Source organism: Providencia sp. PROV268 (assembly GCF_028477805.1).
Classification (GTDB): domain Bacteria; phylum Pseudomonadota; class Gammaproteobacteria; order Enterobacterales; family Enterobacteriaceae; genus Providencia; species Providencia stuartii.
This window is the reverse complement of the sequence record NZ_JAMPLW010000002.1, coordinates 1-57,671: the sequence shown is the minus strand read 5'-3', so window position 1 is coordinate 57,671 and position 57,671 is coordinate 1. Positions and strand designations below refer to the sequence as shown.

General features: G+C 43.2%; 46 protein-coding genes, 5 tRNA genes and 1 pseudogene (1 of these 52 running past the window's edge). 14 read left to right on the top strand and 38 right to left on the bottom strand.

Translation table 11 applies throughout. The features are described from left to right. From PR699_RS02205 to prfH, 3 genes are all read left to right on the top strand, one after another. Positions 1–1,073, top strand: the 3' portion of a protein-coding gene (locus tag PR699_RS02205; protein WP_004915572.1) for an amidohydrolase. It extends 649 nt beyond the left edge of the window; 1,073 of the gene's 1,722 nt are visible here — the last part of the coding sequence; its start codon lies off the left edge, out of view; the stop codon is at positions 1,071–1,073. 287 nt (positions 1,074–1,360) lie between these two features. Next, positions 1,361–2,497, top strand: coding sequence for an RNA ligase RtcB family protein (locus tag PR699_RS02200; RefSeq protein ID WP_014657291.1), 1,137 nt, complete (start codon positions 1,361–1,363; stop codon positions 2,495–2,497). Further along, the gene (gene prfH, locus PR699_RS02195) at positions 2,497–3,105 is read left to right on the top strand and encodes a peptide chain release factor H (protein ID WP_036942627.1); all 609 of its coding nucleotides are present in this window, start codon (positions 2,497–2,499) and stop codon (positions 3,103–3,105) included. The genes PR699_RS02200 and prfH overlap by 1 nt, the downstream gene beginning before the upstream one ends. 53 nt (positions 3,106–3,158) lie before the next feature. On the opposite strand, the gene PR699_RS02190 is transcribed toward prfH, so the two are convergent. The 8 genes from PR699_RS02190 to PR699_RS02155 form a co-directional block, all read right to left on the bottom strand. Continuing rightward, positions 3,159–3,743, bottom strand: coding sequence for a 2OG-Fe(II) oxygenase (locus PR699_RS02190; protein ID WP_004915561.1), 585 nt, complete (start codon positions 3,741–3,743; stop codon positions 3,159–3,161). A 265-nt stretch (positions 3,744–4,008) separates the two neighbouring features. Further along, on the bottom strand, positions 4,009–5,307 hold the full coding sequence (locus PR699_RS02185; RefSeq protein ID WP_014657288.1) for a hypothetical protein: 1,299 nt from the start codon (positions 5,305–5,307) through the stop codon (positions 4,009–4,011). 211 nt (positions 5,308–5,518) lie between these two features. After that, entirely contained in the window at positions 5,519–7,690 is a 2,172-nt protein-coding gene (gene uvrD, locus PR699_RS02180; RefSeq protein ID WP_004915554.1) for a DNA helicase II, read from the bottom strand. 49 nt (positions 7,691–7,739) lie between these two features. Next, positions 7,740–8,456 (bottom strand): 5-amino-6-(5-phospho-D-ribitylamino)uracil phosphatase YigB, encoded by a 717-nt coding sequence (gene yigB / locus PR699_RS02175; protein ID WP_004915551.1) that lies wholly within the window; start codon positions 8,454–8,456, stop codon positions 7,740–7,742. Next, positions 8,456–9,385 (bottom strand): tyrosine recombinase XerC, encoded by a 930-nt coding sequence (xerC, locus tag PR699_RS02170; RefSeq protein ID WP_014657286.1) that lies wholly within the window; start codon positions 9,383–9,385, stop codon positions 8,456–8,458. Before xerC ends, yigB begins: the two co-directional genes overlap by 1 nt. Next, positions 9,367–10,071, bottom strand: a complete 705-nt coding sequence (locus PR699_RS02165) for a DUF484 domain-containing protein (protein ID WP_004915546.1) — start codon at positions 10,069–10,071, stop codon at positions 9,367–9,369. Before PR699_RS02165 ends, xerC begins: the two co-directional genes overlap by 19 nt. Positions 10,072–10,098: 27 nt before the next feature. Continuing rightward, positions 10,099–10,923: a diaminopimelate epimerase gene (gene dapF / locus PR699_RS02160; RefSeq protein ID WP_014657285.1), complete on the bottom strand. Its 825-nt coding sequence runs from the start codon at positions 10,921–10,923 to the stop codon at positions 10,099–10,101. 21 nt (positions 10,924–10,944) lie between these two features. Then, complete coding sequence (locus PR699_RS02155; protein ID WP_004915541.1) at positions 10,945–11,124, bottom strand: lipoprotein; 180 nt, start codon at positions 11,122–11,124, stop codon at positions 10,945–10,947. A gap of 276 nt (positions 11,125–11,400) precedes the next feature. On the opposite strand from PR699_RS02155, the gene cyaY reads away from it, so the two are divergent. Further along, entirely contained in the window at positions 11,401–11,718 is a 318-nt protein-coding gene (gene cyaY / locus PR699_RS02150) for an iron donor protein CyaY (RefSeq protein ID WP_004915539.1), read from the top strand. 7 nt (positions 11,719–11,725) lie between these two features. Here the strand turns inward: cyaY and PR699_RS02145 are convergent, their stop codons facing one another. After that, a complete protein-coding gene (locus tag PR699_RS02145) occupies positions 11,726–14,296 on the bottom strand; it encodes a class I adenylate cyclase (RefSeq protein WP_014657284.1) in 2,571 nt (856 codons plus the stop codon). Between the two features lie 598 nt (positions 14,297–14,894). Between PR699_RS02145 and hemC the strand changes: the two genes are divergently transcribed. From hemC to hemY, 4 genes are read left to right on the top strand one after another with little or no spacing between them, the layout of a single operon-like run. Further along, positions 14,895–15,839 carry a hydroxymethylbilane synthase gene (gene hemC, locus PR699_RS02140; RefSeq protein WP_004915533.1) on the top strand — a complete coding sequence of 315 codons (945 nt, stop codon included), beginning with the start codon at positions 14,895–14,897 and terminating at the stop codon, positions 15,837–15,839. After that, the gene (locus PR699_RS02135; protein WP_014657283.1) at positions 15,836–16,591 is read left to right on the top strand and encodes a uroporphyrinogen-III synthase; all 756 of its coding nucleotides are present in this window, start codon (positions 15,836–15,838) and stop codon (positions 16,589–16,591) included. The genes hemC and PR699_RS02135 overlap by 4 nt, the downstream gene beginning before the upstream one ends. Before the next feature lie 3 nt (positions 16,592–16,594). Then, positions 16,595–17,821, top strand: coding sequence for a uroporphyrinogen-III C-methyltransferase (hemX, locus tag PR699_RS02130; protein ID WP_004915527.1), 1,227 nt, complete (start codon positions 16,595–16,597; stop codon positions 17,819–17,821). A gap of 2 nt (positions 17,822–17,823) precedes the next feature. Beyond that, complete coding sequence (gene hemY / locus PR699_RS02125) at positions 17,824–19,017, top strand: protoheme IX biogenesis protein HemY (RefSeq protein ID WP_004915525.1); 1,194 nt, start codon at positions 17,824–17,826, stop codon at positions 19,015–19,017. Positions 19,018–20,404: 1,387 nt separating this feature from the next. Here the strand turns inward: hemY and PR699_RS02120 are convergent. From PR699_RS02120 to trxA, 19 genes are all read right to left on the bottom strand, one after another. After that, a tRNA-Pro gene (locus tag PR699_RS02120) sits at positions 20,405–20,481 on the bottom strand. A gap of 30 nt (positions 20,482–20,511) precedes the next feature. Beyond that, positions 20,512–20,597, bottom strand: a tRNA-Leu gene (locus tag PR699_RS02115). A gap of 15 nt (positions 20,598–20,612) precedes the next feature. Beyond that, positions 20,613–20,688, bottom strand: a tRNA-His gene (locus PR699_RS02110). Positions 20,689–20,769: 81 nt separating this feature from the next. Then, a tRNA-Arg gene (locus PR699_RS02105) sits at positions 20,770–20,846 on the bottom strand. Between the two features lie 155 nt (positions 20,847–21,001). Next, the gene (locus PR699_RS02100; RefSeq protein WP_004915515.1) at positions 21,002–22,390 is read right to left on the bottom strand and encodes an amino acid permease; all 1,389 of its coding nucleotides are present in this window, start codon (positions 22,388–22,390) and stop codon (positions 21,002–21,004) included. 289 nt (positions 22,391–22,679) lie between these two features. Next, the gene (gene wecG / locus PR699_RS02095; RefSeq protein ID WP_004915511.1) at positions 22,680–23,417 is read right to left on the bottom strand and encodes a lipopolysaccharide N-acetylmannosaminouronosyltransferase; all 738 of its coding nucleotides are present in this window, start codon (positions 23,415–23,417) and stop codon (positions 22,680–22,682) included. Between the two features lie 9 nt (positions 23,418–23,426). Next, a complete protein-coding gene (gene wzyE / locus PR699_RS02090) occupies positions 23,427–24,782 on the bottom strand; it encodes an ECA oligosaccharide polymerase (protein WP_004915508.1) in 1,356 nt (451 codons plus the stop codon). Further along, the gene (locus tag PR699_RS02085) at positions 24,779–25,861 is read right to left on the bottom strand and encodes a TDP-N-acetylfucosamine:lipid II N-acetylfucosaminyltransferase (protein WP_014657282.1); all 1,083 of its coding nucleotides are present in this window, start codon (positions 25,859–25,861) and stop codon (positions 24,779–24,781) included. Before PR699_RS02085 ends, wzyE begins: the two co-directional genes overlap by 4 nt. After that, positions 25,858–27,108 carry a lipid III flippase WzxE gene (gene wzxE, locus PR699_RS02080; RefSeq protein ID WP_004915501.1) on the bottom strand — a complete coding sequence of 417 codons (1,251 nt, stop codon included), beginning with the start codon at positions 27,106–27,108 and terminating at the stop codon, positions 25,858–25,860. Before wzxE ends, PR699_RS02085 begins: the two co-directional genes overlap by 4 nt. Further along, entirely contained in the window at positions 27,108–28,238 is a 1,131-nt protein-coding gene (rffA, locus tag PR699_RS02075) for a dTDP-4-amino-4,6-dideoxygalactose transaminase (RefSeq protein ID WP_004915497.1), read from the bottom strand. The genes wzxE and rffA overlap by 1 nt, the downstream gene beginning before the upstream one ends. Further along, positions 28,225–28,965 carry a dTDP-4-amino-4,6-dideoxy-D-galactose acyltransferase gene (gene rffC, locus PR699_RS02070; protein WP_004915494.1) on the bottom strand — a complete coding sequence of 247 codons (741 nt, stop codon included), beginning with the start codon at positions 28,963–28,965 and terminating at the stop codon, positions 28,225–28,227. The genes rffA and rffC overlap by 14 nt, the downstream gene beginning before the upstream one ends. Further along, positions 28,943–29,824 (bottom strand): glucose-1-phosphate thymidylyltransferase RfbA, encoded by an 882-nt coding sequence (gene rfbA / locus PR699_RS02065; RefSeq protein ID WP_004915489.1) that lies wholly within the window; start codon positions 29,822–29,824, stop codon positions 28,943–28,945. Before rfbA ends, rffC begins: the two co-directional genes overlap by 23 nt. 9 nt (positions 29,825–29,833) lie before the next feature. Then, complete coding sequence (gene rffG / locus PR699_RS02060) at positions 29,834–30,901, bottom strand: dTDP-glucose 4,6-dehydratase (protein WP_004915487.1); 1,068 nt, start codon at positions 30,899–30,901, stop codon at positions 29,834–29,836. After that, positions 30,898–32,160 (bottom strand): UDP-N-acetyl-D-mannosamine dehydrogenase, encoded by a 1,263-nt coding sequence (gene wecC, locus PR699_RS02055; protein WP_004915484.1) that lies wholly within the window; start codon positions 32,158–32,160, stop codon positions 30,898–30,900. The genes rffG and wecC overlap by 4 nt, the downstream gene beginning before the upstream one ends. After that, positions 32,157–33,287 (bottom strand): non-hydrolyzing UDP-N-acetylglucosamine 2-epimerase, encoded by a 1,131-nt coding sequence (wecB, locus tag PR699_RS02050; RefSeq protein WP_272577821.1) that lies wholly within the window; start codon positions 33,285–33,287, stop codon positions 32,157–32,159. The genes wecC and wecB overlap by 4 nt, the downstream gene beginning before the upstream one ends. A gap of 95 nt (positions 33,288–33,382) precedes the next feature. Then, positions 33,383–34,441: an ECA polysaccharide chain length modulation protein gene (wzzE, locus tag PR699_RS02045; protein ID WP_014657281.1), complete on the bottom strand. Its 1,059-nt coding sequence runs from the start codon at positions 34,439–34,441 to the stop codon at positions 33,383–33,385. A 31-nt stretch (positions 34,442–34,472) separates the two neighbouring features. Then, positions 34,473–35,561, bottom strand: a complete 1,089-nt coding sequence (gene wecA, locus PR699_RS02040) for a UDP-N-acetylglucosamine--undecaprenyl-phosphate N-acetylglucosaminephosphotransferase (protein WP_004915476.1) — start codon at positions 35,559–35,561, stop codon at positions 34,473–34,475. 724 nt (positions 35,562–36,285) lie between these two features. After that, positions 36,286–37,545 (bottom strand): transcription termination factor Rho, encoded by a 1,260-nt coding sequence (rho, locus tag PR699_RS02035; RefSeq protein WP_004915469.1) that lies wholly within the window; start codon positions 37,543–37,545, stop codon positions 36,286–36,288. Positions 37,546–38,226: 681 nt separating this feature from the next. After that, complete coding sequence (gene trxA / locus PR699_RS02030) at positions 38,227–38,553, bottom strand: thioredoxin TrxA (protein ID WP_004915462.1); 327 nt, start codon at positions 38,551–38,553, stop codon at positions 38,227–38,229. A 117-nt stretch (positions 38,554–38,670) separates the two neighbouring features. Between trxA and rhlB the strand changes: the two genes are divergently transcribed. Then, positions 38,671–39,957: an ATP-dependent RNA helicase RhlB gene (gene rhlB, locus PR699_RS02025; protein ID WP_004915459.1), complete on the top strand. Its 1,287-nt coding sequence runs from the start codon at positions 38,671–38,673 to the stop codon at positions 39,955–39,957. Positions 39,958–39,968: 11 nt separating this feature from the next. Then, positions 39,969–41,474, top strand: a complete 1,506-nt coding sequence (gppA, locus tag PR699_RS02020) for a guanosine-5'-triphosphate,3'-diphosphate diphosphatase (protein WP_004915455.1) — start codon at positions 39,969–39,971, stop codon at positions 41,472–41,474. Positions 41,475–41,520: 46 nt separating this feature from the next. Here the strand turns inward: gppA and rep are convergent, their stop codons facing one another. Further along, a complete protein-coding gene (rep, locus tag PR699_RS02015; protein ID WP_004915452.1) occupies positions 41,521–43,542 on the bottom strand; it encodes a DNA helicase Rep in 2,022 nt (673 codons plus the stop codon). A gap of 262 nt (positions 43,543–43,804) precedes the next feature. Continuing rightward, complete coding sequence (ilvC, locus tag PR699_RS02010; protein WP_014657279.1) at positions 43,805–45,280, bottom strand: ketol-acid reductoisomerase; 1,476 nt, start codon at positions 45,278–45,280, stop codon at positions 43,805–43,807. Between the two features lie 178 nt (positions 45,281–45,458). Between ilvC and ilvY the strand changes: the two genes are divergently transcribed. Beyond that, on the top strand, positions 45,459–46,355 hold the full coding sequence (gene ilvY / locus PR699_RS02005; protein ID WP_004915447.1) for an HTH-type transcriptional activator IlvY: 897 nt from the start codon (positions 45,459–45,461) through the stop codon (positions 46,353–46,355). Here the strand turns inward: ilvY and ilvA are convergent. The 6 genes from ilvA to ilvL form a co-directional block, all read right to left on the bottom strand. Next, on the bottom strand, positions 46,347–47,921 hold the full coding sequence (gene ilvA / locus PR699_RS02000) for a threonine ammonia-lyase, biosynthetic (RefSeq protein ID WP_171831062.1): 1,575 nt from the start codon (positions 47,919–47,921) through the stop codon (positions 46,347–46,349). The two genes, ilvY and ilvA, sit on opposite strands and share 9 nt — an antisense overlap. A 5-nt stretch (positions 47,922–47,926) precedes the next feature. Further along, entirely contained in the window at positions 47,927–49,777 is a 1,851-nt protein-coding gene (ilvD, locus tag PR699_RS01995) for a dihydroxy-acid dehydratase (protein WP_014657278.1), read from the bottom strand. A 65-nt stretch (positions 49,778–49,842) separates the two neighbouring features. Next, positions 49,843–50,769: a branched-chain amino acid transaminase gene (locus PR699_RS01990; RefSeq protein WP_004915437.1), complete on the bottom strand. Its 927-nt coding sequence runs from the start codon at positions 50,767–50,769 to the stop codon at positions 49,843–49,845. A gap of 12 nt (positions 50,770–50,781) precedes the next feature. After that, positions 50,782–51,051 carry an acetolactate synthase 2 small subunit gene (ilvM, locus tag PR699_RS01985; RefSeq protein ID WP_004915433.1) on the bottom strand — a complete coding sequence of 90 codons (270 nt, stop codon included), beginning with the start codon at positions 51,049–51,051 and terminating at the stop codon, positions 50,782–50,784. Further along, complete coding sequence (gene ilvG / locus PR699_RS01980; protein WP_004915430.1) at positions 51,048–52,694, bottom strand: acetolactate synthase 2 catalytic subunit; 1,647 nt, start codon at positions 52,692–52,694, stop codon at positions 51,048–51,050. Before ilvG ends, ilvM begins: the two co-directional genes overlap by 4 nt. A gap of 133 nt (positions 52,695–52,827) precedes the next feature. Beyond that, positions 52,828–52,929 carry an ilv operon leader peptide gene (ilvL, locus tag PR699_RS01975; protein WP_071599630.1) on the bottom strand — a complete coding sequence of 34 codons (102 nt, stop codon included), beginning with the start codon at positions 52,927–52,929 and terminating at the stop codon, positions 52,828–52,830. 479 nt (positions 52,930–53,408) lie between these two features. Here ilvL and PR699_RS01970 point away from each other — a divergent pair, with 479 nt between their 5' ends. Beyond that, entirely contained in the window at positions 53,409–54,935 is a 1,527-nt protein-coding gene (locus PR699_RS01970; protein ID WP_004915428.1) for a YifB family Mg chelatase-like AAA ATPase, read from the top strand. 184 nt (positions 54,936–55,119) lie between these two features. On the opposite strand, the gene PR699_RS01965 is transcribed toward PR699_RS01970, so the two are convergent. Next, positions 55,120–55,458 (bottom strand): DUF413 domain-containing protein, encoded by a 339-nt coding sequence (locus PR699_RS01965; protein WP_004915426.1) that lies wholly within the window; start codon positions 55,456–55,458, stop codon positions 55,120–55,122. 111 nt (positions 55,459–55,569) lie between these two features. On the opposite strand from PR699_RS01965, the gene hdfR reads away from it, so the two are divergent. Further along, positions 55,570–56,415 (top strand): HTH-type transcriptional regulator HdfR, encoded by an 846-nt coding sequence (gene hdfR / locus PR699_RS01960; protein WP_004915423.1) that lies wholly within the window; start codon positions 55,570–55,572, stop codon positions 56,413–56,415. 240 nt (positions 56,416–56,655) lie between these two features. Continuing rightward, positions 56,656–57,450: pseudogene (locus PR699_RS01955) on the top strand (transposase). 142 nt (positions 57,451–57,592) lie between these two features. On the opposite strand, the gene PR699_RS01950 reads toward PR699_RS01955, so the two are convergent. Further along, positions 57,593–57,668: transfer RNA gene (locus tag PR699_RS01950), tRNA-Trp, on the bottom strand. Positions 57,669–57,671: the final 3 nt, after the last annotated feature.

The window sequence follows — 57,671 nt, the reverse complement described above, 5'->3', positions numbered from 1 at the left end:
AACTGGTACAAAAAGTGTTAAACCAGCAAGGTGTAACCACCGTAATGGATGCCCGTGTTTCTGAGCAGCAATTAGAAGCCTTTGCTGAACTACAACGTCGCGAAGAGCTGACCGTTCGCTTTCAAGCTGCTCGCGAGATCACGCCAGATGAAACTCCGGATGTCGCCTCAGTTGCAGCCGCTGTCGATAAAGCTGTCGCTTTCGCTAAAAAATGGCACCAAGCTGATTGGACGCCAGCGCCGGGGATCGGCCTGCGAAATATCAAAATGTTTGTCGATGGTGTGATGCAGTTCCCAACAATGACGGCTTCACTATTACAGCCTTATCGCATCAATATCGGCACCGATGAAGTTCCAAATTGGGTTGAAACAGATAACTATGGCGATTTGTATTTTACTGCTGAAATTCTTGATGAATTGATGGAAAAAATTGCGGCGGCAGGTTATGACCCACATCTACATACAGTCGGTGAAGGTGCCGTTTCTATTGTGCTTGATGCCATCGAAAAAATGCGTGCAGCCCATCCAGAAAAAGATATTCGCCCAGGCCTTGCTCACAATGAATTGGTTCATCCAAAAGATTATGAGCGATTTGCACGCCTCAAAACGATCGCTTGTCTTTCATTCCAGTGGGCTGCGCCAACCCCTGAATTAGCCGCTTTTGAGCGTAACATGCTCGGTGAAGAGCGTTTTGAACAATTAGAGCCTATCGCGAAGTTTATCGATGCGGGTGCTGTGGTCGCCTTTGGTAGTGACTGGCCGATTGATGATTTTGACGAATGGTATGATTTAAAAGTCGCAGCCACTCGCCGTGGACGTGATATCAATGGTAAACCAGCCCCTCGCTTGGATAATGACCGTGATATGACGGTCATTGAAGTCCTTCGTTCAGCCACGATTGACTCTGCCTATGCTCAACACAGAGAAGATGTGATTGGATCACTTGAAGTGGGTAAATTTGCAGACATGATCGTGCTCGATCGTAACGTATTTCAGATCCCAGCTGATGATATTGAAAATGTGAAGGTATTACGTACGATTATTGGCGGTAAGACCGTCCATATCGCGCAGTAACTTGATATTTCAGCCCAATAATTAAACGGCTTACCGTCTTCTGTAAGCCGTTCTACAAAGCGTAAACAATTCTTAATCAGCAACACTCTTGTGAAAACCGCTTGCAATCCCCCATCCCTGTCGTTATTATCCGCTCGTTTTTTACCATCTCACACACTGCAAGGAGGAACATCATGACGACAATTCATCACACTCTTTGCGGGCGTACTCAGAAATAGTCTCTCTATCTCTCCAGTTCTTGCCTGCTAAATCACCTTATTTTTTCCTTAAAAATGAGTTAATGACTTATGGGCAATATTATTCATTCTGTCAGCGAACACGTCAGTTATATCGCGACAGAAAATACTTGGATTGAAAGTAAAGCAATCCAACAGTTACAAACAACCGCAGCGCTCCCTAATATGGTTTCCGTGGTAGGCATGCCAGATCTACATCCTGGTCGTGGTTACCCAATTGGTGCGGCATTTTTCTCAACACAACGTTTCTATCCTGCATTGGTCGGTAATGATATTGGCTGTGGAATGAGTTTATTTCAGACCGATATCAAGACCACGAAGTTAAACTTGGATAAGTTTGAAAAACAGTTATCCACAATGCCGGATAGCGCCCCCTTAGAATGGCTCGATGAGCATGTTCCTCATGAAATGAAATCCCATCATTTTATGTCCTCACTCGGCTCGATTGGCGGCGGTAATCACTTTGCTGAATTTCAAATCATCGACAAAATATTTAACGATGAGTCGATTGCACAAAGCGGTTTAAATAAAAAGTGTGCATTACTGCTTGTGCACAGTGGATCCCGAGGATTAGGGCAATCCATATTACGTCAACATGTTGAAAATCATAGCCATAATGGCCTTGAAGAGCATTCAAATGACGCGAAAGCCTATTTAGAAGCTCACCAACATGCATTATCTTTTGCCGAACTAAACCGCCAATTAATTGGCTTACGCATGTTGCAGCAGGTCAAGGCAAAGGGGGAAATGGCTCTTGATGTTAATCATAACTTGGTTGAACCTTGCACGATTAACGGCATACAAGGTTGGCTCCATCGCAAGGGAGCAACCCCTTCTGACAAAGGCATGGTCATTATTCCTGGGTCACGTGGCGATTTCAGTTATTTAGTTCTGCCTCAGGCAAGTGAGGTGAGCTTAAATTCACTGGCTCACGGTGCTGGCCGCAAATGGATGCGTACTGAGTGTAAGGGGCGGTTGTCTCACCGCTATACTCCATTACAGCTATCGCGTACTGCATTAGGTAGCCGAGTCATCTGTGCTAATAAACAATTGATCTATGAGGAAGCTCCACAATCCTATAAGTCGATTGAAACCGTGATTGAAAGTATGGTGGGAGCAGGGTTAATTGAGGTTATCGCACGTTTACGCCCCTTACTCACCTACAAAACCAGTGGGGAGTGTGCATAATGTTATTACAATTTTCTTCTGCACAAGGCCCCGAGGAGTGCTGTATCGCTGTTGAAAAAGCACTGGCTTGCTTTTTTATTGAGGCTAAAAAACGTGAAGTCATGGTCAATACGCTCGAAACGGTTGCATCAAAACATGGCTTAAAATCTGCTTTGGTCGCTTTAGAAGGGCATGGTGCTGAGGAGCTAGCTCAGTTATGGTCTGGGACAATACAGTGGCAATGTCAAAGCCCCTTAAGGCCAAAACATAAACGGAAAAATTGGTTTATTAATGTGATCCGCTTTTCGCCGATTCAAACCATTGAAGAGAGTGATATCGAGTTTGAATTTATAAAAGCTCAAGGTCCTGGCGGGCAGCATGTTAATAAAACCTGCTCCGCGGTAAGAGCAAAACATCTTGCAACAGGGATCAGTGTCAAAGTGCAATCTGAACGTAGTCAGCATGCCAATAAAAAATTAGCTAAGCAGCTTATTTATTGGCGCTTAAATGAATACCAAGATCTGCAAGCATCGGCATTAAATAAACAACGACATAATGCGCATTATCAAATAGAAAGAGGAAATGCGAACATTATCTTTTCTGGACAAGCATTTAAACGAATTAATTAATTCATTTACAGCCCACCTCCGTAAGGAGGTGGCATTCATTGGATAGATAAAGCTTAAAGTATTTTTTCCGTCAAAAACCATCCGGCAATACTTTCACGCTTTTGTTGGGTAGGTAACACTTCATGAGGGAACTCTTCAGACATAAATACAATCATCCGACCGGCTAAAGGGTCAAGCTGAAATAGCTTATTATCCTGCTGATCATACACGACCAATTCACCCCCATCCCCAGATTTCCATGCTTCGTTCATATAAAGCACAGTCGTCACCTTACGCCGCCCTTGCCCTTGGAAATTATCCACATGCTTTTTATAAAATGCCCCATTAGGATAACGGCAAAAATGGGTTTCAAAATCACGCAATCCCATATAGCACGAGCGATTTAGCGCTTGGCGGATTTCATCCATCTTCGCCATATAACTGGCGATAGGCTCGCCCATTTCAGACTCTAGCCAAATTGTCTGATCACCGCGAATGGCTTTATTGCCATGCAGTGACTCACCGTTACCTATGCGCGCATCATGCAGATTATCAGGAATACAGCCCTTAATAGCCTCTATTTCTGACAGGTTCAAAAAATCATCCCACACATACCAACCCTGTGTAGAAAGAGAATCAATTAGATTATTCAATGACATGATAAATATTAGAAAGGTTATTCGGTATGATTTTATACTTCACTGTGTGGAAAATTTAAAATTAAAAACTTAAATCTTAAAGATTAAACTCTCGAATCAAAGTAACCTACCACAAGATAACGATTTTAAATTAGTGAACCATTTGAAAAACAACGATATTACAAACAAACCCCAAGAGTGCTCACCACTAGGATGAGCACGCCCTAATGAAACCAATGACAATTAACCTATTTTACGCCCTAGTCGAACGCTAAGGCCTCAACCATCAACACGTTCCATGCCCACAAAATGCGGTTTTCCCCATACAAAATTTTAGTGCGGCTGATGCACCCTCTCTATTGTCCTTCGTTGCATACGTAAAACAACTCATAGCTTCTGGGGCTTTTTCAAAACTTGAGATTTGCTCACTCAATAGTTGAGAGGACGATGAAATAAGTTTTGACTCCACCATTTTCTGGTCATCGCGATAGGCGGTAAGCAGTGCAATACGGGAAGATAAATATTGTTCGCTAATATTTGCTAACTGCTCTTGCTGAGCTTTTAATAACGAGTACACCGAATTCACTTCTCGATGGAACTTCTTAATATAAGCCTTAGTTGCATTATCCATAAAATCATGGATGGCAACATTAGTCTCTTTGAGTTCATTTAATTTATTCGAAATATAATTATTATTTTTTAACTCATTTAAACTATCAATATAGTTTTGTAGCTCGGCAGAACCCATTGTTAAATACGCATTGTCATCACGGCTTATATTAAGCGCATTTATAACGTTACTGTAGTGATTATTGAGTATTTCGATATTATTTTTCTGTGTCTGAATCGCAATTTTCGTTGCATTACCTACAGAGAGAAGTAACTCTTTATTTAAACCCGTCTGTTTTGATGCGCCTCTCGCAGACCATGCTGTTAATTTACGCGATAGCGCTTCTATTTTGTTAATTTTTGAATTCGCCCCTTTAAAAGCATGTTTAATATCTGAAAGCGCCTTATCACACAATTTGGTTTGCCTTCTATAAGCATCAAGGTAATCCAACGTCGTCACCTTTAGTGCAACCTGTACGCTCTCTAAGAACGGGCTATTTACTGGCGTCTTCTCTAATGATGATGGACTGTTGCTGCTTAACGAGGAAACGCGTTTATCCAATTCAGTGAATCTATCCATTGTTTGCCCGATTGCATGACGTGCCGTAAAGCGCAATTCACTCATTACCGACTCAGGAAACTCAAGATCAAATTTGATCACGCCATGACTAAAAGCCCCAGGGAAAGGCTGTTTACCCCGTTCAAAAGCACGTAATGATGAGCTGTAATTGGATAACTGTTTTAATATTATTTTATTGGCTTTTTCAATATGATAAATAGCGCTATGAATCCATTGTATTAGTTGTTGGTTTCTTTTATATTGTGCTACATATGGGCTCGTAGTTAGATGATTTATTTCTGTTTCTAATACTCTTAATACAGATTGATTATCACCGATAAATTGATCATAATCCTTTTTAATTGCATTAAACTTATTTTTATAATTAGTTATATCATCTCTATTTACAAAATCCATTTTTTTTCCCTTAGTTTTAAATAAACGTACTAGCTGATAGCAATACGGAGCGTTAAAAATATATAACTGAGAGGAGAACAAAACAAATTTTAATTTTATATACGTTAATTAAAACCACATAAAGCTATTAATTAATTCGTTTATAATAAAAGTGAAAACTATAAAAATGCCAATTCTAATAGCGAAATTAGAATTGGCATTTATCAATAAACTATAAATTTTCTAACCGTGCATACGATGCAACCAGCCATTTGATCCCTTGCCCTTGAAAAGCAATTTGCAGTCGACAATGCTCACCACTGCCTTCCAAGTTAATAATTGTGCCTTCACCAAATTTCGGATGGCGAACACGTTGCCCCAACGCATACCCTGAATCATTTCGAGTAACGGGTGTGCCAAGGCGTTGGTGATTAACAGGGCGTGATACGGTTGCACGTAAACGCACTTCTTCAACACATTCCGTCGGTAATTCCGCAATAAAACGTGACGGACGGTGATAGACCTCTTTCCCATATAAACGGCGGCTTTCTGCATAAGTTATCGTCAACTTTTGCATAGCTCGAGTGATCCCCACATAAGCCAAACGCCGCTCTTCTTCCAAACGCCCACTTTCATCCATCGACATTTGGCTTGGGAACATTCCTTCTTCCATGCCCACGATAAATACATTCGGGAATTCCAAACCTTTAGCCGAGTGAAGCGTCATCAGTTGGACTGCATCTTGATGAATATCCGCTTGCCCATCTCCCGATTCGAGCGCTGCGTGAGATAAGAAAGCCTGCAATGGCATCAGATCCTGATCTTCATCTTGATAGCTAAAGTCGCGCGTTGCGTTGACTAACTCTTCCAAGTTTTCGATACGCGCTTGTGCTTTTTCCCCTTTTTCTTGCTCATACATTGCACGTAAGCCAGAGTCATTGATCACTCTATCCGTTTGTACATGCAGTGGCATCTCTTGCGTTTCTTTCGCAAGTGCATCCACTAATTCCAAGAAACGTTCAATCGCTGCCGCCGCTCGCCCACCGAGGACTTGCTCACGCAATAAATATTCACAACTTTCCCAGAGTGTCAGTTGTTGATCACGCGCGGTTTGCCGTACCGTATCCAGCGTCCGCTCACCAATGCCCCGCGTCGGTGTATTCACGACTCGTTCAAACGACGCATCATCATTGCGGTTAGCAATAAGCCTTAAATAAGAGAGGGCATCTTTGATTTCTTGGCGTTCGAAGAAACGCTGACCACCATATATACGATATGGCATCGCGCTTTGAATAAGGGCTTCTTCCAGTACACGCGACTGAGCATTACTACGGTATAGCATGGCACAATCTTGCAAAGCTCCCCCATTTTCTTGCCACTGTTTAATACGACTGACAATATAACGTGCTTCATCTAATTCATTGAAAGCACAATAGAGAGAGATTGGCTCGCCATCACCGCCTTCCGTCCATAAATTTTTCCCTAATCGATCACTATTATGTGCGATCAATGCGTTAGCGGCTTTCAGAATATTATTCGTCGAACGATAATTTTGCTCAAGACGGATAGTTTCGGCACCGGGAAAATCATTCAAAAAACGCTGAATATTCTCCACTTGTGCACCACGCCAGCCATAAATGGACTGATCATCATCGCCGACGATCATCACTTTACCCGTGTCACCCGCTAACACTCGGATCCACGCATATTGGATACTGTTAGTATCTTGGAATTCGTCGACTAAAATATTGGTGAAGCGTTCGCGATAATGTTGTAGCACATGAGGTTTGTTCAGCCACAGTTCATGGGCGCGTAACAGGAGCTCAGCAAAATCCACTAGCCCCGCACGATCACAAGCTTCTTGATAGGCTTGATATACTTTCAGCCAAGTGCTTTCAACCGGATTACCATAGCACTCAATATGTTGAGGCCGTAGCCCCTCATCTTTTTTGCCGTTGATATACCACATGCCCTGACGGGGTGGCCACTGCTTTTCATCAAGGTTCATCGCTTTTAGCAAACGGCGAATTAACCGATACTGGTCATCACTATCTAAAATTTGAAAATCTTGTGGTAGGCCAGCATCCAGATAATGTTGGCGTAGAAGGCGATGTGCTAAACCATGGAACGTTCCTATCCACATGCCACCTTCACTTGAGCCAATCAATTGATTAATACGGTGGCGCATTTCTGCCGCCGCTTTGTTGGTAAAGGTCACCGCCATAATCGAAAATGGCGATGCATGCTCAACCGCCATTAACCAAGCAATCCGATGTACTAACACACGCGTTTTACCACTACCCGCTCCCGCAAGTACTAATAAGTTAGTGCGTGGTGCAGCAACCGCTTCACGCTGTTTGTCGTTAAGGCCTTCGAGCAGATAAGAAACGTCCATAATTACCATCAAAGCAGAACAGTGGCGATGACCACTGTGTTTTTATACAGAAAAATGATTATACCAGTGACAATAGAGAAGCCAACTGAGAAATTTCAACATGCGGCAATAAGCGGACATCTTTTTCTTCCATCAGCGTCTTATTGTCGACATTGATCCAACAAGCTTGCATACCACTGCGGATCGCACCTTCGACATCAGTCAGCAAATTATCGCCAACATGCAAAATGGCATGAGGCTCCAGTGCTAACTTTTGAGCGGCTAACCGATACATATCACAATAGGGTTTCGAGCGCCCATCCGGGCCAGCTTTTAATACAAACTGAAAATATTGCCCTAATCCACACGCATCAGGCTCTGCATTACCGTTAGTAATTGCTACCAATGGCAATTTTTTGGCTAACTGAGTGAGTGTTTGGTGAGTGGATTCAGGAACATCGATTTGATTACGCCAATAAGTAAAATGAGCCATGAGGTCATCCGCCCCTTTTTGCGCGTCTTCACGGCTGTACCCATAGTGGCAAAACATCATTTTCGATGATAACCAACGCCAACGCGTGATGTCATGGCAAATATCAGGCTCTTGCTTCGCCACAATATTGCGAAAAGTGTATAAGTCATCATGGGTAAAATGATTAAACTGCGCATCATATTCACGGACAAAACGTAACACTTCTTCTTCCGTTTTATCAATGACCGGATGGTTGTCATACAATGTATCATCTAAGTCAAACGTAATGGCCTGAATAGGTGATAACGGACGGTAAAAATGCATTAAGGTTTCTCCCTTTTTGCTCTGGGATGAGCCACATCATAAACATTAGCCAGATGCTGGAAATCTAGGTGTGTGTAGATTTGTGTCGTCGATAAATTTGCATGACCGAGCAATTCTTGCACACCGCGTAAATTACCACTTGATTCAAGGATATGTGTTGCAAATGAGTGACGCAATTTATGAGGGTTAATGTGGCTATTAACCCCTTGTTTGATCCCCCATTGCTCAAAGCGTTTTTGAACATTACGGTTAGATATGCGTTTACCACTCTTTGTGGAGATAAAAACGGCACCATCTTCCGGCTCGTACAGCTCTCGCATTTCTAACCAACGCTTTAACCAGCTCACTGCGGTTTTGCCTAATGGGATCTTACGCTCTTTACTCCCTTTCCCCATCACTCTAACCTCACCCATCGCGAGGTCTAAATGACGAACATCTAACCCAACCAATTCAGATAAACGTAACCCCGCACCATACATCACTTCTAACATTGTCCTATCACGGACCACCAGCGGGTCGCCGCTTTCCATGCTCAGCAACTTTGAAACTTCATCCACATCCATATTTTTGGGTAAACGTTTTTTGGCCTTTGGTGCATGGACGGCAGTCACTGGATTTGCAGAAAGCTTATCTTGTTGCACCATCCAATCACAGAAACTCCGCAATGCCGATAAACGTAATGCCATACTGGCAGCTTGTAAGCCTTTACGACGACTTTTTGCTGCCACGTTGCGCGCTTTCGTGGCATCTAATTGCCGCCATTCGCTGACGTTCATTTCATTTAGCATCTCTACCACCACCGTGAGTTGACGGCGATAATTGGTGATAGTGACAGGGCTGAGCCTACGCTCAATTTGTAAATAACGTAAAAATGCTTCGACTTGGTTCATCAGCCCTTGTGGCTGGGGGGTTATAGGCGCTCTATCCATCGGCAAAGTAACCTCGGTAGAATTTGAGCCACTTTCTCTAACATAACCGTTCCCATACCCTGTTGATAGTGATCTCGGTCGCGACTCGTAAATATCACCATGCCAGACTCCCCATGATGACCAAATAGTGAGATAGCCACTGACGCCACATTCATGGCATCAGGCAGTAAAAGTTGTATTTCAGGGCCGTTTAAATGGCCTAAATAGTGGGTCTTATCACCGAAACGCTGAATACGAATCGACTCAAATGCACGTCGAGACACGACAAGTGCTTGGGCATCAAGCGGAGCAGATAGCCGCCAGCAATCACTAAATAGACGCACAGATGCCCCGGATAGACCTAATTTTTTCGCCCAGCGATTCAAACTGTTTAACATGTCACTCAGGCTCTGCGCCATTGACATCTCAATCACTAAATACAGCAATTCATCAAATAGTTGACCGTTTTCATGAGCCTGTTCAACCATGAAACAGATATCTTGTTCGAGTTGTTTGATTTTCAAACGTTGACGGTTCATGACGGCTTCAGGGAGCGAAATGGCTCCCTGAATAGCATGTGGGATTGTAAGCTGTTCAATAAGCGAGGCATTACGGATAAAGAAATCTGGCTGTTCCTGTAAGTAACGCACCACTTGGCTATCATCAATTTGATAAGGGCTGTCTAGTGCTACTTCCGGTTTATCCATTATAACCTCTTGATAATTGAATAAAGCTTAGAGCTGGATCACACCATCATAAACATGACTGGCAGGGCCTGTCATATATAACGGAGTGCCTGGACCATTCCAACTTATGTCGAGTGAGCCACCCGGTAAATCAACTTTTACCTGATTAGCCAGTAACCCTTGCTGAATGCCAATCGCGACCGCCGCACATGCACCACTGCCACAGGCTTGTGTTTCGCCGGCACCACGTTCAAACACCCGCAAACGGATATGGTGAGCACTGACGATTTCCATAAAACCAACATTGGTTCGCTCAGGGAAACGTTCATGGCTCTCCAATACAGGGCCTAAAATTTCCACTTCCGCCGTTTTGACGCTTTCAACTTGGATCACACAATGGGGATTGCCCATTGAAACAACACCACATAACACTGTACGTTCTAAAGCGCGAATAATATAGGTCTTTTCCGCTTTGATGGCGCGAAACGGTACTTTCTGAGGCTCAAACTCCGGCTCTCCCATGTTCACGCAAACATCGTCATTTTCATTGATTGTCAATACCATACGTCCAGATTGGGTACTGACCTTAATCTTTTGTTTATTTGTTAGCCCTTTCAAACGCACAAAACGAGCAAAACAGCGGGCGCCATTCCCACATTGTGCGACTTCACTGCCATCTGCATTAAAAATGCGGTAATGGAAGTCTAAATCAGGATCATAAGGCGCCTCAACTAACAGTAATTGGTCAAAACCAACCCCAGTATGTCTATCAGCAAGACGGCTAATCAACTCAGGAGAAAAGTAAACATTCTGAGTGACACCATCAACAACCATGAAGTCATTACCTAAGCCATGCATTTTAGAAAATTGCATATTCCGCTCCATCGCAGCAGCTTATTGTTGGTTTGAGGTCGACACTCGCGAATCTGCCGCTGTGCTATTTTGTGTTTCATCAGATGATTGTGATGATGTCGCCTTATCTTCTGGTGGGAAATAAAGAGGGCCTTTTAAGCCACAACCAGAAAGAGTGAACAAAATAATAAGCGCAGAGAGTCCAACTAAACTTTTTTTCATTATATTTCGCCTGTAAAACTAACTTGTGACGTCTGAATAAGGTAACAGATTAACAGGGCTGCCTTTGCAAATCACTATTGTTCATCAATTGAGTCGTGATTTTGTTCCCCATCCACAATAGCATAATGCTTAAAAGGGGAGCCACCAACAAATGTTTTAACTGCCATCATGGAAAATCAGAGGGTACCGGTACATTTCTACCGTCAATTGACCCCCATTGATGTTCACACCTATAATTTCCACTAGCGAATGATTTAAACAAATAGGGAACTAACCGTGAATGATAGTGAATTTCACCAACTTGCCGACCAAATGATGGCTTCAATCGAAGAGCATTTGGATAATTATGACGGCGATGCGGATATCGATTGTGAAACGAATGGTGGCGTAATGACGCTCAGTTTTGAAGATGGCAGCAAAATCATCATCAACCGACAAGAACCTTTCCACCAAATTTGGCTCGCCACGAAACAGGGGGGCTATCACTACGATTATAAAGATAACGACTGGGTATGCGACCGTTCAGGCCAACGTTTTACAGATATGCTTGCACAGGCGATTGCTACACAAAGTGGTGAACCTTTCGCATTTTAAAGGCTCATTAATAGTAGTGTGCGCGATGATGAGGTGATGACTCAAAATGCTCTGAGTGTGTCATCTCATCTTTTTCGATATCGAAGGGCCAAGAGCCTCCCGAAAAGGGGATAACTTGGCTTTTGCCTTGATGGTTTACGATTTGATAAAACTGTGGCAGGTTAAAATTAATAAAGCTTGCACCGTATGTGAAGCGATCATGAGATGAGGAGTAGAAGCGGCTCACATCACGCACCAACTCTTCTTTAGAGCCTTCACAATGTGAGTAGATCTCAACACGGTTGGCTTCATCCAACACATAAATATTAAACCCTGTGTTATCCGCTGTATTCTCAAAGAAAAACTGTACGATCCCTTCACTTGCATAACCATCGACAACCGCTGGTAAATGGTTGTTCTCTTTCGCATTGAGTTTTACTGGCCAACCATGGAGTTTGTTATGCGAAATAGCACCATAAAACTCCACCGCATTTTCGAGCTTCTGAACAGAGACGTTTAAGCGTTCAAAGAACAAGCCCCATGTCTGTCCGGCAATGCGCAGGGCTTTAAAACGCCCCGGATCATTACGGTTACTTGATAAACGCAAATCAATACACTCTGACACCAATTGCTGCACACGCGTTCTGACTAACCCACGCAAATGCTCACTGTAGCAGAACACCTCTACAGCGTCTGGTGGCGCGGCATCTTGGTGCATCTTACCTAAAATGGTTTTAAGTGCTTCTAACATACACTGCTCGCCACTAAAGTGAAGCGTTCTCACCTCATTCCATGAGTTACGATACAGCAAATCAATACTGCCGATAAGACAACGCTGCTCTTGACCAAAGCTAAAGACATCTAATTTTCTAAAATCAAAATGCACAACTTGATTCGAATAAACTTGGGTGGGGTCTTGCTCTAAATTGACAATGATAGCCAAATGGCGAATCTCACAGGGGCTATATAATGCTTTGGGCGTCGGTGCTGGTAGGCGTATCGGGAAGTGCCCTGATACGTCATGCATCAATTCCAATAATTTCTTCTCATCACACTGAGATTGCCCATGATGCATATACACCTGAGTATTTTCGGTCAATAACCCATTAAAATAAGCCCATGCGACGAGTTTATTTAAATAACGGTTATATTCGAGCGGCTGATGACCAATAATGGTTTCAATATACGGAGCTTGGTTATATAAGTACCAACCACTACGATTCGCACGACCCGGCGGAACATAAATAAATGTGAGGTGTTGCTCACTAAGATCCGGTGATATTTGTGGGTTCACTAACGTCACTTTACCCGGTAGCGCTTCAAACGCTGCGTATAACTTACGCGTCAATACGCCAATATCTTGTGGGCTAGCACTGACGCTTAAATTATTACGACGCGCAAAACGGATTAAATTACGATAGCTTTGCATCATCGTATCGAGCAATTGATTGTGTGCTTCACGAACTCGTTCAATTTTCCATTGACTACGCGAATCTAACATCGCTAAGCGTTCAGCACCCCATCCCCATGATTCAACTAACTGAGATAGCACATCGCGTCGCCAGCCAGAGCATTCATTTTCTGTATCTTTAGATAATTTTTCACAGACTTTGAGGTAGAAACAGCGGCGGATTAAATCAAGACGGGTGGTATCATTTATTTCAATTAAATAACGGGTGACACGTTCTAACATCAAACAATACGAGTCTAGACCGTAACAAACTATCTCACCCGCATGAAGATGACGTTTAAATTCTAATGCCAATAACTTACCTTTTGGGTAATCCCACGAATAAGACTCAAGAAGTAAACTTTTTAAGACGGCTTTATAAGGGGAATCGACACTCTTATATAATTGCCATAAGCTAGCCCCGAAATATTCGGCCGCTGACAACTCCCCTAACCCACCGAGATCGAGCCATTCATTTGGCGTCAATACACCTTGTGCATAAAGCGCCATAACATATTCATCGTAATGATGCTCTTCTTCAACCGGCACCATAGTCCATAACAATCTTTTACCTGCCATACGTACTGCGGTGCGGTAAAATTCATCCAGCAATAAAATATGTTGTGTTGAACCACAATCTTCCCCACCGATATGCCCGCTAGCATGATGGCGAAAACGGTTTTCATCGATTAAGAAGACTGTCACATCAATGCCTAAAGAAGCTGCCCACTGCTCGATTAAGGTACATTTTTTTTGTAGTAGGCGTTTCTCTTCGTTATCTAACCATGAGGGATGGCAGACCCAGATATCAATATCGGAGCATTGGCTTTGACCGACTGAGGAGGTGCTACCCATCGAGTAAATTCCCGTTATCGGTAATTCACCATTCGCTTTTTCTGCGTTGGGAAGATACTTGCCAAATTGGGATAACCAAAGTTTTTGGTCATTGTCGGGGGTGAAGAAGCAAACGCCATAAGGGACATTCCCTTCGATATAACCCGGTATCATAGGGTGATGATAATGAAACAAGACAGGCAGCAGGCTGTAAACCTTACAAAAGGTTTCATCCATTGACGCTGTCGCGCGATCTAACCGAAGTTGGTTTATCGCATCAAGTCTCTGCTTTAAAGTTTCAATATAGAGATACAAGGGATACGCCTGGCTGAATGAACTTAACAACAAATCTGGGTAAAACCCAGCACCCAACAGATAGAAATATATTTAAAATTTTTTTCAAATGAATTGTCGGAAACGTGATCAATTTAACACCTTGCAGCAAAAGGGTAAAGTAGATCACATAATTTTATCTGTGTATTTTTGATACAAATTAATTTTCAACATATTGTATAAAAAGGCTTTTTATTTTTTATAACCCCCGAATATCCCTTGTTTATCAATGGAATAATAACAAATTGTTCGTTCGTTCAAAAAACATACATCCAGCGCCTATTTCAAATCTAATTCGCATTGCGCCTATGCTTGAACGCTTCACCACTAGATTGACGTAAATTGAAACTTTTTTACTCCCTGCACAGCACAAATAGCTAAAAAAATAGGGATGGCACTCTCTGTTTACGATGGCTCCCTCTTATTTATCTCAATCATAAAGAGAAGATTTTTATGAATAATGCGCTCTATAAACGGAGGGGTTAGGAGGCCCTAACTGGAAAACCCATCGCTAAAATGTTAAAACTAGGGATAATTGTATGGTTAATCTATGGCAGTTTATGCCTGAGAAAGCAGCGAAATGACATCAACGAATATTGTCCGTATTGCAACACGTAAAAGCCCTTTAGCTCTGTGGCAAGCTTACTTTGTTAAAGAGAAGCTAGAGCAATTTCATCCAGGCTTACAAGTTGAGCTAGTTCCCATGGTCACTAAAGGCGATATCATTCTAGATACGCCACTCGCCAAAGTCGGCGGTAAAGGCCTCTTTGTTAAAGAGCTGGAGCTTGCCCTGCTGGAAAAACGGGCCGATATTGCCGTTCACTCAATGAAAGATGTTCCCGTTGAATTCCCTGAGGGCCTAGGGCTGGTGACAATTTGTGAACGTGAAGATCCCCGCGATGCTTTCGTGTCTAATCAATATGATAGTCTTGATGCACTACCTGCGGGCAGTGTCGTTGGTACATCCAGCCTACGCCGCCAATGCCAATTAAGGGAACTACGCCCTGACCTTGTTATCCGTGACCTACGAGGTAATGTTGGTACGCGTCTCTCAAAGCTGGATAACGGGGAATATGATGCCATCATTTTGGCTGTCGCTGGGCTGAAACGGTTAGGTCTAGAAGCGCGAATTCGTACAGCATTAGCACCTGAGCAATCTCTGCCCGCAGTTGGGCAAGGTGCGGTGGGCATCGAATGCCGCCTAGATGATGAACGCACTCGCCAACTACTTGAAAAGCTTAATGATGATAATACTTCTGTCTGTGTGCTTGCTGAACGTGCAATGAACATGCGCCTTGAAGGCGGCTGCCAAGTGCCTATCGGTAGCTATGCAATTTGGCAAGATGGACAAATTTGGCTACGTGCACTAGTTGGCGCGCCTGATGGCAGTCAAGTTATCCGTGGGGAACGTTTAACCACACCAGAACAAGCCACTCAAGCAGGTATCTCCCTCGCTGAGGAGCTGCTTGATAAAGGTGCACGTGAAATACTGGCGGAAGTTTACCAAGGAAATCCGCCAGCATGAAGATATTAGTCACTCGGCCGGAGCCTGCTGGCTCTGAGCTTGTTGCTGCCATCAAAGCAAAAGGGGCAGAAGCATTCGCTTTGCCACTTATTCAGGTGGGGCCGGGGGCTGAATTAGACTTACTCGGATCACGCCTTCAACAGCTCACTCAAAATGATTTAGTTTTTCTTTTATCTAAAAATGCGGTCTGGTATGCAGATTTAACCCTTAAACAAGCAGGACGCAACTGGTCAGATAAGTTATCCTATTATGGGATCGGTCGTTCAACTGGTCAGTATTTTGAGGCGCTAACAAACAAAATGATCCGCTGGCCTGAGCATGGCGAAACCAGCGAAGCATTGCTAAGCCTTCCTGAATTACAGTTTCTTGAAGGGAAACGTGCGCTGCTCTTACGGGGTAATGGTGGTAGGGAACTCCTCGCCTCTACGTTACGGTCTAGGGGAGCGCAGGTGGAATATTGCGAATGTTATACAAGACACCCTGTTTTGTATGATAAAGCAGAGTTTAATCAACAATGGGTTAATAAGGGCATTACAGATATTGTTATCAGTAGTGGTCAAATGTTAGCCTTATTAAATGAATTGATCGCTGAAAATACAAAAGCATGGTGGTTTAATCGCCGTTTATTGGTTGTCAGCGAACGGATTGCAGACCAAGCTCGCCAAATTGGCTGGCAACAGGTCTGTGTGGCAAATAGCGCAGATAATAATGCTTTATTAGAAGCATTACTCTCAACCGACATGGGATGCTAATTTATGACGGAACACAATAAATCTACCGAAACGGTCAACAACGATACTGTCGCGGATACCCCAAACAACCGCCAAACTAAGCCGTCTTCGGAGCAAAAACGTTCTGGTCTCATCGGTAGTGCCATCGCTATCGCTATTATCATCGCTATCGGCGGTGGTATTTATTATTTTACTCAACAAAGTAATACACAACTCGCTAATGAAAATAGTGAGTTAAAAAAACAGTTGAGTGAATTAATTGAACAACAAAAGGCGGATAGGCAACGTTTAGATTCTCTGGTCGCTTCTCAGTCAGCACTAAGCTCACAAGCTCGCGAGTATGAAGATCAACTAAACCGCCGTATGCAAGAGCTACAAGCGCACGTCAATGCATTATCCAGTTCAGACGTAAAAAGCTGGTTACTGGCGCAAGCTGACTTTATGGTCAAAATGGCAGGCAGAAAATTGTGGAATGATCACGACCCAGTTACTGCCGCCGTACTTTTGAAAAGCGCCGATTCCAGCCTTGCAGAGATGAATGATCCTAGCCTTTTGGATATTCGTAAAGCGATTAAAAATGATATTGCTAGCTTAGCGGCTATCAACCAAGTCGATTACGACGGTATTATTCTACGTTTGAACCAGTTAAGTAATGAAGTTGACAACTTGCGCCTAAACGATATCAATAGCGGTGATGCCAAAGTTGATGATGACGAACAGGTCTCCGGTGATATTGCCGACTGGAAACAGAACTTATCACGCAGTTGGAAAAGCTTTACCAGTGATTTTATTACTGTACGTGCTCGTGATGGCTCTGAAGCGCCACTACTTGCGCCAAATCAGGACATCTATTTACGTGAAAACATTCGTTCTCAATTACTCATTGCTGCACAAGCGGTTCCTCGCTATCAAGAAGAGACCTATAAGCAATCTTTAGAGCAAGTCTCTACTTGGGTACGTGCCTATTTTGATGTGAATGCACCGGCAACCAAAGCTTTCCTTGCTGAAGTTGATGAGTTACTTAATCAATCAATCGACACTGAAATGCCTGATACATTAGAAAGTCAGCCAAAACTTGAAAAAGTTATGCAGGCACGTGTTCGTAACCTACTTGCCCAATCAGAGGAAAGTGCAAAAGCGTCAGCAACCCCCGCAGTAAAGGAGGAAAAACAACCTTCTGAAACTGAGGCTAAACCCGAAAAATCAGAAAGTTCGGTCGTTACAGCACCAACTAATGAGCAGAAGGGGTAATTATGATTAAAGTATTCATCCTCTTTATTGTTCTGATCGCAGGCATTATCTTAGGGCCGCTATTAGCCGGTCACCAAGGCTATGTCTTCATCCGTACAGATAATTATGACATTACGACCAGTGTCACCAGTTTAGTTCTGTCTTTTATATTACTACAATTCGTATTGCTCTTTTTAGGTTGGTGCTATCGTCGTTTTATCAGCACAACCTCTCGGACTAAAGGCTGGGTGAGTGGTCGTAAGTACCATAAAGCGCACTCGCAAACCCAAAAAGCCCTCTTAAAGCTAGCTGAAGGGGATTTCGATCAAGTCGAAAAGTTGATGAGTAAGCATGCTGACTTCTCTCAACAACCTGTTATCAACTACTTACTGGCTGCTGAAGCCGCGCAACAGCGTGGTGATGAATACCGAACTCACCAATATCTCAATAGAGCCGCAGAAGTGGCTGGCAGTGATCAACTGCCTGTAGATATCAGCCGTGTTCGTATTCAATTAGCGGAAGATGAGGTCTATGCGGCTCGAACTGGCATCGACAAACTTCTTGATCAAGCCCCAAGACACCCTGAGATTTTACGCCTTGCCGAGCAAGCCTATCTACGTTCTGGCGCTTATCAAGCACTGATTGAGCTACTGCCTGTCATGGCAAAAGTCCAGCTGCACAGTGAAGATGAGTTAGAAGCCTTAAAGCTCAAAGCTTATAAGGGGTTAATGAACCAGTGTATGGCAGAAAACGGTAGCGAAGGTCTTAAAGAGTGGTGGAAAGCACAGCCACGTAAAATTCGCCATGAAATCGCATTACAATCTTTCTTAGCTGAACATTTAATTGAATGTAATGATATGGAAAGCGCTGAGAAAATTATTATTGATGGCTTAAAGCAACAATATGATGAGCGCTTATTACTGTTAGCCCCAAGGCTACGTAGTGATAAACCAGAGCAACTGGAAAAAGTGTTAAAACAGTTGGTTAAACAATCTGGAGCTACGCCATTACTCAATAGCACAATGGGGCAAATCGCCTTGCAGCATGCGCAATGGGAACACGCGGAGTCTTATTTCAAAGCAGCATTAGCACAGCGTTTCGATGCACACGACGCCGCTTGGCTAGCCGATGCGCTAGATAAGCTACATAAAGCCGAAGAAGCTGCAAAAATTCGCCAAGAAGCGTTGCTACATTCACTGAAGAAAGATCGAAGTTAATAACTGTAGCAATAAATGTTTATAATAAAAAAGCTCCGTTCATATGCGGAGCTTTTTATTTGTTATTATTCCTTCTAAAAAGAATCATAGTTAATTGAATATTTTTTATTAACCATCTTATGATTAATAGCCAACCTACTTATTAAACCCATCTAAAAAAGAACTTAACTGTGCATTATGAAATTAAAAGCGCACAAATAAAGCTGAAAAATAATTGATTTTCGCATAACATCAAACAAAGCAACTGTTGTTCTGTAATATATCATTTACATAGTGTATAAATAATACATTGCCTTTGATTTAACCGGACTCAGGATATCTACATGAATGTAATTAAAACTATTTGGTGCTGGATTATTGCAACCCCAAATCGACTGCAAATATTTTTTGATCTTTTACTTCTCATTTTGTCACCCTTTGTTTTTATCACGATTATCGGTTTCAATACCGTTGATTTAAACAAAGACATCTTCATCATTACATTCATTATTCTTTGCTATACCTACATTACTCGTTGGTTTAGCAAATGGTTCTGTAACAGAAAAAATTAATCTAATGTATGATGTGAACTGATTTCCTCAAGCAACAAAATACGGTTCAAGAGGGGATCAGTTTTGGCTGATGAGTTCGCATGCAAAAAAAAACACCTGCCAACAATGACAGGTGTAAATATACAATCAGGTCTACAGACGGATGGTGCCTCACTCAACGTTTCGTCCATGGGTTGATGAGAAGAGGATGAGCTCTTGTTCATCTATATTGGACAATAGGCACCGATAATCGGCTTTGCATCATTCCTAGGTTTATGAAGCATTGCTATCATAATGAGTGGAATGAGCATCTACATAATAAGTAATGCAGGATGCGTGCCAACTTTTCCAAAACAGAAATATGGCTATTTTTTATCCCGTTTTTTTAGCAAGCCTGCGAGATGACATCGTTTTTTTCAAATATCCACTATTTTAGCCAGCGATACTCGCTATCCATCATGACGACAGCCCGACTTCGCTGTCTCAATTCAGAGACACCAAATAACTATTAGTTATTTATTCATATAAATCATGATGTTATATGTCTCCATTTGGAGACAGCAAAATATAGCTTTGTATCTATTTTACGACATCAACTATTATCAATGAAAAATAACCAATAAAAGCAATTAATTAGAGATAGTTTATTCCCCAAAAATAGCACGTCCAGTCTGCATTTAAAAACAGTGAAAAACATAGGGAAGTAAACAACATTTCAGGTCGAGGGATAATGACCACACAATAATCAAGTGCGAAAGATTAGATAAGCTAGGAGAGGAAAAGGATTGATTCTGCCGATAATGGGTATGCGCTAAAAAGCAAAAACCTCGCTTATTCAAAGCGGGGTTTTCTAAATTTGGTCGGCGAGAGAGGATTCGAACCTCCGACCCACTGGTCCCAAACCAGTTGCGCTACCAAGCTGCGCTACTCGCCGATACTATTTGAATTTTCTTCACTCTTTTCGTGGTGCGAAAGGGGGGACTTGAACCCCCACGTCCTGAGGACACTAACACCTGAAGCTAGCGCGTCTACCAATTCCGCCACCCTCGCAATGTCACAAAAGAATGGGGTGGCTAATGGGACTCGAACCCACGACAACTGGAATCACAATCCAGGGCTCTACCAACTGAGCTATAGCCACCATAACTTCACTTTATTCAAAGTGTTGCTATTATACTACATACAACATTGTCTTGCCAACCGTAGCCGCACGCTAATTTAATGGCGCGCCCGACAGGATTCGAACCTGAGACCTCTGCCTCCGGAGGGCAGCGCTCTATCCAGCTGAGCTACGGGCGCTTAACGCCGTTGCGGGTGTGGATAGTACGGATTTAATCACTCCCTGTCTAGTCCTTTTTTCAATAAAAATATCGATTGCTTGCCTTTTGCTCGTTTTGTCGATAAAGAGAGCATTTTTCCTCTCTTTATCACGAAAATGTTAAATAAAAATATCATCAAGAGTGGATTGTACTATCACCTTTACCACGATTGATGATCCGGAGCAAAAAGTACAGGATAGACACTACCGCTAAAAAGATAGCGCCAACAATTAACGATAACCGCGTCTCAGGGTTAATCGCCATCCCTACCAACACACAAACTAAAAACAGTAAGGTGGCATAGTTCACCCAAGGAAATAAAATGGATTTAAATGGGTGTTGAGCTAGCTTATCTTTGTTTTGCTGACGAAAGCGGAGCTGACTAGTCAAAATAACCAACCAAGGCACCATACCGGGTAGAACGCTCGCACTATAGACATAAACAAAGACTTTCTCTGAGTCAGGAATAATATAATTTAAACTTGAGCCGACTAATAGGCACAGTATCGTGAAGCCAACACAGCGCGCTGGCACGCCATTACGTGTGAGTTTCAATAATGAAGGTGGTAGTTGCTTGTTTTGAGCTAACGCATACAGCATTCGCCCTCCACTGTACATGCCACTATTACAACCGGACAACGCGGCAGTTAGTACGACAAAGTTAATGACAGCCGCCGCCGAAACAATACCAACTTTCGCAAAGGTCAGTACAAATGGGCTACCTTGTTGACCAACTTCAGTCCAAGGGAACAAAGTCACGACAATAAAAATGGCGCCGACATAAAAAATTAAAATACGCCATAGAATATTATTGATCGCCTTTTTCAACGTAACCTGTGGATTTTTAGCTTCACCGGCGGTGATCCCCACTAGCTCTACCCCTTGGTAAGAAGCGACAACAATACATAATGCAAACAGGAACCCTTTCCAACCCCCCGCAAAAAAACCGCCATGCTCTGTTAAATTACCAAGGCCTATTGGCTCAAAATGGTTACCGATCCCAAGGAATATTAGCCCTAAGCCGATTAAAATCATGACAACAATAGTTGTCACCTTTATCATCGCAAACCAAAATTCTAGCTCACCATACAACCTAACCGCCGCAAGGTTCGCTAAGGCCACCAAGATAACGGCGGTTAAGGCAAATACCCACTGAGGTGCATCGGGGAACCAATAGGAAGCATAAGAGCCGATGGCGGTGATCTCTGAGATACCCACAGCCACCCACATAAACCAGTAGCCCCACGCCGTTAAACATCCCCAAAATGGGCTTAAATATTTATAACCAAAGGCAGCAAAAGAGCCTGTCACAGGCTCTACAAACAACATTTCCCCCATTGAGCGCATAATAAAAAAGACAAAAATGCCTGCAATAATATAGGCTAACAATACTGAAGGACCTGCCCACTTTAAGGTGCTCGCTGACCCCATAAAAAGGCCAACACCGATTGTTCCACCTAGTGCAATCAGCTCAATATGACGTGCCTCTAAGCCTCGCTGTAGCCCTTGCTGTGAATTCTCCATAAATTCCCCTGTCGTAACAAAAAAGATAAATCATGGCTTATGAGTATTTATAGTAATAAGCACAATCAATATTCATAAAAAGACTGTTTTATCAGTCGAAAAAAATGACATATTCCAGTGTTTGAACCGAAAGCTCGTAACTTACATGTATTTTTGATGAATTATAGAAATAATTGAAGGAAGAGACCAGAAGTAACGTTTATGTTATTAAAGGGAGGTGAAAATTGACAAGATGGTGACATGTCACAGCGCAATAAAGGTAACTTACGCCGTGACATGCTATGCAAAACTACAGCTTGCCGCCATAGTAGTAAGCTAAAAATTTCAACAATTTAAACTGTCTTTTAATGCGGGTCGGCTGAGATAATAAGCGATATAACCACTCTAATCCTAAATTTTGCCAGACTTTAGGGGCGCGTTTTACGTGCCCAGTAAAGACATCGTAAGTGCCACCAACGCCCATATAGAGTGCATCTGGGTAAACTTTTCGACAATCGCGCATTAAGATCTCTTGCTTGGGTGACCCCATCGCGACTGTTACAATTTTTGCGCCGCTGGCTCGAATTCGCTCAAACAGAGCATCTCTATCCTCTGCCGTAAAATAGCCATTTTGTGAGCCAACAATATTCACATTCCACTGCGCTCGTAGCTTATTCTCTGTTTGCTCAAGGATCTCCGGCTTACCACCAACTAAAAAAACAGGCGTGCCTTCTTTCCCTGCGCGTTCCATTAACGCTTCCCAAAGATCAGCTCCCGCTACACGAGAGACTTGCGCTTGAGGGTATTTACGGCGAATAGCGCGCACAATACTGATACCATCTGCATAGAGATATTCCGCTTGCCCAAGCAACGTATTTAATGCCGCATCCTTTTCTGCTGTCATCACTTTTTCAGCATTGATAGCCACCAGCGTACCTGATTTTGTTTCACCGTCTGCAAATAGGTGATCCAGAAAATGCGTCATATCTTTGAAGCCCCATATTTGGTGGCCTCTGATACTATATTGTGGAATAGATTGCTGTTCCATAATGCTCCTTTAGCGGTCTCCGCGACGTTGGCTTCCTAAGTAAGAAGCTGTTTTTGCCCGAATAAGCCCCGCACTTTCAAATAACCAGTACAGTAATTTCGCCAGAATCAAACAAAGTCCGAAAATGAGGCAGAAAAAGACTACGCGTGACACGAAGGAGTCGACCCCTTCACGTGCTAACACAATGATGTTAAAAATAGCCCCAAAACAAAAAGCTTGCATAATGGCGGCTTTATAGCGATTTGACTCTTTTAGGCTCATGCCGTAGATCCAGTCAAACCATTTAATGATTAACCCAACCACAATCGCACCGAGTAGGATAAATGGCACGCCCCCCATCACCACTAATGAACCAATCAATGTAGGCGAAATTGCCAATCCAGAGTGGTTATTGAGCACTTCCCAAGTAAAGTAGTTTGCTGAGTTCAGTACCGTGTCAGGTCGCTCAGGCCATAACCACGATGGAATGAAGACATAAAAATCACGCACAATAGGCGCCAAACCTTGGAATTCTATCTTGTCATAGTGACTCAACAATAGAGCAAGGTTTTCCCATGGTGAGAAGGTATCTCGGGTCAGATATAAGAAGGTATAAAACGCCTCTGCACCACTCACATCTAGGCCATAGCGTTTTAACGCTAGCCAGAACATACCGATAATACTCGCGACACCTGCCGCCACTAGCATCCAAAGAGTGATCCACCTTCTGACGATACCAATAAACAAAAATAGGGCGAATGCAATAATGATATTGGCTCGCGTTCCGCCAACAATCACATACGTCAGAAAACCGAATGCAACGGTACTGACGAGAAAGAAAAGCCAGCGTTTTTGTGATGGTCGCAAGAAGTACACAATCAACATTGCAGGGATAAAGAAGTAGAAAAAGCGCTTTAGCGCGACCCCTGAAACCTGACTGGAGAATATTTGGCTATACGATTTAAGTTTGAACAGTAAAAAACCATTCTGTAAGAAAAAGATCCCTACTGTCACCACCGCAACCGCAATCAACAATAAGCAGGTTAGGTTCGTTTCCACTTTATTCATGGTGAAGAGCGGTCGCTTAGCAGTGGTCGCACTTTTGGTTAGGCGTGTTTTATAAGCAACATAATAAATAGCATAAAAACTGGTTGCCGCCAGTTGAGCGTAGAGCAAATACTCAGCCGGAACAACTGCCACATCAAATTGGAAAACCAAAGCACAAGTCAGCGGAAAACCAAAATAAAATGTCAGTAAATACAACAGCGAAAAGAAAATATTAAAATTAAAACGTACACGTCGAAACTCTGTGTAGAGCAGTGTTCCGATAAAGATAATGGAGATTAGATAGACAAGCGATAAGCCCCCTAACTCGGCTAAGGTCATGCCTGCTCCTCCGCAACACCTAAAATCGTTTTCCAACCATCCGTAAAGTTAGGGGCAAAAAAATCGATATGTTGTTTATCCAGCAACGTCATTTGCCGCTGAGCCTCATCAACAAGGCCTAACGATAGCTCATCGCCATAGAAAAAGACGGGCACATTCTGTGCCGTTAAATCCTGCCAAAAGGTATTTTGTCGGCTGATCACAAACGGGATACCAAACTGGATCAACAGGCACAGCGTTCCCACCCCTTGCTGGCGATTAAAGATAAAATAGCCTAAATCACATGTCCTCAATAAATCGAGGTAATCCGCAAACGCCATCCGCTCTTTTAAGATACTGACTTGGTCTGCCTTAAATAGCGTTTGAGCCGCCTTCTCGACCTGTTGGATATAAGCTTGGTTATTATCCGGATACCCCATCGGTACGATGACCTTAACTTGCTCACCAAATTGCTGTTTAATCGCGCTCAGAGCCTCTATATGACGATTTGATTGATCACCTGAGTTACCTAATAGGATTGTCAATGTCTCGCCCTGACGCGCTGGACGCTCATTTAACGTCAGAGCAGGATCCATTCGTGTTGGGAAGTATAAAATTGAGGCCGGTACTTTTGGGTTAGATTGCTGGAAATAACATAAATCACCGCGGGTCGCACAAACGTGCCCCACTTTTTTTTGCGCCAAACGACGCAATACATAAAAAAGCTTAAACTTTAATGATTTTGACTCTTCATACAGGTCTGCACCCCAAATATGCCACCAAAACTGGTGAGATTTAATTTTACCAAATAGGAGGGCTAACCAAATCGGCGCGTTAAACTGACCATGAAAGAAAAAACGTTCTCGGCGATCTGCCATTGCACGTTGGATCACCGCATTCGCTATCGCTTTTTTACTTTCAAAAACATCGATATTCAGCTTTGGATATGCAGCCGCAAGCTGAGTATCGCGACTAACCACCATAAAATGGGGTTTTTGTGACGCTGTATTTTCCTTACAGATCACGTCATTAAAAAACGTCAACACCGTTTGATTATGGTGAGGGAGTTCAGATCCCAGTACATGTATTAAGGTTGTCATACTCGCCTACGGTAAATCAAAAATACGCAACAACAGAGGAGAAAATACACGATATATGTCGCCATATAGGCTTGTGTTGCCCCTACAGCCCCGTGCATAGGTATCAGCCAATGGGAAAAGCCCATTAAGAGAATAAACTGGCTCACCTCAGTTAAAATATAAAAACGCAATGCTGCCTTCGCAATCACAAGATAACCAAAGACATATGCACCGACTTTCAGCACATCGCCCACTAATTGCCATGCGAATAAGTCTCGCATTCCATTAAATTTTTCAGAAAACAGCAACCAAATCGCAAAGTCACGTAATAGCCACACCATAAAACTGGCTACGGCGACAGCAGGTAACACAAATTTTAACGTCTTAAGGATCTCAGCAGAAATTTCATTTTTATGTTGTAGCCGAGAGAGTGTAGGCAGCAAATACACAGAAAATGTCGCGGTAATAAACTGCAAGTAAGCATCTGAAATTGTGCTAACCCCTGTCCATAAGCCTACATCATCCCAACTATATTGTGCTGCGAGCAAATTCCGCATCATGATATAGGCAACGGGCAAAGTCACCGACGTAATTAACGCCATAATGGTAAATTTGCCTAGGTTAGTCGCTACGGCTTTATCCCAAGCAGGCTTTAACATCGATAATGCAAACCGCTTACGGCGAATCATCATCAAGGCAGCAGGTAAAACCACTAATGCAGGAACCAATGCCAAGCCTGCTAAAGCGCCATCATAACCACCTAATGTGTAGCATAAATAATAAGCAACTACACCAATTATACTCCCAAAGATAATCGATTGAGCATTACCCGATGCGTCTCGATAACCTTTAAGGATCGCCAAGAAGTAGTTAGCGTAAGCAATGCCCATCTGAATAAAGGCAACCGCCTGAATAACAGATTGATAGTCCTTGCTGTCGAATAGCCCTTCACTTATTGGGCCGCTAAAAAACAGGAATATCAGCGCTAATAGTGTCGAAAAACCAAGAATAAGTGTTGATGATGTCCCTAATACCGCACGTAACTTTTCAGGGTCTTGATGGTGTTCTGCGACATATTTAGTCACACCATTAAAAATACCCGCTCCCGATAAAACACCCAACACTGTGATTAACTGGCGGAAGTTCCCCGCCAGACCAACCCCACTCGGGCCAAACGTGACTGCTAATAATTTGACGATAAGTAGGCCTGCCCCGATTTTTATCAGGGTAGACCCAGCAGTCCAAACTGAAGCTTTGGCTAACGACATTAGGCAAAAAACGCCTTAATTTTTGCAATTACCGTTTGTTGTTCATCATCTGTCATATTGTAGAACATAGGCAGACGCACTAAACGGTCACTTTCACTGGTCGTATAACGGTCTTCACCGTGGAAACGTCCAAATTCTTCCCCAGCAGGGCTAGTATGCAACGCAACATAGTGGAACACCGTTAAAACGCCATTTGATTTCATGTATTCATTAAAAGCAGTACGCTCTTCAACATCTTTTAGCTTGATGTAGAACATATGGGCGTTATGCACTAACCCTTCGGGCACGATAGGTAATGCAAGTTTACCTTCCTGCGCTAATGGTGATAACGCCTCATAGTAGCGTTGCCATAGTAGCAATCGGCGATCATTGATTTTTTCAGCTTCTTCAAGCTGAGCCCACAAATAAGCCGCTTGTAAATCTGACAAGAGATAGCTGGAACCAATATCACGCCAAGTGTACTTATCTACCTGACCACGGAAAAACTGACTGCGGTTAGTTCCTTTTTCACGGATCACTTCGGCACGGTTAATCAACGACTTATCATTGACCAGTGTTGCCCCGCCTTCACCACCTGACGAGTAGTTTTTCGTTTCGTGGAAACTATAGCAGCCGATATGACCAATAGTACCTAATGCTCGGCCTTTGTATGTCGACATAACACCTTGTGCCGCATCTTCAATCACAAATAGGTTATGTTTTTTCGCGATAGCCATGATGGTATCCATTTCGCAAGCGACGCCCGCATAATGGACTGGAACGATAGCACGAGTACGTTCGGTGATTGCAGCTTCAATTTTTGTTTCATCCATGTTCATGGTGTCTGGACGTACATCCACGAAAACAATGGTAGCCCCTCTTAATACAAACGCATTTGAGGTAGAAACGAAGGTAAAGCTTGGCATGATCACTTCATCACCAGGCTTGATGTTAATTAGGATCGCCGCCATCTCTAACGAAGCGGTACAAGAAGGTGTTAACTGGACTTTAGGGCAATCAAAGCGCTTTTCCATCCACTCTTCACAACGTTTTGTAAAACCACCATCACCACATAGCTTGCCGCTTTCCATGGCTTGCTTCATATACGTTAATTCAGTTCCTACAACGGGTGGTTTATTAAATGGAATCATGTTGTCCCCTATATAACCAATAAGCAGTGCTAGCAACCGAAGCACCACTACGTGAATAAAGATTTAATGCCGCAATGTTGCTGATTTGGGTAGCCACATTTAACTGTCTTTTTTCGTGTTGCTCACACCAGACAACGGCTGCGGACATCAATTTACGGCCAATTCCTCGCCCAGTAGCGCTAGGCATAACAGCGAGTAGGCCGATACGCGCTGTGTCATCATCAAGGTGTCTCAAACTCACAAAGCCTAAGATATCCCCCGACGCGTCTTTTACTAATAAACAAGTATGGTCAAATGTGCCTAAAACCGCTTTTTCTATCCATAGTGCATAAAAACGCCCGCTGTCGCCTTCACGATACCAAGGAGACCGAAAACGGCTTTGGCTAAACACTTGTGCCGCCGCATGGCGTAATACAGGAATATCTTCCGCAACAGCGGGTTCAACCCGATCTGTTGCCACTAATCGACTTTTTAAATAAGCATTTTCTGTGCCAATAGTCAGCGCAAAATCAATTTCACCTTCGACGAGAGAGAAACCAAGCTGCATTAGCCCATCTAAACGCTCAGTATCACTAGCAAGTATCTTGGCTTGAGTAATAGCATAACCGTCTAATTGGCTTGCAAGAACCGTCTCAGCGTGTGGCGCTGCGAAATCTAATTTCGCCGTAGGGAGTCCGAAAAAATCAGACTCCCATTGTAGACAATCAATACTGGCGCGGACGGACACGGAGGAGATCCTCTAAATATTGGCCATAACCCGTTTTACTCAGTTGTTTTGCCGATGCCTGAACTTGCTCATCAGACAACCAACCATTACGCCATGCAATTTCTTCTAAACAGGCGACTTTGAAACCTTGACGTTTTTCAACCGTTTGTACAAAAGTACCCGCTTCAATTAAGCTATCGTGAGTGCCCGTATCTAGCCATGCAAAGCCACGCCCCAACAGTTCGACGTTTAGCTCACCTTTGTCCAAATACATTTGGTTGATAGAGGTAATTTCCAGCTCCCCTCGCTCTGAAGGTTTCACCTGCTTAGCGAAATCAACGACCTGATTATCGTAGAAATAAAGCCCCGTCACCGCCCAGTTAGAAAGCGGCTTTTTCGGTTTTTCTTCGATGGATAACACTTTGAAGTCATCATCAAACTCCACCACACCAAAACGCTCTGGATCCATAACTTGATAACCAAATACCGTGGCACCTTGTGTTCTTGCCGCAACGGATTTCAGTTTTGGACTAAATGAATGACCAAAGAAGATGTTGTCACCTAGCACCAAGCAGCATGCATCACCATTGATAAACTCTTCACCAATAATAAACGCTTGAGCAAGGCCATCCGGTGAAGGCTGCTCGGCATAACTCAGCTGAATGCCAAACTCATGTCCATCACCAAGTAAGCGTTTAAACATGGGCAGATCATCCGGAGTAGAAATAATCAATATCTCCCGGATCCCTGCCAACATCAGTACTGACAATGGATAATAGATCATCGGTTTATCATAGATAGGTAATAACTGTTTCGAGATGCCCCGTGTAATCGGATGCAAACGCGTTCCCGAACCACCAGCCAATATAATCCCTTTCATGATCCCCCCTTAAGCGCCTAAACCAAGGCGTTCTCCTGCATAAGAACCATCTTGCACACGACGCCACCAAGTTTCGTTATTCAGATACCACTGCACTGTCTTACGGATCCCTGATTCGAATGTTTCTTGAGGCGTCCAACCTAATTCACGTGCGATTTTATCGGCATCAATGGCATAGCGCATGTCATGACCCGGCCTATCCGTCACATAAGTGATAAGGTCACGGTAATGTGCAACCCCTTCTGGCTTCTGCGGATGAAGTTCTTCAAGTAGCTCACAAATAGTCTCGACCACATCAATATTACGACGTTCATTGTGACCACCAATGTTATAAGTGGTACCCGGCTGTGCTGTCGTTGCCACCAAATATAAGGCGCGAGCATGGTCTTCAACAAATAACCAATCGCGGATCTGCTCACCTTTGCCATAAACAGGTAATGGCTTACCTGCTAACGCATTGATGATAATCAGTGGGATCAGTTTTTCTGGAAAATGGTATGGCCCATAATTATTTGAGCAATTGGTGATCATGGTTGGCAGGCCATAAGTACGCTGCCAAGCCCGCACTAAATGGTCACTCGATGCTTTAGAAGCCGAATAAGGGCTGCTTGGCGCATAAGGCGTGGTTTCAGTAAAGAAACCGTCCGGCCCTTCCAAATCGCCATACACTTCGTCAGTTGAGATGTGATGGAAACGGAATTGCGCTTTTTTCGCGGCATCTAAGCCCATCCAGTAATGACGAGCCGCCTCTAATAGCGTGTATGTACCGACAATATTGGTTTCAATAAAGGCGGCAGGGCCATCAATAGAGCGGTCAACATGGCTTTCTGCGGCTAAATGCATCACGGCATCGGGTTGATATTTCGCAAAAACGCGGTCTAACTCAGCGCGATGGCAAATATTCACTTGCTCAAACGCATAGCGGTCGCTATTTGACACCTCACTGAGTGACTCTAAATTGCCCGCATAAGTTAAGCAGTCTACGACAACCGCACTGTCGTTAGTATTTTCAATGATATGACGAACAACCGCAGAGCCGATAAAACCGGCTCCACCTGTGATTAGTATGCGTTTCAACGCCAAACTCCTTTGGTATCCACAACCCATTTTTGCTGAATCAATGAACCTTGAATGGCTTTAAATTGGTTATGATCCACCAGCATTAAAATCACATCAGCATTGGTGATTGCATCTTCAATCGATGCCAGCTCTACAATGCCTTTTAGTGCCGTTGGCAATTCATGGATATGTGGCTCAACCGCATACGTTTTACCTTTATTCCAGCTCGCCACCATTTTCGTGATATGCATCGCTGGGCTTTCACGCAAATCGTCAATATTGGGTTTAAATGATAGACCAAAGCAGGCAATAGTCACTTCGCTCGCCTTTTTACCTGTTTCAGCTAAACAATCTGCCACCGCAGCTTTGACCTGATCAACAACCCAAATTGGTTTGCCATCATTGACTAAACGCGCGGTGTGGATCAAACGAGACTGTTGTGGGTTTTGTGCCACAATGAACCATGGGTCAACGGCAATACAGTGTCCACCAACACCTGGGCCCGGCTGTAGAATATTGACGCGAGGGTGACGATTCGCCAAACGGATCAGTTCCCACACATTGATATCTTGTTCTGCACAAATCAGTGAGAGTTCGTTTGCAAATGCGATGTTCACATCTCGGAAGCTGTTTTCTGTCAGCTTACACATCTCGGCGGTTCTTGCATTCGTGATAACACATTCGCCTTCAAGGAAAATGTTATACAGCTCGCTCGCACGTAATGATGATTTTGGCGTCATACCACCAACAACACGGTCATTTTTAATCAATTCAACCATGACTTGACCCGGTAAGACACGCTCAGGGCAATAAGCCACATCAATATCCGCCGCTTCCCCTGCTTGGTGAGGGAAAGTGAGATCAGGACGCGCTTGAGCCATCCATTCAGACATCTGTTCAGTCGTGCCAACAGGAGAAGTAGACTCTAAAATGACTAAGTCCCCTTTTTTCAATACCGGAGCGATAGACTCTGCGGCTGCTCTTACATAAGTAAGATCAGGTTCATGTTCACCTTTAAATGGGGTTGGCACTGCTATCAAATAGGCATCGGCAGGCTGTGGTTTAGTAAAAGCTTTCAGATGACCTGCTTCAACCGCGCTTTTTACAACGAGGTCAAGCTCTGGCTCGACAATATGGATTTTCCCCTGATTAATGGTATCAACCGCATGCTGGTTGACATCAACGCCAATCACTTGCTTTTTGCGTGACGCAAAAGCGGCTGCTGTTGGCAAACCAATATAACCAAGGCCGATAACAGAAATAGTTTCAAAACTCATAATTTCACCTGATTGCTTTTTAGTGCTTCAAGAATACGCTGACAAGCATGACCATCCCCATAGGGGTTATGCGCGCGGCTCATTGCATGATATTCCGCTTCATCTGTCAGTAACCGGTTAACTTCTGCAACAATTTTTTGTGTATCTGTACCCACAAGACGCACTGTTCCAGCTTCAACAGCTTCAGGGCGTTCTGTGGTATCTCTCATAACTAAAACAGGTTTGCCTAGTGATGGCGCCTCTTCTTGGATCCCGCCTGAATCAGTCAAGATCAGGTAGGCATGGTTCATCAAATAGACAAAGGGTAAATACTCCTGAGGAGTAATCAGAATAATATTATCAATGCCATGTAAAATACGTTTTACGGGTTCACTGACATTCGGGTTTAAATGCACAGGGTAAACCACCTGAACATCAGGATGGCTTTGTGCAATTTCAGCCAAGGCATGACAAATACGTTCAAATCCACCACCAAAGCTTTCACGGCGATGGCCTGTGACTAAAATCATTTTCTTATTGGGATCAATAAACGGGTAATTCGCCGCCAATTTATCAGCCATGTGCTGGTCGCTCATCACTTTGTCGCGAACCCACAGCAAAGCATCAATCACACTATTTCCCGTCACAAAAATATGATTGTCGGGAATAGACTCTTTTAGTAAGTTTTGACGCGAATTTTCAGTTGGCGCGAAATGGTACATTGCAAGGTGCCCCGCAATCTTACGATTCGCTTCCTCTGGCCATGGTGAGTAGAGGTTACCTGTACGTAAGCCTGCCTCCACATGGCCAACAGGAATACGGTGGTAGAAAGCCGCTAAGCTCGTTGCCATTGTCGTCGCAGTATCCCCATGCACTAACATCACATCAGGTTGGAAATCGGCAAATACGTTTTTCAACCCTTCAAGAATACGACACGTAATATCGGTTAAATCTTGCCCTGGCTTCATAATATTGAGATCGTAATCGGGAGTAATCTCAAATAGCTTCAGTACCTGATCGAGCATTTCTCGGTGCTGGGCCGTCACACAGACTTTGGCTTCAAAAGCCGCATCCTTAGCAAGTGCATGAACCAACGGTGCCATCTTAATGGCTTCTGGTCGAGTGCCGAATACAGTCAATACTTTCACAGTGACTCTCTTATATTTATCTAATGCAGTTAGCTGCTTTTATTTATAATGACATTACACAGTGGCTGACATCATCGACAGCCACCTATTCAAAATCAGGACGGGCGACGGCGTGCAAGTACCACACCAGCACCAACCAATGCACCGATAGCTCCCCATAGAACCATCATAAAGGCTCTACGTGGGCTGTCACGTTTGACGGGGTCTTCAGGTGTTCTCAAATAGCGATAAGCCTGAAAACTGTCTTGGAGAGTGGGGCCAACACTCAGTGTAGATAACATTGCGATGTTTTGGTCATAATCAGTGTCGTGATCAGGGCCTGTCGCTTTTAATGTTTCAATCTGAGCTTCAAGTAATGGAACCCCTAATAGGAACATTTTAGAATCAGGAATTTCATCAACTGGTGCCGAGCTTTGATTACGCGAAATTCCCTGCTTTTGCGCAACTTTCAATGCTTGTTCGAGTAAATTTAAGCGTCTTTCATAAGCAGCTTGAGCAACCATATCTTCGCGTTTCACTAACGCTTTCATTGATTGCATTTTCGTTGCCCACGTTCCCTTAATTTCATCATTCAAGTTGGCTGTTGCACGTTGGTTAGCAAACTGTATGTACTCACGTAAAAGCTGATTAGCGTCCGTGGACGTTTCCGCAATCAACTTAATGCTATCAGTGAGATTTTTTAGATTATCCGCGGGCGTGAATTCAATATTGTTAATCAATTCATCCAATAACGCCGCATCTGCTTTAGGGTCATTCTCTAAACGCTGCTTATAATAATCCGTCGTTAACCAAAACTGACGACGGGTATCATAAGAACCCACTTGCTTAATAAACTCTTGGTAAGCCTCATTCGCAATCGTTGGCAATTGCCCTTCTTGACCCGTCGAGTTAATACGGGAATCCAGGTTTCGTAAAAACTGTTGTTGCGAATAATAACTACCCAAATTGTTCACGGTTGGCAGGTCTGTGATCGCGGTTGAACTCCATTTTTGCTGCATAAAATAGGATGCACCCAACGCAATAGCGGCGAAAATCACCGCAAATGCCACGATCCAAATTTTACCTTGCCACAAAGAGCGGCATAAACCACGGATATCCAATTCCGGTTCTATCGGCGGCTGATACTGATTAGGTTGCGTTTCTGAGTTTTTCACTGCACAGAACCTCTATTATTTCCGTTTGTCGTTACCGTACTGCACCACCTCTACGCATACGACGTCTGACGCGCTTAATAAAACGAGCTACTTTCCATGCCCGTTTGATGCAGTAACCATACATAAAGAATACAAGCAAAAACAATGCCAACATGACCCATTCAGGCACAAATGTTAAGCGTTCACCAATAATTCCTATACATGCCAAAATGGCTGCTGCCAGTGTAATCAGAACAAAAGCCCCTCTTGGGCTAAAACCTGAACGCATAATCAAGTGATGAATGTGCTGACGGTCAGGTGAAAATGGACTCATACCTTTACGGATACGACGGTACATAATCGCCACCATATCCATCAATGGGATCGCAATAATCCATAATGCTGTCACAGGGTTGATTGGACGCCCTGCTTCCTGAGTTGATTCGACTAGGATCCAAATAATTGTAAAACCAATCAGTGTGCTTCCCGCATCACCCATAAAGACTTTAAAACGACGACCTAGTACACCTAAATTTAGGAAGATATAAGGAAGGATAGCTGCAATAAAGGCAAAACACCAAAATGCTAATCCATAATTGCCATTTTGATATAACAAAAAGCCTAATGCACCGAAAGAGACACAAGATAGCCCACCGAGTAACCCATCAATACCATCAACCATGTTGAACGCATTAATAGCTGCCCAAACAGCAAACAGTGTCACGATATAACCAAATGGCCCAAGCACTAACTCCCATGGCCCAAACGCATGACCTAATGACTCTAGTTTTAAGTCAGCCACGGTCATCATGACGACAGCGACTACGGCTTGTACACCTGCTCTTAACTTAACACTGATATCAAACCGGTCATCTAACGCACCAATCAATACCAATAAGCCTGCACAGATTAAATATAACCATTTATGGGGTATATATTCTTCTGTAATAACAAACGCGAAGCAGATACCAAAAAAGACCGTTATCCCCCCAACTAAAGGGACCAGACCTACGTGTTTTTTTCTGAAGTTAGGTTTATCAACCAGCCCGATCTTCGTTGCCACAACTCGAGCGATAAAAATAAACACTAACGTGAACAAAAAAACGTAAAAAAGACTAGCAATAAATTGTGCGGTGTCCACGAGTCAACTCTCTTATTTTTTTATCTAACCAACCTAAAACCACAATGCCTTAGCTTATATTGCCTCAATAACAGGCAGCTAAGGTATTATCATCTCAAAAGAGATAAGTTCCATAAGACGAGTCTTCAATAACTATCACAATAACCCTATAAAGGCTTACCTAGTTGTTATTAGTGTAGCTTTTGTTCAATCATGTCTTATTAATGGATTTTATACTTAATGAAAGCAAGATGCATGCCATAAAGAACAATGCTTCTCTATGATTATAATTTTAGGCTGTTTTTCGTTTAATAAATGAACCTTTCCCAACCAATCAGAAAATGCCATTACGTAAATGATATCGTCATTAAATAAATACATGAAATACATGTATTAACTTAAAACAGTCAAACTTTGAATAAAACAATAAATCTATTTCATCCAACAAATTGATTTTCCATTTTGTAGCGACAAAAATCCAATATAAAAAGTACTATTTTTTATATAATTACTATTCTATTACCGTGAATGGCATCTCAATATTATAAATTGTTATCATCCAATGGTGAGTAAGTTGAATTTATATAAAAACATAACTTAAATTTAATTTACATAACAAATAAATAACAGAGCTATATAATAAGAAATAATTTCGATATTCATCAGAAAAATCAGTAAAAAAAATAAAAAAGCGCTGTCAAAAATTGACAGCGCTTTTTAAATTTAACAATTAGGAAGTTAGCAATTATGCTCTTTTCATAAAATCGAAAAATTCTTCGTTCGTTTTCGTCATTGCTAATTTACTAATGAGGAATTCCATTGCATCGATCTCACCCATAGGATGAATGATCTTACGTAAAATCCACATTTTTTGTAATTCATCTTGTGAAGTTAACAGCTCTTCTTTACGTGTACCTGAACGGTTATAGTCAATCGCAGGGAAAACACGTTTTTCAGCGATCTTACGAGACAGGTGTAGTTCCATGTTACCTGTACCTTTAAACTCTTCGTAAATCACTTCGTCCATTTTGGAGCCTGTGTCGACGAGCGCTGTTGCAATAATGGTTAAACTACCACCTTCTTCAACGTTACGTGCTGCACCAAAGAAACGCTTCGGACGGTGTAACGCATTCGCATCCACACCACCTGTTAAGACTTTACCTGATGAAGGAACAACAGTGTTATACGCTCGCGCAAGACGAGTAATAGAATCAAGTAAAATGATAACGTCTTTTTTATGCTCAACTAAACGTTTAGCTTTTTCAATCACCATTTCGGCGACTTGAACGTGACGTGCTGCTGGCTCATCAAACGTTGAAGCGATTACTTCACCTTTAACTAGGCGTTGCATTTCGGTAACTTCTTCTGGACGCTCATCAATAAGCAGAACCATCAAAACACAATCAGGGTAGTTATGTGCAATGTTAGCCGCGATATTTTGCAGCAACATGGTTTTACCTGCTTTTGGTGGAGCAACGATCAAACCACGTTGCCCACGGCCGATAGGCGCAGCTAAATCCAAAACACGCGCGGTTAAATCTTCTGTAGAACCGTTTCCACGTTCCATACGAAGACGATTGTTAGCATGTAATGGGGTTAAGTTTTCAAAGAGAATTTTGCTGCGGGCATTTTCAGGTTTATCAAAGTTAACTTCATTAACTTTCAATAGGGCAAAATAGCGTTCACCTTCTTTAGGAGGACGGATTTTTCCTGAAATTGTATCGCCTGTGCGAAGGTTGAAGCGGCGAATTTGGCTGGGAGAAACGTAGATATCATCGGGGCCTGCGAGGTAGGAACTGTCTGCTGAACGGAGGAAACCAAATCCATCCTGCAATATTTCCAGAACGCCATCGCCGAAGATATCCTCCCCGCTTTTAGCATGCTGCTTCAAAATCGAGAAGATAATATCCTGCTTTCTCATACGGGCTAAGTTTTCTAGCCCCATGTTTTCGCCTAATGTAATCAATTCTGATACTGGCGTATTTTTTAATTCGGTAAGATTCATAATGGTGGGTTCTTTAACTCGGGGTAATTCTCGAACTATGAACGTAAATTGAAGACAACTATATATAAGCTATATAAGTGCCAGTTTAACTTTATAACGCCCTGTTGATAGTTACAAACATCAACGGCTCAACAACGCGTAAAAATTCTTGCGCTTGTTATTGCTAAGACTGCGCTAACATATCGCGGCGATTCATCGGAATGATGTGCGGCTTATTATTAGAAACACAAACAATATTAGCAATAGTTTTTTGTGCATTTAAGGCAACATCTATCCCAATATCGCAAATTTACAGCTTTCAAAGCACTAAAACGCAAAACTCATGCCCTGAAACCCATCCCTAACTAGAACGCCTTCATACGGCTAATCCATATCTATCTTGAATTGATATTGTCAATTTACCACGAATGAAATGATTGAATGCGGCTAGCGCGACAACTCAATTTTCAAATTGATAATTCCAGAAATCAACACATTATCAGCCCTAGATCACAATATATGAACCACAACTGAACTGACAAACCAGATATTTATGATAAGAGCAACGGATTATAAAGTAATTCTTTCGGGTGCAATATGGGGATTGCCGATAACTTACCATGCTTCATTGAGGACGTCTAGCGGTGCGCCCTATAAAATAGATGTACCGCTAAACGTTTTACCTTAAACAACAACTATAACTTACAGATTTTCGTCCAAAAATTCTTTTAACTGAATTTTAGAGAAGATGCCCACTTTTGTTGCTACGACATTGCCATTTTTGAATAATAGGAGCGTAGGGATACCACGGATACCATATTTTGGTGCAGTAGCTGGGTTATCATCAATATTCAGTTTTGCGATGGTCAGTTTGCCTGTATATTCTTCAACAACTTCATCAAGAATAGGCGCAATCATTTTACAAGGACCACACCATGCAGCCCAGAAATCGACGAGAACAGGTGACGAGGCGTTTAAGACTTCGCTCTCAAAGCTTGCATCAGTTATATGAATAATTTTGTCGCTCATGTTGTACTCCAATGGATCATTTTTGCAGTCTTAGTGTAACATTAATTGGCAGCAGTATGCTTTATTTCAAAAGATACACTTTCGTAAACCAACCGTTAACTGATATTCTACCACACTATGAGTAAAGCACACTTGACAGAAAAGAAGTTTTCCGACTTCGCCTTACACCCCAAAGTCATTGAGGCCCTAAATAAAAAAGGCTTCAATTTTTGCACGCCTATACAGGCGTCTACCCTGCCTTTCACTGTCGAAGGCAAAGATGTTGCGGGGCAAGCGCAAACAGGAACGGGTAAAACGTTAGCATTTTTAACGTCTACATTTCATTATTTACTAACTCACCCTTCGATTGAGGGTAAAAAAGTCAATCAGCCCCGAGCGCTGATTATGGCACCCACCCGTGAACTGGCAGTGCAAATCTACTCAGATGCAAAAGAGCTTGCTGAGTATACGGGTCTAAAAATGGGGCTAGCCTATGGCGGTGATGGCTATGATGAGCAATTAAAGGTGCTACAAAATGGTGTTGATATTCTTATCGGCACAACGGGACGTTTAATTGACTATGCAAAACAAGGCCATATTGACTTAAATGCCGTACAAGTGGTTGTTCTAGATGAAGCTGATCGCATGTACGATCTGGGCTTTATTAAAGATATTCGTTGGTTATTCCGTCGTATGCCTGCGGTAACCGAAAGGTTAAACCTACTCTTTTCAGCTACGCTCTCTTACCGTGTCAGAGAACTTGCTTTTGAACAGATGAATAGCCCTGAATATATTGAAGTCGAGCCGTTACAAAAAACGGGTCACCGTATTAAAGAAGAGCTGTTTTATCCTTCAAATGAAGAGAAAATGCGCTTATTGCAAACGTTGCTTGAAGAAGAGTGGCCAGAGCGTTGTATTATTTTTGCCAATACCAAACATCGTTGCGATGAGATTTGGGCACACCTTGCGGCTGACGGTCATCGTGTAGGGTTACTCACCGGAGATGTTGCTCAGAAGAAACGACTGCGTATTTTAGAAGAGTTTACTCAAGGTAATCTCGATATTTTAGTTGCGACCGATGTCGCTGCTCGCGGGTTACATATTCCTTCGGTTACCCATGTCTTTAACTATGACTTACCTGATGATTGTGAAGACTATGTACACCGCATTGGTCGTACTGGTCGTGCAGGTGAAAGTGGTCATTCAATCAGCCTTGCTTGTGAAGAGTACGCTTTGAATCTACCCGCCATCGAAGAGTACATTCAACATTCGATTCCAGTGAGTAAGTACAACAGCGAAGCGTTATTAACTGACCTTCCTGCTCCGAAACGCCGCCATCGTCCGCGTCCAGGAGGGCCTCGTCGCAATTCAAATTCGCCACGTCGCCATAATGGCCCACGTAACAACCATAAACGTTCAGGCTGAGTAATAACGATATGCTGAAATCTTCTTCTCTCTATGCAGCAATTGATTTAGGTTCGAACAGTTTTCATATGCTGATCGTTCGTGAAGTTGCAGGCAGTATTCAAATTATTTCGAGAGTAAAACGCAAAGTGCGCCTAGCCGCTGGTTTAGATGGCAATAATATGCTGTCAGAACAAGCTATGGAGCGCGGTTGGCAATGTTTGAGGCTCTTTTCAGAGCACTTACAAGATATCCCTAGCGCTCAAATCCGTGTCGTCGCGACTGCAACATTGCGGCTGGCTAAAAATGCCGATGTTTTTGTGCAAAAAGCCAGTGAAATTCTAGGTAATACCGTCAAAGTTATTCAAGGAGAAGAAGAGGCGCGCTTAATTTACCAAGGCGTTGCTCACACAACCGGAGGCCCCGATCAGCGTTTAGTCGTTGATATTGGGGGAGGTAGTACCGAGCTGGTTACAGGTATCGGTGCCAAAGCCACTCAGCTATTTAGCCTTGAAATGGGTTGCGTCACTTGGCTAGAAAAATATTTTAGTGATCGCACACTCACCGAGGAGAATTTTACTCAAGCGGAGTTAGCCGCCCACGCGGTGATTGCCCCTATTGCGGATACCTTAAAAAATCATGGTTGGAAAATTTGTGTTGGTGCATCAGGCACCGTTCAAGCCATCCAAGAAATCATGATCGCGCAAGGCATGGATGAGCTGATCACCTTAGATAAGCTACAACAGCTTAAATATAAAGCCATTCAATGCCACAAGCTTGAAGAGTTAGAAATTGAAGGGCTCACCTTTGAGCGAGCGCTGGTATTCCCAAGCGGTCTGTCTATCCTCATCGCTATTTTTAAAGCTTTATCGATTGATAATATGACCTTAGCGGGTGGTGCATTGCGTGAAGGGTTAGTTTACGGCATGCTTGAATTACCCATTGAGCAAGATATTCGCGCTCGTACCTTGCGTAATATTCAGCGTCGCTTTCAAGTCGATATCGAGCAAGCTGCCCGCGTTAGCCAATTAGCAGAGCATTTCTTTTTACAGGTCTCTAAAAATTGGCAGCTAGACCTACGCTGCCGTGATTTGTTATCAAGTGCCTGTGCTTTGCATGAAATCGGTTTAAGCGTTGACTTCCGCAAAGGGCCGGAGCATGCCAGTTACCTTATCACTAACCTTGACCTTCCTGGCTTTACTCCTGCACAAAAGCGCTTACTGGCTGCATTACTCCGCAATCAACACGGGCCTGTTGACCTAGCCACACTCAGTCAACAAAATGCTTTACCCATGCAACAAGCTTATCATTTATGTCGCCTGTTGCGATTAGCTATTCTTTTTGCAAGCCGTCGGCGAGATGATACATTGCCAGCATTACGACTTCATGCAGAGACCCATTCTCTGACGATTGTATTGCCTTACCGCTGGCTCGCAGAGCATCCATTACGAGCAGAAAACTTGCAACAAGAAGTTCAGTGGCAAGGTTATGTTAACTGGCCTTTGAAACTTGAAGAGCGTAATAGCTCCAACAATTAATTTTCCCCCTCACATTCGTTACAGTGAATGTGAGGGGGCATTTCTGCTAGCTTTTCTTATTTAATCCTAAACGAGCCTTAATATCAGCGAGTGCAGATTGTCCTTTTTGCATCCGCTCTTCCGCGGTCACCACTTTTCGTTGCTGTTCCCACTCTAAATCATCTTGCGGCAATTCTAATAAAAAGCGACTTAGCTCAGGGCGGATTAATTCACCGTATTGTCGACGTTCACGGCAATGGCTAAAAAATAGCTCTTTTTGTGCCCGTGTTATTCCAACATAAGCTAACCGCCGCTCTTCATCGATATTATCCTCATCAATACTACTTTGATGCGGTAACAACCCCTCTTCCATCCCTACTAAAAACACATAAGGGAACTCCAGCCCTTTAGATGCGTGTAATGTCATTAATTGCACTTGATCTGATTCTTCATCATCTTCACCGCGCTCCATCATATCGCGCAGCGTAAAACGCGTTACAACCTGATCTAACGACATAGGATCATTCAAGTCGTCACCTTCAATCATTTCACTCATCCATGTAAACAACTGATTGACGTTTTTCATTCGCATCTCAGCAGCTTTCGTACTTGCCGAAGTTTCATAGAGCCAACTTTCATAGTCCATTTCACGCAGTAAATCACGCACGGCCAATAATGGCTCACGCTCAGACTGTTGAACAATCTTCTCCATCCAACGTGTGAACTGCTGTAGCGCGGTTAATCCTTTGCCTGTTAATGTTTGCTCCAGTCCTAAATCAAAACTAGCTTGATATAAACTTTTACCGCGTTGATTAGCCCATTCACCTAATTTTTGGATCGTTTTTGGCCCAATTTCACGGCGTGGCGTATTCACAATGCGCAAAAAAGCACTGTCATCTTCAGGGTTAGTGATTACTCGCAAATACGCTAATAAATCTTTGATTTCTGGGCGAGAAAAGAATGATGTTCCCCCTGAAATACGGTAAGGAATGCGGTTTTGCATCAACATTTTTTCAAAGATACGCGATTGATGGTTACCGCGATACAAAATGGCATAATCTTTATATTGTGTTTTATTAATAAAGTGATGCGCAATCAATTCACCGATAACTCTTTCAGCTTCATGATCTTCATTATTGGCCGTAATAACCTTAAGTGGTGCCCCATAACCTAGTGTCGAAAATAATTTTTTCTCAAATACGTGGGGGTTATTTGCAATCAAAATATTGGCTGCTTTTAGTATGCGCTCCGATGAACGATAGTTTTGCTCCAACTTAATCACATTTAACTTTGGAAAATCCTGACTCAATAGCACTAAGTTTTGTGGGCGAGCACCACGCCAAGAGTAGATAGATTGGTCATCATCGCCAACTACCGTAAACCGCGCACGCTGACCCACCAGCAATTTAACCAATTGATATTGGCTTGTATTGGTATCCTGATACTCATCCACCAGCAAATAGCGAATTTTTTGTTGCCAACGCTCCCGCACCTCTTCGTTATGGGATAAAAGTAAGGTCGGCTTACTGATCAAATCATCGAAATCCAATACGTTACAGCTTTTTAAATGCAATTCGTAACGACGATAACACTCTGCAAAACGATGCTCTTTCTCACTTCTCACTTTCGCCAACACCTGCTCTGGTGCTAACAGATCATTTTTCCAATTCGAGATCGATGAGATCAGTTGCTGCAAAAGATCTTTATCTTCCTCTAGCAGATCAAAAGTGAGCTCTTTGAGCAATGCCATTTGGTCCTGATCATCAAACAGAGAAAAATTAGCCTTAATACCTAACGCCTTATATTCACGTTTAATGATCTCCAAGCCCAAGGTATGAAATGTAGAGATAATTAACCCTCGAGCTTCTTTCCGCCCCAATGTTTGTGCGACACGCTCTTTCATTTCACGAGCGGCTTTATTGGTAAAGGTGACCGCCGCAATTTGACGTGGTTGATAGCCACATTGGCGGATCAGGTGTGCTATTTTATTCGTTATCACTCGGGTTTTTCCCGAGCCGGCACCAGCCAATACAAGGCATGGGCCATCCACAAATTCAACAGCCTGCTGCTGGCTTGGATTTAATCGCATGGTTTCTCTAGATCAGGTTATTTTCAAAAAGACAGATTGTTGTCGATTGTAGCAGAAAGCACTCGGCGCATAAAAACGGCTAAACCATCATGTATCCATTTAACTGCATATTTCTATCTATGACGGTCGAGTCTGAAAAACAAAAAAACCGTGTCATTCAGAACAACACGGTTTTCAATACGATATTATTTTATATCTAATATATTTTTCTAAACTATTCGCGTTAAAGGAAAACGGCGAATAGTGCTAGTGTGACGAAAAGTTAGCCACCCACTGAAATGCGTTTCATATCTGTCATATATCCACGCAGCGTCTTACCGATTTTCTCAATTGGGTGGTTACGGATAGCTTCATTAACATCACGCAGTTGTGCATTATCGGTGCCATTATCAGCAACAGGTTTCGCCAAATCTCCCGCTTGCAGTTTGCTCATAAAGTCTTTCAACATTGGCACAGCCGCAAACGAGAACAGGTAGTTACCATATTCCGCCGTATCTGAAATAACCACGTTCATTTCATACAGGCGTTTACGAGCGATAGTATTGGCTATCAGTGGCAGCTCGTGCAGTGACTCGTAATAAGCGGATTCCTCAAGGATCCCAGCTTCCAGCATAGTATCAAACGCCAACTCAACCCCAGCTTTAACCATTGCAACTAACAAAACACCGTGGTCAAAATACTCTTGCTCAGCGATTTTTCCTTCATATTCAGGGTAGTTTTCAAATGGTGTTTTACCGGTTTCTTCACGCCAAGCCAGCAAATTCTTATCATCATTTGCCCAGTCAGCCATCATGGTTTCTGAGAATTTACCAGAAATAATGTCATCCATATGTTTTTGGAACAAAGGAGCCATGATTGTTTTCAGTTGCTCAGACAGTGCAAATGCGCGCAATTTCGCAGGGTTTGATAGACGATCCATCATCAGCGTGATACCACCTTGCTTCAATGCTTCGGTAATTGTTTCCCAACCGAATTGGATTAATTTACCGGCATAGCCTGGCTCAACACCATCAGCAACCATCTTGTCATAACAAAGCAGAGCGCCCGCTTGCAACATACCACACAGGATGGTTTGTTCACCCATCAAGTCAGATTTAACTTCTGCAACGAATGATGACTCCAGTACACCAGCACGATGTCCGCCAGTTGCCGCAGCCCATGCTTTCGCAATAGCCAGACCTTCACCTTTAGGGTCATTTTCAGGGTGAACAGCAATCAGCGTTGGCACACCGAAACCACGTTTATACTCTTCGCGAACCTCAGTACCTGGGCACTTTGGAGCAACCATCACAACAGTAATATCTTTACGGATCTCTTCACCTACTTCAACAATGTTAAAGCCGTGCGAGTAACCTAATGCAGCGCCTTGCTTCATCATCGGCTGAACAGCGCGAACGACCGCTGAGTGCTGCTTGTCTGGCGTTAAGTTAATGACCAAATCCGCTTCAGGGATCAATTCTTCATAAGTACCGACTTTAAAACCGTTTTCTGTCGCTTTACGCCATGATGCACGTTTTTCAGCGATCGCTTCAGCACGTAATGCGTAAGCAATATCCAGACCTGAATCACGCATATTTAGGCCTTGGTTTAAACCTTGAGCACCACAACCGACGATGACGATTTTTTTACCTTTCAGGTATCCTGCTTCATCCGCGAACTCTTCGCGCTTCATGAAACGACATTTGCCTAACTGCTCTAACTGCTGACGCAGATTCAAAGTATTAAAATAATTCGCCATTGTCTTACTCCGTTGTTCTGTTGTGTTCGTTATTTCAGGCATCTGCCTGTCGCTTTTCTATTTAGCGTTTATGGTTTTACTATATGCGATGATTCGCATTGCTTAAATTGATATATTAACAATACAATGTTGCATATTATGCAACGCTCTTTTGACTTAACTTAAGGCTGAAACAAAAATGGATATCCGTGATTTAAAGCTATTTCTTCATTTAGCAGAAAGTTGCCATTTTGGTCGAACCTCTAAGGCGATGTATGTCAGTCCATCCACTTTATCGCGGCAAATTCAACGCTTAGAAGAGCAGCTAGGGCATCCACTTTTTATTCGTGATAATCGGTCGGTAAAACTGACCCAAGCGGGTGAGCACCTTAAACAATTTGCTCAACAAACCTTATTACAATATCAACAACTCCAGCATGTCCTTAACCAGCAAAGCCCTTCTCTTACGGGTGAACTGCGCCTTTTTTGCTCTGTCACTGCCGCGTATAGCCACTTGCCACAAATTCTGGATAAATTCCGCGCACTGCATCCACTGGTAGAAATAAAACTCACCACTGGTGATGCGGCCGATGCTGTCGACAAAGTAGAAACCAAGGAAGCTGACCTTGGGATCGCAGGTAAACCAGAACGCCTTCCTGATAATGTAAGGTTTACTAAAATTGGTGAAATCCCATTGGTACTGATCGCCCCCGCACTACCTTGTGCTGTTCGAACCATGGCTACCGAAGAGCAGCCCGACTGGAATGCGATCCCGTTTATTCTGCCTGAACACGGACCATCACGAAAACGTATCGAACTCTGGTTTCGCCGTCATCACATCAATAATCCCGTGATCTATGCAACTGTCTCAGGCCATGAAGCTATCGTGTCAATGGTCGCACTCGGCTGTGGTATTGCCTTGATACCAAGCGTCGTTGTTGATAACAGCCCTGAGCCAGTTCGCAGCCGTATATTACAACTCGACAATATTTCGCTGGTTGAACCCTTTGAGCTAGGCGTTTGCTCGCTTAGCAAACGCCTAAGTGAACCACTCATCAAATCATTTTGGCAATTGTTGCCCGACCACTCAATCTAATGTTTGCGGTGAGCTTTGGGGGGCTAAAAAGAACCTAAATGACGGGTTCCCTGTTTCATCATGATATTCATAACCTAGCGCATCAAGGTGTCTATCGAAACGCACCTCAGGACCTGATAACTCAAACGCCGCTAACACACGACCATAATCAGTGCCATGGCTACGATAATGGAACAGTGTAATATTCCAATACGTCCCCAGAGTCTCTAAGAATTTTAACAATGCCCCCGGTGATTCTGGGAACTCAAAACTATAAAGGCGCTCCTCCAATGGCTTCGATGGTCGACCACCAATCATATAACGTACATGTAATTTCGCCATTTCATCATCGGATAGGTCGGCAACTTCATAGCCATGTTGTTGCAACTCTTGAATAATTTCACTTCGTTCGTTTTCGCCACCGCTTAACCTCACCCCCACAAAGATACAAGCACGGTCAGGATCTGCATCCGTATAACGATAATTAAACTCCGTGACTGCACGATGGCCTAATAACTGGCAGAAACGCAAAAAGCTGCCTTTTTGTTCAGGGATCGTGACCGCAAGAAGTGCCTCCCGTTGCTCACCAATTTCGCATCGCTCTGAAACATAACGCAGGCCATGGAAATTCATATTTGCACCGGATAAAACATGTGCAAGACGCTCGCCTTTAATGTTGTGCAGTTGCACATATTTTTTTAAGCCTGCTAGTGCTAATGCTCCAGATGGCTCAGCAATCGCACGCACATCCTCAAAAATATCTTTCAACGCCGCACAAATCGCGTCACTGTCTACGGTGATCACATCATCCACATATTTTTGGCAAAGACGGAATGTTTCATCGCCAATACGCTTCACCGCAACGCCTTCAGCAAATAAGCCAACTCGAGGCAAGTCAACCGGATGCCCCGCTGCCAATGCGGCTTTCAAACATGCCGCGTCTTCGGCTTCAACGCCGATAATTTTAATCTCAGGCATCAATTGCTTGATCAGAACCGCTACGCCAGCAATCAGGCCACCACCACCGACGGGGACAAAAATGCGATCAAGATGCGCATCTTGCTGTAACAACTCCAATGCTATTGTGGCTTGCCCTGCAATCACAGAAGGGTGATCAAAAGGGGGAACAAAGGTGTACCCCTCATTTGTCGCCATTTCGATGGCTTTGGCTTTCGCTTCATCAAAATTTGCCCCATGCAAAATGGCTTCACCACCGAAATTACGTACCGCGTCGACCTTAATATCTGCGGTTGCCACAGGCATGACAATCTTTGCTTTCACGCCAACACGACTGGCCGATAGTGCAACGCCTTGTGCATGGTTCCCCGCAGAAGCGGTAACCACACCTTTCGCTTTTTGTTCATCGGTCAATCCAGCAATCATGGCGTAAGCACCACGCAACTTAAAGCTATGAACAGGCTGCCTATCTTCACGTTTAACTAAAATCGTATTTCCCATGCGAGCAGACACTTTTCTCATCTCTTGCAATGGGGTGACCTGAGCCACTTCATAAACCGGCGCACTGAGCGCCGCTTTTAAATAATCAGCACCCGTAGGTGCAGAGGGTAATGGTTTTGCAGCAGCCACCGTCATTAGCCTCCCAGCTTAGATTTATCGCGTACAGCGCCCTTATCTGCACTCGTTGCAAGAGATGCGTAGGCACGCAATGCAAAAGAGACCTCACGCTGACGATTACGTGGCGTATACGCTTTATCACCACGCGCCAATTCCGCTTCTCGGCGTTTATTCAGCTCATTATCATCAACATCAAGTGCTATCGTTCTCTTTGGAATATCGATATCAATAATGTCGCCATCTTGTACCAATGCCAACAATCCACCACTAGCGGCTTCAGGTGAAATATGACCAATGGATAACCCGGAGCTTCCTCCTGAGAAGCGGCCATCCGTAATGAGCGCACAGGTTTTCCCTAATCCCATTGATTTAAGGTATGAGGTTGGGTACAACATTTCTTGCATGCCTGGGCCACCTTTCGGGCCTTCATAGCGAATAACAACCACATCCCCTTCAACAACCTTACCGCCTAAAATGGCTTCTACAGCATCATCTTGGCTTTCATAAACCTTCGCAGGCCCACGGAAAGTTAAACTACCTTCATCAACACCTGCGGTTTTCACAATACAGCCATCTTCCGCGATGTTCCCCGCAAGTACCGCTAAGCCCCCATCTAAACTGTAGGCGTGCTCTATATTACGGATACAGCCATTTTCACGGTCAGTATCGAGAGAAGGCCAGCGACAGTTTTGCGAAAAGGCTTGTGTTGTTCGAATACCCGCAGGCCCCGCCGAAAACATCGACTTAACGGCTTCATCTTGCGTCAACATCACATCATATTGCTCAAGTGTCTGCTTAAGTGTCAGGCCTAAAATATTTTTAACATTATGCTGTAGCAGGCCTGCTCGGCTTAACTCACCTAAAATACCAATAACACCACCAGCACGATGAACATCTTCCATATGATATTTTTGGGTGCTCGGCGCAACTTTACATAAATGCGGGACTTTGCGTGACAAACGGTCAATATCTGCCATTGTGAAATCAACATCGGCTTCTTGAGCCGCTGCTAACAGGTGTAAAACCGTATTGGTTGAGCCACCCATCGCAATATCCAATGTCATCGCATTTTCAAAAGCGGATTTATTAGCGATATTACGCGGCAATGCACTTTCATCATCTTGCTCATAATAGCGCTTAGTTAATTCAACAATACGCTTACCAGCATTGATAAATAACGCTTTACGGTCAGCATGGGTCGCAAGTAATGACCCATTTCCTGGTTGCGATAACCCTAATGCTTCGGTTAAACAGTTCATTGAGTTAGCGGTAAACATACCTGAGCAAGAGCCGCATGTTGGGCAAGCAGAGCGTTCAATTTGTTCGCTGTCCGCATCGCTTACATTAGGGTTCGCGCCTTGGATCATCGCATCCACTAAGTCTAACTTGATAATTTGATCTGAAAGCTTGGTTTTCCCAGCTTCCATAGGACCACCTGAAACAAAAATAACAGGGATATTTAGGCGTAATGATGCCATTAACATACCCGGTGTGATTTTGTCACAGTTAGAGATACATACCATGGCATCTGCACAGTGTGCATTCACCATATATTCGACTGAATCTGCAATTAACTCACGGGAAGGTAAGGAATAAAGCATCCCACCATGCCCCATTGCAATGCCATCATCGACAGCGATTGTATTAAACTCTTTAGCGACACCCCCTGCCGCTTCGATCTGCTCAGCGACAAGTTTGCCAAGGTCACGCAAATGCACATGGCCCGGTACAAATTGTGTAAATGAGTTAACAACTGCGATAATCGGTTTTCCAAAATCAGCATCGGTCATACCGGTGGCACGCCATAATGCACGTGCGCCTGCCATATTACGGCCATGGGTGGTGGTTGCTGAACGGTACTTCGGCATATCTTTACTCCCGTGTTTTAAAACAGGCGGGGAACGACCGCCTGTAAATCTGTCTGTATTTGTTATTAAGGGTTAACTGGATCTAACCAACCCCATTTATCTTCTGTTGTACCATCAAACAAACCAAAGAAGGCTTGCTGGATCTTTTTGGTCATAGGGCCACAGCGACCAATACCCACTTGAATGCCATCCACACTACGTACTGGCGTGATTTCAGCTGCGGTTCCGGTCATAAACACTTCATCAGCAAGGTATAAAGACTCACGTGATAAGGTTTGTTCACGAACTTCAATGCCCATATCCTTCGCTAACGTTAAAATCGCATCACGAGTGATCCCCGGCAGTGCAGAAGATGTGAATGGTGGTGTAAATAAAATGCCATCTTTCACTTCAAAAATATTTTCACCAGCCCCTTCAGATAAATAACCATTAACATCTAATGCAATTCCCTCTTGATAGCCATGACGACGTGCTTCACTGCCAACAAGTAGCGACGATAAATAGTTACCACCCGCTTTTGCTCCAGTAGGAATGGTATTTGCTGCAACGCGGTTCCATGAGGAAACCATAGCATCAATTCCTTGATCTAAAGCTTCTTCGCCTAAATAGGCCCCCCATGGGAAAGCCGCCATGATGACATCTGTTTTATAACCATCTGGAGGATTAACCCCCATACCAACATCACCAATAAAGACTAATGGACGAATATAGGCACTGACTAAGTTATTTTTACGTAACGTTTCACGGCATGCTTCCATCAGCTCATCAACGCTATAGCTGACAGGCATACGGTAGATTTTTGCAGAGTCACGCAAACGCTGCATGTGCTCACGATGGCGGAAAACAACAGGCCCCTTGTGAGAATCATAGCAACGGACGCCTTCAAATACCGATGTACCATAATGCAAAGCATGAGACATAACGTGTACTTTTGCATCGGCCCATGGCGTCATTTCACCGTTAAACCAAATATAGTCAGCTTTCTTAGTCATTTTATTTATTCCTTACATTGCACTTTGTGTGCGTAATAGTCGTGATTCTTGTTCTCTTATTTCAACTTCCGAAACATCAGACAGCTTAGTTAACTGAGCATATAACTGAGCTAATGGACGCTGGCTGTTCACGGTCATTTCGATATTTACATTATCACCATCCGGCATATGATCCATAGTCATCGAACTGATTTGGAATCCACGATGGCGAGTCACCCGTAATATACGCTCTAAAACCTCAGGACGGAAACGGGCCAGTATTGCGAGTTGATGTTGCATCATAACGGTTTCTCCATCATTTTTTCATTGCTCGCCCCTGGTGGAACCAACGGCCAGACGTTTTCTAATTCATTTATTGAGACCTGTAACAGATAAGCGCCTTCACTGTTGAGTAACTCATCAAGCGCTGCGTCAACTTCAGATTTTGAGGTAATGCGTCGCCCTGGGATATCAAAAGCCCGAGCCAAAGCCACAAAATCAGGGTTATCGGTTAAAATCGTTTCGCTATAGCGCTGTTCAAAAAACAGCTCTTGCCACTGACGAACCATGCCTAACCGCTGGTTATCTAACAATAAAATTTTAACGGGTAGTTGTTTACGTTTAATGGTGCCAAGCTCTTGTACATTCATCATGAAAGAACCATCTCCAGAGACACAAACCACAGTGTCTTCCGGACGAGCCACTTGTGCGCCAATCGCGGCTGGAATACCAAAGCCCATGGTTCCCAAACCACTAGAAGTAATAAAATCTTCAGGTGCATCAACCGCGATATGTTGGGCCGACCACATTTGATGCTGCCCAACATCTGTCGTGATAACCGTATTTGCCTTCATACGATCAGACAGTTGCTTTAACAGCAAAGGGGCGTAGATAGCATCACCGGGATGATCGTAACGCCAGCTAAACTCATGCTTTAGCTGGCGTACCTCTTCCTGCCAAGATGAAATCGTTTTTTCCATCATCAACTCAGGTAATAACGCTTTAGCATCACCTAATAAAGCGACGTGCGTTTGACGCAATTTATCTAATTCAACATGGTCGATATCGATATGAATGACTTTGGCATTTGGCGCGAATGTATTTAACTTACCTGTCACACGGTCATCAAAGCGAGCGCCCACGGCTATCAATAAATCACAACGCTGCACCGCGAAGTTTGCCGCCTTAGTACCATGCATCCCCAGCATTCCGAGATAATATGGCTCCGAAGGTGCAACTGCGCCTAGCCCTTTTAAAGTTGTCACAGAAGGAATGCCCGTGTAATCAATAAAACGTCTTAGCTCGGCAACCGCACCTGACATCCCAACGCCACCACCGATATATAACATTGGTTTTTGCGACTGTTTGAGTAACTCTCTTGCCTCAGCAACCTCATGTGACTGGATAGGTAAATCCTGTTCAACAGGCATTAAAAACGGCGCGAGATCTGCCTGCTGCAGTTGAATATCTTTCGGAATATCAATCAGTACAGGTCCTGGGCGACCACTATTTGCGATTGCGAAAGCTTCAGCAACAATGCGAGGCAGGTCTTCAAGAGATTCCACTAAAAAACTGTGCTTAGTACAGGCCAGAGATAAACCCAAAACATCGATTTCTTGGAAAGCGTCAGTGCCAATAAATTCCGAACTCACTTGCCCCGTGATAGCCACAACAGGCACAGAATCTAACAAAGCATCCGCTAACCCAGTGATTAAATTCGTCGCTCCCGGCCCTGATGTCGCAATACAAACCCCTGTTTTTGACGTCGAGCGAGCATAACCAATCGCGGCAATAACCGCCCCTTGCTCATGGCGACACAACAGATGCTCAACCCCGCCATCATACAGCGCGTCATACACTGGCATGATAGCGCCTCCCGGATAGCCAAAAACAGTCTCCACTCCCTGCGTCCGCAATGCTTGAACTAACCACTGTGCCCCATTCATGCTTTTCTCCTGTCTTCCAATTAATTTATCTATTTGTATTTATTTTGTTTTTTTAGGTTTGATGATGTTGCTAAACTTTACGTCAAAAAAAACCCCGCGCCTTTCGGTGCGGGGTTCTCGTGAGATCTGGCTACTAATTTAGCCTTCGTCGTCCAAGTGCAGCCCCGCACGGTGGGATAATAATCACCACCACGCTGATAATAATTAGGCTAATCACTCGGAAAAATGCGTTCATCGGTTCTGTCTTTCGCTGTATTATTCGTTATCTATATTAAAGAGGTATCATTTTAAAATTACTTTGACAACTTTTATTTTAAATTTTTATTATCAAAAAATATATTTCAATATAAATCAGATAGATAAAAAACAAACAGAATAAATAACTAGTGTTTTATAGAATTTACAGCAAATACATATAGCGAAGCTATTATACGCAGCCTGATATTCCAACAAGCAAGCGTAGTATTGATGATATTAATTTTAATTTACACCTCATCTTTAAAAAAATTCCTTCTCAATTAATTTCTATTATCTATAAATTAATATCATATAACATATTAATTAATAATAGTTTTACGACCACCTTCGCAAAAATTTAATCCGTGGCAAATATTTTACATTTAAGTTTCCCTTCCCACTCTCATCCTTAAAAAGAGCCATTGAAACGGCTCTTTATTCAACAGAATATTACTCTGTTTATTCAAGGGAGGAGATATGGCATTAGCAATTGTGTATACAAGAGCATCGATAGGAATGAATGCGCCACTGGTTACTGTTGAAGCACATATTAGTAATGGGCTACCTGGATTGACACTTGTAGGTTTACCTGAAACGGCTGTAAAAGAATCGAGAGATAGAGTACGGAGCGCATTATTAAACAGCGGTTTTGAATTCCCTGCAAAAAAAATGACGATTAACTTAGCCCCTGCCGATCTCCCGAAAGAAGGGGGACGTTACGATCTTGCGATAGCAATCGCTATCTTAGCGTCATCAGGCCAAGTGCCTACAAAAATACTTCATCAGTATGAATTTCTCGGTGAACTCGCTTTGTCTGGTCATATTCGCCATGTAAATGGTGCTATCCCTGCCGCACTCGCGGCATTAACACAAAAAAGGCAACTCGTTCTTTCATCTGAAAATCAATATGAGCTGAATTTATTACCTGATAATAGTGTTAAGTTTGCAGGAACATTATTAGAACTTTGTCATTTTTTATACGAGAAAATGACATTATCAGGTAATTTCCATCCGACCGAAATCCCTGAGCCCCCCATTTGCGACGGGAATATTAGCGATATTATTGGCCAAGAGCAGGGAAAAAGAGCGTTAGAGATCTGTGCAAGTGGTGGGCACAACTTATTGTTATTAGGCCCTCCAGGCACAGGAAAAACGATGCTAGCAAGTCGCCTAAAAACATTACTACCGTCCCTAACGCCACAGGAAGCCCTAGAAGTCGCCTCTATACATAGCCTATGCCATTCAAGCGATTTAACTTCTCCTTGGCCTCCTAGACCCTTTAGAGCTCCTCACCATAGCGCGTCAATGGCAGCACTCATTGGTGGAGGGAGCCTTCCTAAACCCGGTGAAATATCATTAGCCCATAATGGCATTTTATTTCTGGATGAATTGCCTGAGTTTAGCCGCTCTGTACTTGACGCATTACGTGAGCCACTTGAATCAAGGCAAGTTATTATTTCCCGCGCTAAAGCAAAAGTGTGTTTCCCAGCCAACTTTCAACTCATCGCCGCACTGAACCCAAGCCCTACAGGCCAATATCAAGGTGATTACTGCCGAAGCTCCTCCACGAAAATCTTACGCTACTTATCACGCGTTTCAGGTCCTTTTCTTGATCGATTTGATCTGTCTATTGAAATACCGCTGCTTCCGTTGGGTACACTCAGTCATCAACAGTATCAAAGCGAAAATAGTGAGCAAATCCGCGCTAGAGTCATACTTGCAAGAGAGATACAAATGAAAAGAATGGGGAAACTCAATAGCCAATTAACCGCCAGAGAAACGACAAACCTATGCCAACTTACATCCAAAGATTCACTTTTTTTGGAGCATGCCTTAAACAAACTTGGGTTATCGATACGTGCTTGGCATCGCATTTTGAGAGTCGCTCGAACTATTGCCGACTTACAAAATACCAATAATATCGAAAAACCCCATCTTCTCGAAGCTCTCGGTTATAGAGCGATGGATAAGTTATTGCTTCATTTGCAAAAACAAGTAAGCTGAGTAGTTGGAGAGGTGGTGAATGATAGTGGCATAAGCGTACACTCTAAATGAATCTACGATGATGTAGCAGCGCTTATTACACTGGCCTCATAGAGAGATTTAGAAAGTCAGCTTCGTTACTTTACGTGACTATAACGCATATAAGTTAAGGGGCCTGTAAGCCCCTCTAAATATATTGATGATATTAATCGTCTGTATCTGTATAGTCATCCGAAGGGTCTATCTGAGGCTTACCGCCAGAGAGAGTATGGAAGCGTTTCGGACGATTTATGCGGCTAGAATATTTCGCCCACACTTTTTCTTCAGGAGTTACAGGTTCCCTTTCGCCGCGGCAAACCGCAACGAAAAGTTTTTCTTCGTCGGTTTGTGCTGCACGTTTGCCGGAATCAAGCTCAGAAAAAGCTTGGCCATGGCGCTCGAGTAACTGAGCTTCCTTGATGGTAAAATCACCATGACGAGAAAAGCCACGTGGGTAATGTTTATTGTCAAAAAAACGATTAGTCGTGATGAAGCTTTCTGCCATCTGACACACTCCTAACTTATTACTGTCAACTCTTTATGGCGCGGAGTATTAGACAGCATTGACAATCTGTAAAACAAAACATTTAAATCATCACGACAAAAATTATTGGAGATGTATGTGGATACTGAGTTATTAAAAACATTTTTGGAAGTCAGTAGAACCAGACACTTCGGCCGAGCCGCGGAATCACTCTATTTAACGCAATCAGCTGTCAGTTTTCGCATCCGGCAACTCGAAACACAGCTCGGTACAAACCTATTCACGCGACACCGCAATAATATTAGGCTAACGGCTGCTGGGGAGCGCTTAGTTCCTTACGCTGAATCCTTAATGAATACATGGCTACAAGCCAAAAAAGAGATCTCCCATGCTTCACAGCATACTGAATTGTCGATAGGTGCTACCGCATCATTATGGGAAGGCTACCTTACCGATTGGATGCAATCACTGTATGAACAGCATGATGAATTACGTTTAGAGGCGAGAGTTTCGACTCGGCAGTCACTGGTGAAACAACTGCATTCGAGAGAGCTAGATTTATTAATTGCCACTGAACCGCCGAAAATGGATGAGTTCGAAAGCACCATCATAGGCACTATTGAGCTTCAATTAATGGCCTCACAAAAAAATATCGCTTTAACAAATTATAATTATATCAAATTAGAGTGGAGTGCCGATTTTCAACCTCAAAATGACGCAAGCCTTACGCCCGATGATTCGCCAGTTATGATCACGACATCTGCACACATTGCTCGTCAATTACTGCCTGTATCACTTTCTGCCGCGTTTTTACCGTCTCACTGGAGTATTCAGTACCCTGGACTCAAAACGCTCTCAGAGACCGTAATTACAAAACCACTCTACGCCGTCTGGTTACAAAAGAACGATCAACAAGCATTGATTAATCAATTAATAAAAACCCCCATTAAAAACGCACAATTAGCCCCTACGTCATAACTGACTAACTACTTATCAGTTTTAACTACGCTCGATAATACTGTCGGGCGTTTTTTCTTATCAGCCTCTTTAATTTAGCCTCTTACGCATAATAATCTCTCATACGACAGGGCTATTTCAATTCAAGCCAATAACTTAACCTGAACTCGAGATAAGAAAAATAAAAAAGAAGGGAACGAAAAGTAGGTTCGGTGATCAGATCTTTCGACCAAAAAATCACTGTTCACCAAGGAATCCACTATGCATAATTTAGTTAACTTATTTTGTCATATCGATGATTTTGCAAATTTTTCATCCCACAATGGCAAAAATACTTGATTGAAAGTGGTAAAGGTCAGCGGCTACACCAAACAAGAATGACAAGCAGTGGAATTATGACCATCATCATTGCATTCCCTATGTCTCATCATCGTGATTTGAAGCATTTTTATATTGGGTTCATTGTGGTATACCACAAAAAAGACTTTCCAACCTTATTGAGCTACACGCGTTTTTTTGACGTCATATCGAAGGGTTGAGTGCCATTACGTTCCTTCTTTACCCATCTAAAAGGTCAACCAACAGGTATCGAGTTTATTACCAGTATTAAAGTGTGCCACAACCTACGGATCCCAAAACATCGGTTTTTTAAAAACTCGGCGGCCAGAGGAAAAGAGACGATAGAATGGTTCTACGGTTTCAAGCAGCACATCATCGTTAACCATCTTGATGAGATTGTTGCCGCGGAACTTACATCAGCAAAGCATTAACTGAAGATTTAAAGATGGAAGGAATAACATTGGTTACAGGACAACGCAAAAATATGAAGCCAAAATTATTAGTGGCCTGAGATAGAGCGATGATCGCTAATCGATTCATTATTGAAACAATTAATGATCAGCTAAAAAATATTACGCAGATTGAACATTCTCACCATCGTAGTTTGCATGGATTCATGTTGAATTCACTGGGCGGTTTTACCTATTGTTTGAAACCGAAAAAGTCATCCTGAATATTTCAAATGTCGAGAAAACAGGGCTTCAAATAATGGCTTAAACCGATCTCTAGTTAACTTAGAAATAACAGGAATAGGTCGCAAATTTAGGTAGGAATTATCGATTTTTGCATAAAGAAAAACCCGATTAAAGTAATCGGGTTATCAATAAGATACTTCTTTTGTTTTTACTTAATTGGTAACTGGCAGGGGCGGAGAGGCTCGAACTCCCAACACCCGGTTTTGGAGACCGGTGCTCTACCAATTGAACTACGCCCCTAAA

Coding starts and splice junctions, on each gene's coding strand:
- prfH (WP_036942627.1), top strand. CDS start 2,497: ATGTTATTACAATTTTCTTCTGCACAAGGCCCCGAGGAGTGCTGTATC.
- rfbA (WP_004915489.1), bottom strand. CDS start 29,824: ATGAAAGGGATTATATTGGCTGGTGGTTCGGGAACGCGTTTGCATCCG.
- xerC (WP_014657286.1), bottom strand. CDS start 9,385: ATGGATAGAGCGCCTATAACCCCCCAGCCACAAGGGCTGATGAACCAA.
- wzxE (WP_004915501.1), bottom strand. CDS start 27,108: ATGTCGTTAGCCAAAGCTTCAGTTTGGACTGCTGGGTCTACCCTGATA.
- PR699_RS02135 (WP_014657283.1), top strand. CDS start 15,836: ATGAAGATATTAGTCACTCGGCCGGAGCCTGCTGGCTCTGAGCTTGTT.
- PR699_RS02200 (WP_014657291.1), top strand. CDS start 1,361: ATGGGCAATATTATTCATTCTGTCAGCGAACACGTCAGTTATATCGCG.
- PR699_RS02100 (WP_004915515.1), bottom strand. CDS start 22,390: ATGGAGAATTCACAGCAAGGGCTACAGCGAGGCTTAGAGGCACGTCAT.
- wecC (WP_004915484.1), bottom strand. CDS start 32,160: ATGAGTTTTGAAACTATTTCTGTTATCGGCCTTGGTTATATTGGTTTG.
- ilvL (WP_071599630.1), bottom strand. CDS start 52,929: ATGAACGCATTTTTCCGAGTGATTAGCCTAATTATTATCAGCGTGGTG.
- rffA (WP_004915497.1), bottom strand. CDS start 28,238: ATGATTCCATTTAATAAACCACCCGTTGTAGGAACTGAATTAACGTAT.
- yigB (WP_004915551.1), bottom strand. CDS start 8,456: ATGCATTTTTACCGTCCGTTATCACCTATTCAGGCCATTACGTTTGAC.
- uvrD (WP_004915554.1), bottom strand. CDS start 7,690: ATGGTAATTATGGACGTTTCTTATCTGCTCGAAGGCCTTAACGACAAA.
- ilvM (WP_004915433.1), bottom strand. CDS start 51,051: ATGATGCAACATCAACTCGCAATACTGGCCCGTTTCCGTCCTGAGGTT.
- rep (WP_004915452.1), bottom strand. CDS start 43,542: ATGCGATTAAATCCAAGCCAGCAGCAGGCTGTTGAATTTGTGGATGGC.
- PR699_RS02085 (WP_014657282.1), bottom strand. CDS start 25,861: ATGACAACCTTAATACATGTACTGGGATCTGAACTCCCTCACCATAAT.
- PR699_RS02155 (WP_004915541.1), bottom strand. CDS start 11,124: ATGAAAAAAAGTTTAGTTGGACTCTCTGCGCTTATTATTTTGTTCACT.
- PR699_RS01970 (WP_004915428.1), top strand. CDS start 53,409: ATGGCATTAGCAATTGTGTATACAAGAGCATCGATAGGAATGAATGCG.
- PR699_RS02185 (WP_014657288.1), bottom strand. CDS start 5,307: ATGGATTTTGTAAATAGAGATGATATAACTAATTATAAAAATAAGTTT.
- PR699_RS01965 (WP_004915426.1), bottom strand. CDS start 55,458: ATGGCAGAAAGCTTCATCACGACTAATCGTTTTTTTGACAATAAACAT.
- dapF (WP_014657285.1), bottom strand. CDS start 10,923: ATGCAATTTTCTAAAATGCATGGCTTAGGTAATGACTTCATGGTTGTT.
- wzyE (WP_004915508.1), bottom strand. CDS start 24,782: ATGACCTTAGCCGAGTTAGGGGGCTTATCGCTTGTCTATCTAATCTCC.
- hdfR (WP_004915423.1), top strand. CDS start 55,570: ATGTATGTGGATACTGAGTTATTAAAAACATTTTTGGAAGTCAGTAGA.
- rhlB (WP_004915459.1), top strand. CDS start 38,671: ATGAGTAAAGCACACTTGACAGAAAAGAAGTTTTCCGACTTCGCCTTA.
- ilvD (WP_014657278.1), bottom strand. CDS start 49,777: ATGCCGAAGTACCGTTCAGCAACCACCACCCATGGCCGTAATATGGCA.
- ilvC (WP_014657279.1), bottom strand. CDS start 45,280: ATGGCGAATTATTTTAATACTTTGAATCTGCGTCAGCAGTTAGAGCAG.
- PR699_RS02165 (WP_004915546.1), bottom strand. CDS start 10,071: ATGGATAAACCGGAAGTAGCACTAGACAGCCCTTATCAAATTGATGAT.
- ilvG (WP_004915430.1), bottom strand. CDS start 52,694: ATGAATGGGGCACAGTGGTTAGTTCAAGCATTGCGGACGCAGGGAGTG.
- PR699_RS01990 (WP_004915437.1), bottom strand. CDS start 50,769: ATGACTAAGAAAGCTGACTATATTTGGTTTAACGGTGAAATGACGCCA.
- hemC (WP_004915533.1), top strand. CDS start 14,895: ATGACATCAACGAATATTGTCCGTATTGCAACACGTAAAAGCCCTTTA.
- gppA (WP_004915455.1), top strand. CDS start 39,969: ATGCTGAAATCTTCTTCTCTCTATGCAGCAATTGATTTAGGTTCGAAC.
- wecG (WP_004915511.1), bottom strand. CDS start 23,417: ATGGAACAGCAATCTATTCCACAATATAGTATCAGAGGCCACCAAATA.
- PR699_RS02190 (WP_004915561.1), bottom strand. CDS start 3,743: ATGTCATTGAATAATCTAATTGATTCTCTTTCTACACAGGGTTGGTAT.
- ilvY (WP_004915447.1), top strand. CDS start 45,459: ATGGATATCCGTGATTTAAAGCTATTTCTTCATTTAGCAGAAAGTTGC.
- hemY (WP_004915525.1), top strand. CDS start 17,824: ATGATTAAAGTATTCATCCTCTTTATTGTTCTGATCGCAGGCATTATC.
- trxA (WP_004915462.1), bottom strand. CDS start 38,553: ATGAGCGACAAAATTATTCATATAACTGATGCAAGCTTTGAGAGCGAA.
- rho (WP_004915469.1), bottom strand. CDS start 37,545: ATGAATCTTACCGAATTAAAAAATACGCCAGTATCAGAATTGATTACA.
- hemX (WP_004915527.1), top strand. CDS start 16,595: ATGACGGAACACAATAAATCTACCGAAACGGTCAACAACGATACTGTC.